52 protein-coding genes and 2 pseudogenes (1 of these 54 only partly in view) are annotated in these 55,896 nt (G+C 70.9%); 21 read left to right on the plus strand and 33 right to left on the minus strand.

Annotated features, from left to right (window positions below; all coding sequences use genetic code 11):
• Nucleotides 1-106 precede the first annotated feature (106 nt).
• From GXP76_RS06445 to GXP76_RS06455, 3 genes are all read left to right on the plus strand, one after another.
• The gene (locus GXP76_RS06445; protein ID WP_242570447.1) at nucleotides 107-1,447 is read left to right on the plus strand and encodes an ABC transporter substrate-binding protein; all 1,341 of its coding nucleotides are present in this window, start codon (nucleotides 107-109) and stop codon (nucleotides 1,445-1,447) included.
• A 143-nt stretch (nucleotides 1,448-1,590) separates the two neighbouring features.
• The gene (locus tag GXP76_RS06450; RefSeq protein WP_242570448.1) at nucleotides 1,591-3,633 is read left to right on the plus strand and encodes a beta-galactosidase; all 2,043 of its coding nucleotides are present in this window, start codon (nucleotides 1,591-1,593) and stop codon (nucleotides 3,631-3,633) included.
• A gap of 365 nt (nucleotides 3,634-3,998) precedes the next feature.
• Complete coding sequence (locus tag GXP76_RS06455) at nucleotides 3,999-5,705, plus strand: glycoside hydrolase family 6 protein (RefSeq protein ID WP_242570449.1); 1,707 nt, start codon at nucleotides 3,999-4,001, stop codon at nucleotides 5,703-5,705.
• A gap of 68 nt (nucleotides 5,706-5,773) precedes the next feature.
• Here the strand turns inward: GXP76_RS06455 and GXP76_RS06460 are convergent, their stop codons facing one another.
• The 5 genes from GXP76_RS06460 to GXP76_RS06480 form a co-directional block, all read right to left on the minus strand.
• A complete protein-coding gene (locus GXP76_RS06460) occupies nucleotides 5,774-5,974 on the minus strand; it encodes a DUF1918 domain-containing protein (protein WP_242570450.1) in 201 nt (66 codons plus the stop codon).
• Between the two features lie 207 nt (nucleotides 5,975-6,181).
• Nucleotides 6,182-7,522: a glycosyltransferase 87 family protein gene (locus GXP76_RS06465; protein WP_242570451.1), complete on the minus strand. Its 1,341-nt coding sequence runs from the start codon at nucleotides 7,520-7,522 to the stop codon at nucleotides 6,182-6,184.
• Nucleotides 7,519-8,949 (minus strand): polyprenol phosphomannose-dependent alpha 1,6 mannosyltransferase MptB, encoded by a 1,431-nt coding sequence (gene mptB, locus GXP76_RS06470; RefSeq protein ID WP_277993053.1) that lies wholly within the window; start codon nucleotides 8,947-8,949, stop codon nucleotides 7,519-7,521. The genes GXP76_RS06465 and mptB overlap by 4 nt, the downstream gene beginning before the upstream one ends.
• Before the next feature lie 137 nt (nucleotides 8,950-9,086).
• Nucleotides 9,087-10,097: an alpha/beta hydrolase gene (locus GXP76_RS06475; RefSeq protein ID WP_242570453.1), complete on the minus strand. Its 1,011-nt coding sequence runs from the start codon at nucleotides 10,095-10,097 to the stop codon at nucleotides 9,087-9,089.
• 103 nt (nucleotides 10,098-10,200) lie between these two features.
• A complete protein-coding gene (locus GXP76_RS06480; protein ID WP_242570454.1) occupies nucleotides 10,201-10,518 on the minus strand; it encodes a putative quinol monooxygenase in 318 nt (105 codons plus the stop codon).
• Between the two features lie 144 nt (nucleotides 10,519-10,662).
• On the opposite strand from GXP76_RS06480, the gene GXP76_RS06485 reads away from it, so the two are divergent.
• On the plus strand, nucleotides 10,663-11,568 hold the full coding sequence (locus GXP76_RS06485; protein WP_242570455.1) for an AraC family transcriptional regulator: 906 nt from the start codon (nucleotides 10,663-10,665) through the stop codon (nucleotides 11,566-11,568).
• 60 nt (nucleotides 11,569-11,628) lie between these two features.
• Here the strand turns inward: GXP76_RS06485 and GXP76_RS06490 are convergent, their stop codons facing one another.
• Nucleotides 11,629-12,378, minus strand: coding sequence for an SDR family NAD(P)-dependent oxidoreductase (locus GXP76_RS06490; protein ID WP_242570456.1), 750 nt, complete (start codon nucleotides 12,376-12,378; stop codon nucleotides 11,629-11,631).
• A gap of 158 nt (nucleotides 12,379-12,536) precedes the next feature.
• Nucleotides 12,537-13,046: a hypothetical protein gene (locus tag GXP76_RS06495; RefSeq protein ID WP_242570457.1), complete on the minus strand. Its 510-nt coding sequence runs from the start codon at nucleotides 13,044-13,046 to the stop codon at nucleotides 12,537-12,539.
• A 154-nt stretch (nucleotides 13,047-13,200) separates the two neighbouring features.
• On the opposite strand from GXP76_RS06495, the pseudogene GXP76_RS06500 reads away from it, so the two are divergent.
• The 3 genes and pseudogenes from GXP76_RS06500 (at nucleotide 13,201) to GXP76_RS06510 (ending at nucleotide 14,408) form a co-directional block, all read left to right on the plus strand.
• Nucleotides 13,201-13,739 (plus strand): annotated as a pseudogene (locus GXP76_RS06500) (N-acyl homoserine lactonase family protein).
• 37 nt (nucleotides 13,740-13,776) lie between these two features.
• Entirely contained in the window at nucleotides 13,777-14,004 is a 228-nt protein-coding gene (locus tag GXP76_RS06505; RefSeq protein WP_242570458.1) for a DUF6480 family protein, read from the plus strand.
• A gap of 62 nt (nucleotides 14,005-14,066) precedes the next feature.
• Nucleotides 14,067-14,408 carry a DUF6233 domain-containing protein gene (locus tag GXP76_RS06510; protein WP_242570459.1) on the plus strand — a complete coding sequence of 114 codons (342 nt, stop codon included), beginning with the start codon at nucleotides 14,067-14,069 and terminating at the stop codon, nucleotides 14,406-14,408.
• A gap of 68 nt (nucleotides 14,409-14,476) precedes the next feature.
• Here the strand turns inward: GXP76_RS06510 and GXP76_RS06515 are convergent, their stop codons facing one another.
• From GXP76_RS06515 to GXP76_RS06565, 11 genes are all read right to left on the minus strand, one after another.
• Nucleotides 14,477-15,451, minus strand: a complete 975-nt coding sequence (locus tag GXP76_RS06515; protein WP_277993051.1) for an acetylxylan esterase — start codon at nucleotides 15,449-15,451, stop codon at nucleotides 14,477-14,479.
• A 4-nt stretch (nucleotides 15,452-15,455) separates the two neighbouring features.
• A complete protein-coding gene (locus tag GXP76_RS06520; protein WP_242570460.1) occupies nucleotides 15,456-17,900 on the minus strand; it encodes a polysaccharide lyase 8 family protein in 2,445 nt (814 codons plus the stop codon).
• 11 nt (nucleotides 17,901-17,911) lie between these two features.
• Entirely contained in the window at nucleotides 17,912-19,087 is a 1,176-nt protein-coding gene (locus tag GXP76_RS06525) for an SGNH/GDSL hydrolase family protein (RefSeq protein WP_242570461.1), read from the minus strand.
• Nucleotides 19,075-20,154, minus strand: a complete 1,080-nt coding sequence (locus GXP76_RS06530; RefSeq protein WP_242570462.1) for a right-handed parallel beta-helix repeat-containing protein — start codon at nucleotides 20,152-20,154, stop codon at nucleotides 19,075-19,077. The genes GXP76_RS06525 and GXP76_RS06530 overlap by 13 nt, the downstream gene beginning before the upstream one ends.
• On the minus strand, nucleotides 20,151-20,753 hold the full coding sequence (locus GXP76_RS06535; RefSeq protein WP_242570463.1) for a DUF624 domain-containing protein: 603 nt from the start codon (nucleotides 20,751-20,753) through the stop codon (nucleotides 20,151-20,153). Before GXP76_RS06535 ends, GXP76_RS06530 begins: the two co-directional genes overlap by 4 nt.
• A gap of 3 nt (nucleotides 20,754-20,756) precedes the next feature.
• Entirely contained in the window at nucleotides 20,757-22,742 is a 1,986-nt protein-coding gene (locus GXP76_RS06540) for a hypothetical protein (protein ID WP_242570464.1), read from the minus strand.
• A 3-nt stretch (nucleotides 22,743-22,745) separates the two neighbouring features.
• A complete protein-coding gene (locus GXP76_RS06545) occupies nucleotides 22,746-24,533 on the minus strand; it encodes a heparinase II/III family protein (protein ID WP_242570465.1) in 1,788 nt (595 codons plus the stop codon).
• Entirely contained in the window at nucleotides 24,521-25,285 is a 765-nt protein-coding gene (locus GXP76_RS06550; RefSeq protein ID WP_242570466.1) for an SDR family NAD(P)-dependent oxidoreductase, read from the minus strand. The genes GXP76_RS06545 and GXP76_RS06550 overlap by 13 nt, the downstream gene beginning before the upstream one ends.
• Before the next feature lie 45 nt (nucleotides 25,286-25,330).
• Nucleotides 25,331-26,254 carry a carbohydrate ABC transporter permease gene (locus GXP76_RS06555; RefSeq protein WP_242570467.1) on the minus strand — a complete coding sequence of 308 codons (924 nt, stop codon included), beginning with the start codon at nucleotides 26,252-26,254 and terminating at the stop codon, nucleotides 25,331-25,333.
• Nucleotides 26,241-27,083 (minus strand): carbohydrate ABC transporter permease, encoded by an 843-nt coding sequence (locus GXP76_RS06560; protein ID WP_242570468.1) that lies wholly within the window; start codon nucleotides 27,081-27,083, stop codon nucleotides 26,241-26,243. Before GXP76_RS06560 ends, GXP76_RS06555 begins: the two co-directional genes overlap by 14 nt.
• A 135-nt stretch (nucleotides 27,084-27,218) precedes the next feature.
• Nucleotides 27,219-28,487: an ABC transporter substrate-binding protein gene (locus GXP76_RS06565; RefSeq protein ID WP_242570469.1), complete on the minus strand. Its 1,269-nt coding sequence runs from the start codon at nucleotides 28,485-28,487 to the stop codon at nucleotides 27,219-27,221.
• 225 nt (nucleotides 28,488-28,712) lie between these two features.
• Between GXP76_RS06565 and GXP76_RS06570 the strand changes: the two genes are divergently transcribed.
• Nucleotides 28,713-29,819 carry a LacI family DNA-binding transcriptional regulator gene (locus tag GXP76_RS06570; RefSeq protein WP_242570470.1) on the plus strand — a complete coding sequence of 369 codons (1,107 nt, stop codon included), beginning with the start codon at nucleotides 28,713-28,715 and terminating at the stop codon, nucleotides 29,817-29,819.
• Nucleotides 29,820-29,922: 103 nt separating this feature from the next.
• Here the strand turns inward: GXP76_RS06570 and GXP76_RS06575 are convergent, their stop codons facing one another.
• The 4 genes from GXP76_RS06575 to GXP76_RS06590 all read right to left on the minus strand — a co-directional run bounded on the left by GXP76_RS06575 (nucleotide 29,923) and on the right by GXP76_RS06590 (nucleotide 32,919).
• Nucleotides 29,923-30,381, minus strand: coding sequence for an HIT family protein (locus GXP76_RS06575; protein ID WP_242570471.1), 459 nt, complete (start codon nucleotides 30,379-30,381; stop codon nucleotides 29,923-29,925).
• Nucleotides 30,382-30,528: 147 nt separating this feature from the next.
• Nucleotides 30,529-31,800 carry an RNA polymerase sigma factor gene (locus tag GXP76_RS06580; RefSeq protein ID WP_242570472.1) on the minus strand — a complete coding sequence of 424 codons (1,272 nt, stop codon included), beginning with the start codon at nucleotides 31,798-31,800 and terminating at the stop codon, nucleotides 30,529-30,531.
• 52 nt (nucleotides 31,801-31,852) lie between these two features.
• Complete coding sequence (locus GXP76_RS06585; RefSeq protein WP_242570473.1) at nucleotides 31,853-32,224, minus strand: YciI family protein; 372 nt, start codon at nucleotides 32,222-32,224, stop codon at nucleotides 31,853-31,855.
• Between the two features lie 44 nt (nucleotides 32,225-32,268).
• Nucleotides 32,269-32,919, minus strand: coding sequence for a DUF998 domain-containing protein (locus GXP76_RS06590; protein WP_242570474.1), 651 nt, complete (start codon nucleotides 32,917-32,919; stop codon nucleotides 32,269-32,271).
• Nucleotides 32,920-33,074: 155 nt separating this feature from the next.
• On the opposite strand from GXP76_RS06590, the gene GXP76_RS06595 reads away from it, so the two are divergent.
• Entirely contained in the window at nucleotides 33,075-33,512 is a 438-nt protein-coding gene (locus GXP76_RS06595; protein ID WP_242570475.1) for a hypothetical protein, read from the plus strand.
• A gap of 100 nt (nucleotides 33,513-33,612) precedes the next feature.
• On the opposite strand, the gene GXP76_RS06600 is transcribed toward GXP76_RS06595, so the two are convergent.
• The gene (locus GXP76_RS06600; protein WP_242570502.1) at nucleotides 33,613-35,586 is read right to left on the minus strand and encodes an ABC transporter ATP-binding protein; all 1,974 of its coding nucleotides are present in this window, start codon (nucleotides 35,584-35,586) and stop codon (nucleotides 33,613-33,615) included.
• 205 nt (nucleotides 35,587-35,791) lie between these two features.
• Here GXP76_RS06600 and GXP76_RS06605 point away from each other — a divergent pair, with 205 nt between their 5' ends.
• From GXP76_RS06605 to GXP76_RS06615, 3 genes are read left to right on the plus strand one after another with little or no spacing between them, the layout of a single operon-like run.
• Nucleotides 35,792-37,429: a polymorphic toxin-type HINT domain-containing protein gene (locus GXP76_RS06605; RefSeq protein ID WP_242570476.1), complete on the plus strand. Its 1,638-nt coding sequence runs from the start codon at nucleotides 35,792-35,794 to the stop codon at nucleotides 37,427-37,429.
• Entirely contained in the window at nucleotides 37,429-37,806 is a 378-nt protein-coding gene (locus GXP76_RS06610; RefSeq protein ID WP_242570477.1) for a hypothetical protein, read from the plus strand. The genes GXP76_RS06605 and GXP76_RS06610 overlap by 1 nt, the downstream gene beginning before the upstream one ends.
• Nucleotides 37,803-38,183 (plus strand): hypothetical protein, encoded by a 381-nt coding sequence (locus GXP76_RS06615; RefSeq protein ID WP_242570478.1) that lies wholly within the window; start codon nucleotides 37,803-37,805, stop codon nucleotides 38,181-38,183. Before GXP76_RS06610 ends, GXP76_RS06615 begins: the two co-directional genes overlap by 4 nt.
• 127 nt (nucleotides 38,184-38,310) lie before the next feature.
• Here the strand turns inward: GXP76_RS06615 and GXP76_RS06620 are convergent, their stop codons facing one another.
• Nucleotides 38,311-39,303: a MerR family transcriptional regulator gene (locus GXP76_RS06620; protein WP_242570479.1), complete on the minus strand. Its 993-nt coding sequence runs from the start codon at nucleotides 39,301-39,303 to the stop codon at nucleotides 38,311-38,313.
• A gap of 112 nt (nucleotides 39,304-39,415) precedes the next feature.
• On the opposite strand from GXP76_RS06620, the gene GXP76_RS06625 reads away from it, so the two are divergent.
• On the plus strand, nucleotides 39,416-39,592 hold the full coding sequence (locus tag GXP76_RS06625; protein WP_242570480.1) for a hypothetical protein: 177 nt from the start codon (nucleotides 39,416-39,418) through the stop codon (nucleotides 39,590-39,592).
• A gap of 169 nt (nucleotides 39,593-39,761) precedes the next feature.
• Nucleotides 39,762-42,638: a BTAD domain-containing putative transcriptional regulator gene (locus tag GXP76_RS06630; RefSeq protein ID WP_242570481.1), complete on the plus strand. Its 2,877-nt coding sequence runs from the start codon at nucleotides 39,762-39,764 to the stop codon at nucleotides 42,636-42,638.
• A gap of 83 nt (nucleotides 42,639-42,721) precedes the next feature.
• On the opposite strand, the gene GXP76_RS06635 is transcribed toward GXP76_RS06630, so the two are convergent.
• Nucleotides 42,722-43,303 carry a M23 family metallopeptidase gene (locus GXP76_RS06635; RefSeq protein WP_242570482.1) on the minus strand — a complete coding sequence of 194 codons (582 nt, stop codon included), beginning with the start codon at nucleotides 43,301-43,303 and terminating at the stop codon, nucleotides 42,722-42,724.
• 241 nt (nucleotides 43,304-43,544) lie between these two features.
• On the opposite strand from GXP76_RS06635, the gene GXP76_RS06640 reads away from it, so the two are divergent.
• From GXP76_RS06640 to GXP76_RS06650, 3 genes are read left to right on the plus strand one after another with little or no spacing between them, the layout of a single operon-like run.
• On the plus strand, nucleotides 43,545-44,114 hold the full coding sequence (locus tag GXP76_RS06640; protein WP_242570483.1) for a 2Fe-2S iron-sulfur cluster-binding protein: 570 nt from the start codon (nucleotides 43,545-43,547) through the stop codon (nucleotides 44,112-44,114).
• The gene (locus tag GXP76_RS06645) at nucleotides 44,111-45,157 is read left to right on the plus strand and encodes a xanthine dehydrogenase family protein subunit M (protein WP_242570484.1); all 1,047 of its coding nucleotides are present in this window, start codon (nucleotides 44,111-44,113) and stop codon (nucleotides 45,155-45,157) included. Before GXP76_RS06640 ends, GXP76_RS06645 begins: the two co-directional genes overlap by 4 nt.
• Nucleotides 45,154-47,253, plus strand: coding sequence for a xanthine dehydrogenase family protein molybdopterin-binding subunit (locus GXP76_RS06650; protein ID WP_242570485.1), 2,100 nt, complete (start codon nucleotides 45,154-45,156; stop codon nucleotides 47,251-47,253). Before GXP76_RS06645 ends, GXP76_RS06650 begins: the two co-directional genes overlap by 4 nt.
• A 43-nt stretch (nucleotides 47,254-47,296) precedes the next feature.
• Here the strand turns inward: GXP76_RS06650 and GXP76_RS06655 are convergent, their stop codons facing one another.
• Complete coding sequence (locus GXP76_RS06655; RefSeq protein WP_308354099.1) at nucleotides 47,297-47,452, minus strand: hypothetical protein; 156 nt, start codon at nucleotides 47,450-47,452, stop codon at nucleotides 47,297-47,299.
• Between the two features lie 52 nt (nucleotides 47,453-47,504).
• Here GXP76_RS06655 and GXP76_RS06660 point away from each other — a divergent pair, with 52 nt between their 5' ends.
• Nucleotides 47,505-47,921 carry a hypothetical protein gene (locus GXP76_RS06660; protein ID WP_242570486.1) on the plus strand — a complete coding sequence of 139 codons (417 nt, stop codon included), beginning with the start codon at nucleotides 47,505-47,507 and terminating at the stop codon, nucleotides 47,919-47,921.
• 67 nt (nucleotides 47,922-47,988) lie between these two features.
• On the opposite strand, the pseudogene GXP76_RS06665 reads toward GXP76_RS06660, so the two are convergent.
• Both GXP76_RS06665 and GXP76_RS06670 read right to left on the minus strand, forming a co-directional pair.
• Nucleotides 47,989-49,094, minus strand: a pseudogene (locus GXP76_RS06665) (hypothetical protein).
• 241 nt (nucleotides 49,095-49,335) lie between these two features.
• The gene (locus GXP76_RS06670; RefSeq protein ID WP_242570487.1) at nucleotides 49,336-50,805 is read right to left on the minus strand and encodes an amidase family protein; all 1,470 of its coding nucleotides are present in this window, start codon (nucleotides 50,803-50,805) and stop codon (nucleotides 49,336-49,338) included.
• Between the two features lie 728 nt (nucleotides 50,806-51,533).
• On the opposite strand from GXP76_RS06670, the gene GXP76_RS06675 reads away from it, so the two are divergent.
• Together GXP76_RS06675 and GXP76_RS06680 are read left to right on the plus strand one after the other, a co-directional pair.
• On the plus strand, nucleotides 51,534-51,863 hold the full coding sequence (locus GXP76_RS06675) for a DUF6193 family natural product biosynthesis protein (protein WP_242570488.1): 330 nt from the start codon (nucleotides 51,534-51,536) through the stop codon (nucleotides 51,861-51,863).
• A gap of 134 nt (nucleotides 51,864-51,997) precedes the next feature.
• A complete protein-coding gene (locus tag GXP76_RS06680; protein ID WP_242570489.1) occupies nucleotides 51,998-52,540 on the plus strand; it encodes a DUF6368 family protein in 543 nt (180 codons plus the stop codon).
• Nucleotides 52,541-52,852: 312 nt separating this feature from the next.
• Here GXP76_RS06680 and GXP76_RS35995 read toward each other — a convergent pair whose 3' ends face one another.
• Genes GXP76_RS35995 through GXP76_RS06700 form a run of 3 tightly spaced genes read right to left on the minus strand, consistent with a single transcriptional unit; the run spans nucleotide 52,853 to nucleotide 54,001 of the window.
• Nucleotides 52,853-53,272, minus strand: coding sequence for a transposase (locus tag GXP76_RS35995; RefSeq protein WP_374359977.1), 420 nt, complete (start codon nucleotides 53,270-53,272; stop codon nucleotides 52,853-52,855).
• A 58-nt stretch (nucleotides 53,273-53,330) separates the two neighbouring features.
• Nucleotides 53,331-53,762: a DUF4259 domain-containing protein gene (locus tag GXP76_RS06695; RefSeq protein WP_242570490.1), complete on the minus strand. Its 432-nt coding sequence runs from the start codon at nucleotides 53,760-53,762 to the stop codon at nucleotides 53,331-53,333.
• Nucleotides 53,763-53,818: 56 nt separating this feature from the next.
• Entirely contained in the window at nucleotides 53,819-54,001 is a 183-nt protein-coding gene (locus GXP76_RS06700; protein WP_242570491.1) for a hypothetical protein, read from the minus strand.
• Nucleotides 54,002-54,252: 251 nt separating this feature from the next.
• Between GXP76_RS06700 and GXP76_RS35535 the strand changes: the two genes are divergently transcribed.
• A complete protein-coding gene (locus GXP76_RS35535) occupies nucleotides 54,253-54,387 on the plus strand; it encodes a hypothetical protein (protein WP_277993052.1) in 135 nt (44 codons plus the stop codon).
• A 23-nt stretch (nucleotides 54,388-54,410) separates the two neighbouring features.
• Here GXP76_RS35535 and GXP76_RS06705 read toward each other — a convergent pair whose 3' ends face one another.
• Together GXP76_RS06705 and GXP76_RS06710 are read right to left on the minus strand one after the other, a co-directional pair.
• On the minus strand, nucleotides 54,411-55,373 hold the full coding sequence (locus tag GXP76_RS06705) for a DUF2332 domain-containing protein (protein WP_242570492.1): 963 nt from the start codon (nucleotides 55,371-55,373) through the stop codon (nucleotides 54,411-54,413).
• Between the two features lie 400 nt (nucleotides 55,374-55,773).
• Nucleotides 55,774-55,896 carry the 3' end of a hypothetical protein gene (locus tag GXP76_RS06710; protein WP_242570493.1) on the minus strand. 324 nt of this gene lie beyond the right edge of the window, so 123 of the gene's 447 nt are visible here — the last part of the coding sequence; the start codon falls outside the window, past its right edge — the gene reads right to left on this strand; the stop codon is at nucleotides 55,774-55,776.

The following is a 55,896-nucleotide window of genomic DNA, read 5'->3' on the forward strand; positions in this document are numbered from 1 at the left end:
GAAGTCGGCGGCGACCGTCTTCAGCGTGGGTTCCCAGGCCCAGACCGTGACCGTGCCGCCCGCGAAGAACCCGCCGTCCCGCCCACGAAGAAGTGGAAGCACCTCCATGCGCCGAACCACCGGCCGCCTGCTGCGCGGCATCGCCCTCCTCTCCGTCCTCGCCCTGGGCGCGACCGCCTGCGGCGGCTCCGACGGCGACAGCTCCGACCAGAAGCCGGTCTCCGCCGACGACATCCAGGCGGCGTTGAAGAAGGGCGGCACGGTCACGGTCTGGGCCTGGGAACCCACGCTGAAGACGGTCGCCGCCGACTTCCAGGAGAAGTACCCCAAGGTCAAGATCGACCTCGTCGGTGAACGGTCCGGCGACAAGCACTACACCGCGCTGTCGAACGCCATCTCGGCCGAGAAGGGCGTCCCCGACGTCGCGCAGGTCGAGTACTTCGCGGTGGGGCAGTACTCCCTCACCAAGGGCCTCACCGAGCTGTCCCCCTTCGGCGCCGGCAAGCTGGCCGGCAAGTACACGCCCGGCCCGTGGAACGCCGTGAGCGACGGGGACAAGGTCTACGGCCTGCCGATGGACTCCGGCCCCATGGCGCTGTTCTACAACAAGAAGATCTTCGACAAGTACGAGATCGCGGTGCCGGCCACCTGGGACGAGTACGTCGACGCGGCCCGCGCACTCCACAAGGCCGACCCGAAGGTCTTCATCGCCAACGACGCGGGCGACGCCGGCTTCGCCACCAGCATGCTGTGGCAGGCCGGTTCGCGCCCCTACACCGTCGACGGCACGAAGGTGAAGGTCGACTTCTCCGACGCGGGCGCCAAGAAGTACACCGACACCTGGCAGCAACTCCTCGACGAGAAGCTCCTCGCGCCCGTCAACGGCTGGACCGACGACTGGTACAAGGGCCTGGGTGACGGCACCATCGCCACGCTGGCCACCGGCGCCTGGATGCCCGCCAACTTCGTCACGGGCGTGCCGAAGGCCGCGGGCGACTGGCGCGCGGCACCGATGCCTGCCTGGACCGAGGGTGACAAGGCGAGCGCGGAGAACGGCGGCAGCTCCCTGGCCCTGCCCGCGCTGGGCAAGAACAAGGAACTCGCCTACGCCTTCGCCGAATACGCGAACGCCGGTGACGGCGTGCCGACCCGCGTCGAGCAGGGAGCCTTCCCGGCGACCACGGCGGAGCTGCGCTCCGACGAGTTCCGCGACACCGAGTTCGAGTACTTCGGCGGGCAGAAGGCCAACGAGATCTTCGCCGACTCCGCCGCCAATGTCGCCGACGACTGGGCATACCTGCCCTTCCAGCAGTACGCCAACTCGATCTTCAACGACACCGTCGGCAAGGCGTACGTCTCGGACACCGAGCTGGCCGCCGGCCTGAAGTCCTGGCAGGACGCCTCGGTCAAGTACGGCAAGGAACAGGGCTTCACCACCGTCGAGTAGTCCGAGCGGCCCCAGCGGCCGAGCGCAAGCAGCGTAAGCACCCGAGCAGTTCGAGGGGCCGGGGCGGCCCGCGCTGTGCGCGTCGTCGCGCCGCCCCGGCCCGCACGGCCGTGAGCCCCCGCGTCACACCGGAAGGACCAGCCATGATCTCCACCCTCCTGTCCCGGCCGCACGGGCCGGACGGTGACCGAACCCCGCGCCTCGTCTACGGCGCCGACTACAACCCCGAGCAGTGGCCTCGCGAGGTGTGGAAGGAGGACGTACGGCTGATGCGCGAGGCCGGCGTCAACCTGGTCTCCGTGGGGATCTTCTCCTGGGCCCGGCTCCAGCCGGCCCGGGACGACTGGGACTTCGGCTGGCTGGACGAGGTGATGGACCTGCTGCACGCGGGCGGCATCGCCGTCGACCTGGCCACCGCCACCGCCTCCCCGCCGCCCTGGCTCACCACGGCCCACCCGGAGATCCTCCCGGTGACCGCCACCGGCGAGACGGTGTGGCCGGGCGCGCGCCAGCACTGGCGCCCCACCTCTCCCGTCTTCCGCACCCACGCGCTCGCCCTGGTGCGGAAGATGGCCGAGCGGTACGCGGACCACCCCGCCCTGGTGGCCTGGCACGTCTCCAACGAGCTGGGCTGCCACAACGTCTACGACTACTCGGACGACGCCGCCCGCGCCTTCCGCGACTGGCTGCGCGCCCGCCACACCACGCTCGACGGGCTCAACCACGCCTGGGGCACGGCGTTCTGGTCCCAGCGCTACAGCGACTGGGAACAGATCCTGCCACCCCGGCTGGCTGCCTCCCACCCCAATCCCACGCAGCAACTGGACTTCAAACGCTTCTCGTCCGACGCGCTGAAGGACCACCTGCGCGCGGAACGGGACGTCCTGCGGGAGATCACCCCCGATGTCCCCGTCACCACCAACTTCATGGTGATGGGCGGGACCAGGGGCATGAACTACCCCGACTGGGCCGCCGAGATCGACTTCGTCTCCAACGACCACTACGCCCACCCCGGCCCCCAGGACCGGGACGAGATGTCCTTCTCGGCCAACCTCACCAGCGGTATCGCCGGCGGTCGTCCGTGGTTCCTCATGGAGCACTCCACCAGCGCCGTCAACTGGCAGCCCGTCAACGTCCCCAAGCGGGAGGGCGAGCTGGCCCGGGACTCGCTGCTGCACGTCGCGCACGGAGCCGACGCCGTGGCCTTCTTCCAGTGGCGCCAGTCGGCGGCCGGCGCCGAGAAGTACCACTCCGCGATGGTCCCGCACGCCGGACCCGACAGCGACGTCTTCCGCGCGGTCACCCGCCTCGGACAGACCCTGCGGGCACTGGCACCGGTCGCGGGCGCCGAGCGTGAACCGGCCCGGGTCGGCATCCTCTTCGACTGGGACTCCTGGTGGGCCGGCGAGCAGGACTCGCATCCCACGTCCCGGCTCGACTACCGGCAGGAAGCGCTCGACTGGTACTCCGCCCTGCTCGCCCTCGGCGTACGGGCCGACGTCGTCACCACCGGAACCGATCTCGAACGGTACGGACTCCTGATCGCGCCCGTACTGCACGTGGTCCCCGCGGCGCTGGCCGGGCGGCTCACACGGTACGTCGGCGACGGAGGGCACCTGGTCACCACGTACTTCTCCGGTGTCGTCGACGAGAACGACCACATCTGGCTCGGCGGCCACCCCGGAGCACTGCGCGAGCTGCTGGGCATCCGCATCGAGGAGTTCGGTCCGCTGCTCGACGGCGAGAGCGTCGCACTGGACGGCGCCGGCCCCGGCACCCTGTGGACCGACCGGATCACCGTCACCGACCCCGAGGCGGAGGTACTGGCCCGCTACCGGACCGGGGCGTACGCCGGCCGGCCCGCCGTCACCCGCCGTACGGCGGGCCGGGGCTCGGCCGCGTACGTCTCCACCAGGCTCGGCGTGAACGGCCTCGCCGGTCTGCTGCCGGAGCTGCTCGCGACCGCCGGCGTGGTGAGCGAACTGCCCGTGCCGCTGCGCGGAATCGTCGAGCAGGTGGTACGCCGCGACGCCGGGAGCCGCTATCTGTTCCTGGTCAACCGGACCGACGGGCCGGTACCGCTGACCGGAGTCACCGGGGAGATCCTGACGGGACGGACCGACGCGGACGGCGTGCTCGTCCTCGGGCCGAGGGAAGTCGCCGTACTGCGACAGCCCAACCCCTGACTCCCGCGCTCCGCACCCGCATGTGAACGGCGCCGTCACCGGGTCGGGACCGTTCTGCCCCGGCGGGCAGGACGGTCCACCGCGCCGCCGACGGGCGTCTGCGGTCGATCTCTGAAGGCCGTGGCCCTCCGTGCCGTCGAATGAGTTCGACTCTTCAAGAACCTTGACCGGGCCATGACCCGCACCCACTATGGGAGCGCTCCCACTGATTCAAGGCTTGACGCGCCGTGGGGCGATGCTTCGCCATGCGGCGCTCCGCACCAGATGTCCCGGACTGATCAGCTCCTTGGACGGCACCCCCACCCGCATTCGGCATCGGGCCGCCGCGACCATCGGCGCGCCCCGGACGGAGAGTGACTTCAGCCATGAGATCTCGTACGGCCTTACTGGCCGCCGCCGCCCTGACAGCAGCCGCCACCGGAACAGCGACCGGCGCCAGCGCGGCCCCCAACGGGGCCGCCGCCGCGGGCTGCACCGTCGCCTACACCGTGCAGACCCAGTGGGACTCCGGTTTCACCTCCGGCGTCACGGTCACCAACACCGGTGACGCGGTGAGCGGCTGGAACCTCACCTGGTCCTTCGCCGGCAACCAGCGCGTCACCCAGGGCTGGAACGCCGACATCGCCCAGAGCGGCGCCGGCGTCACCGCGAGGAACGTCGCCCACAACGGCACGCTCGCCACCGGCGCCTCGACTTCCTTCGGGTTCAACGCCTCGTACAGCGGCAGCAACGCGACACCGGCGACGTTCAAGCTGAACGGCGTCACCTGTAACACAGGCCCTGTCGACCCGCCCGACCCCACCGATCCGCCCGGTCCCGGCGACCGCGTGAACAACCCCTACGCCGGCGCCAAGGTCTACGTGAACCCCGAGTGGTCCGCCAAGGCCGCCGCCGAACCCGGCGGCAGCCGCATCGCCGGCCAGCCCACCGGAGTCTGGCTCGACCGCACGGCCGCGATCGAGGGCGTCGGCGGTGCCATGGGCCTGCGCGACCACCTCGACGAGGCGCTGACGCAGAAGGGCTCCGGTGAACTCGTCGTCCAGCTCGTCATCTACAACCTGCCCGGCCGTGACTGCGCCGCCCTCGCCTCCAACGGGGAACTCGGCGCGACCGAGATCGGCCGCTACAAGACCCAGTACATCGACCCGATCGCCGCGATCCTCGCCGATCAGAAGTACGCCGGTCTGCGGATCGTGACGACCGTCGAGATCGACTCCCTGCCCAACCTCGTCACCAACACCACCCCGCGCCCGACCGCCACCCCCAACTGCGACACGATGAAGGCCAACGGCAACTACCAGAAGGGCGTCGGCTACGCCCTGAACAAGCTGGGCGACGCGCCCAACGTCTACAACTACGTGGACGCCGGCCACCACGGCTGGCTCGGCTGGGACGACAACTTCGGCGCGTCCGCGGAACTCTTCAAGACCGCCGCCACCACCGAGGGCGCCACACTCGGCGACGTCCACGGCTTCATCGTCAACACCGCCAACTACAGCGCTCTGAAGGAGAACCACTTCACCATCGACGACTCCGTCAACGGTGTCTCCGTCCGCCAGTCCAAGTGGGTCGACTGGAACCGCTACGTCGACGAACTCTCCTACGCCCAGGCCATGCGCGCCAAGCTCGTCTCGCTCGGCTTCGACACCAACCTCGGCATGCTGATCGACACCTCCCGCAACGGCTGGGGCGGCACCGCGCGGCCCGCGGCCCCCGGGCCGAGGACGAGCCTGGACGCCTACGTCGACGGCGGTCGCTACGACCGGCGCATCCACCTCGGCAACTGGTGCAACCAGTCCGGCGCCGGCCTCGGCGAACGGCCCCAGGCGTCGCCCGCCGCGGGGATCGACGCCTACGTGTGGGTGAAGCCGCCGGGCGAGTCCGACGGATCGAGCACGGCGATCCCGAACGACGAAGGCAAGGGCTTCGACCGTATGTGCGACCCGACGTACGAGGGCAACCCCCGGAACAACAACAACATGTCGGGGGCGCTGCCCGGAGCACCCCTGTCCGGACACTGGTTCTCCGCCCAGTTCCAGGAGCTCATGAAGAACGCGCACCCGGCGCTGTAGTACCTCTCCGCGGGGGCGAGTCGAAGCGCTTCGACTCGCCCCCGCGGAGCCGCGCCGCCGTACGGAGCTCAGCCCTCCTCTGAGGCGCGCCGGTGCTCCACGACGGAGTCGGGGCCGGGGGACATGATCGTCTCGTGCCCGTTCTCCGCCCGTACGCGGTAAGGGGGCGTGCCGTTCGTGCCCAGGACCTCAATGATCTCCACCACCTGATCGGTCATGCCCACGACTCGACCGTGGACCACAAGGCGGTCTCCCTTACTGGCGTGCATCTCACCGGTTCCTTTCAATGAGGGATCAGGTCCGACCCGATCGACCTAACCAGGCGTCACGCCCGTAGCGGCGAAACGACGCCTTGAGACACGATCAGCCGGGACGCAGTCACCCGTTCACGCCGCGCGGCCACGAGGAACCGCTGTCCGCGAAGTGACCGGTGCGCGTCCGGCCGTTGCGGGCGCGGCTCGCCCGCGCCTCGGCCGTCATGGAAGGACGGCCGCGCCGTGCCCACCGTCGACATCGTGATCACCTGTCCGGCGGCCGGCACCGTCGCCGGGATCGTGCCCACTCCGGGCGGGATCGGCTCCGTCGAGGCGGCGCTGCTCCGGGTCCGGCCGTCGGCGGGGGAGCGCCAGCAGCAGTGCGAGCGCCGTCCAGACGAACGCGTTACCGCCGATGAAGCCGTCGATGCCGCCCGCGTCGTACCGCCACAGCCACACGACGTAGCTGCACAGGATCACGTACACCGCGACCGCCACGGCCAACGGGCGGCCACGGCGCGGCGGTTCGAGGGCCCGGTCGGCGAGGACGGCGAGCGCCGGGAGCAGCCACACGAGGTGGTGCACCCAGGTGACCGGGCTGACGAGGCACGCGGCGGCGCCGGTCAGCGCGATGCCGCCGCGCACATCGCCCGCCGCCCTGGCCCTGTCGACCCGGTACGCCCACGCGCCGACGACGGCGGCGACGCCGAAGGCCCACCACAGCCGGGACGGTTCGGCCGGCGCGGAGAGCCGGGCGAGGACGCCCTGCCAGGACTGGTTGGAGACGTAGCTCAGATCACCGATGCGGCTGGTGTCCCAGAGGGCCGATGTCCAGTACGCGTGCGAGGCACCCGGTGCGCACCACACGGCGAGCAGGGTCGCGCCCACGGCGACGGCGGCGGCCGTACCGGCGGCACGCCACCGGCGGGTGACGAGGAGATGGCCGACGAAGATCGCGGGGGTGAGCTTGACCGCCGCGGCGAGTCCCACGCCGATGCCCGCCCACCGGCTGCCGGAGACCAGCAGACGGGCGTCGGTGAGGACGAGAGCCAGCAGGAGGAGGTTGACCTGGCCGAAGCTGACGCTGTCGTAGACCGGTTCCAGCAGGGCGAGCAGGCACAGGATCACGGCGTACGAGGTCCACCGGTCCAGTCCGTGACGGCGGATCACCGGTTCGGCGAGCCGGCGCAGGATCAGTGCCAGGGCGCCGAGGTTCGCCATGACGCCCGCGGTGACCGCGACGGGCCAGGTGAGCAGCGACAGCGGCAGCACGCACAGGGCCGCGAACGGAGGGTAGGTGAAACCGTACGTCTCGCCCGGCACCCGGTAGTCGTAGAGCCCGGCGCCGCGCAGCCCGCCGTCGGCGCCGGTCCAGTGGCGCACCGCGTCGTAGTAGACCCACAGGTCGAACCAGTCGCGGTGGTACGGGACCGTCGCGACGAAAGCCGTCACGCCCGCGCACAGCACACCCAGGAGCAGATGTCCCCGGCGCCGTGAACCGGACCACCACCGCGTCCTGCCGCTCTCTTCCCCGCCGCTCGCCTCCGTGCCCCGGCCCGTCATGCCGTCCGCCCCGGTTCCCGCGCGGTCAGTGCCACTTCGCCGCCCGACATCTCGCGCGCCCACCAGAGCGCGACCAGCGCGAACACCGCGCCGCACATCGCCAGCGCCAACTGGGCGCCGTCCGCGGCGACTCCACTCGGCAGCTGGGCCAGCGCGAGCACCCCGCTGGCGACGGCGACCACCCGGCGCGCCGGTCCCGGCGGGGCCGCCACCGCCAGCGGGAACAGCCCCCACAGCACGTACCAGGGGCGGATCGCCGGGCCGAGGACGGCGACCGCGATCAGGCTGAGGCCCAGCGCGTACACGGGGCTGTGCCGGGGGCGGCGCAGCCACACCAGCAGTACGGCGACGGCCGTCGCCACCAGGCCCACCGCGCGCCAGGCGTCCAGGGCGAACGGCGCCAGGTCGCTGCCCGCGCCGTGCAGCGCGGAAGTGGTCATCCGGCCGAGGAGAGAGGTGAGGGCCCAATTGTGCGGGGACACCGGGGTGTTGAGGGCGCCGATCCAGCCGTACCCGGTGCCGGTGAGGGCGGTCACGGCGGCGGTCGTCACCAGGGCGGCGCCGGCGGTCGCGCCCGTCGCTCCGAGCCACCGGTGGCGGCCGGTGAGCCTGCCTGCCCAGAACACGACGACCGCCAACAGACCCAGCGCGGCAGGCGCCTTGACCAGAGCGGCGAGGGTCATCAGGACAGCGCCCAGCACAGGGAATCGGCCCCTCGCGGCCACCAGCGCCACGCCGAGCAGACCCAGCATCACGGCGTCGTTGTGCGCGCCGGCCACCAGATGCAGCAGGAGCAGCGGATTGAGTGCCCCCAGCCACAGCGCGGCGCCCGGAGCGGTCCCACCCCGGCGGGCGAGCAGCACCAGCGAAACCACCATCAGGCCCACACCGAGCAGCGCGACCAGCCGCATACCGAGCAGCCCGGCCGAGAGCTCCGCCCCCGAGGCACGCGCGATCAGCGAGGCGAACGACAGGAACAGCGGACCGTACGGGGTCGGCGTGTCCCCCCAGAGGGGCGAGACCTGCGCGGCGAGCGGACCGCCGAGCCGGTCCGGGCCATGGGTGTACACGTCGATCCGGGCGTCCACCATCGCGCCCTGCGCCAGATAGCTGTACACGTCGCGGCTGAACAGCGGTGGGGCGGCCACCAGCGGTGCGGCCCACACCACCAGCGTGACCACCATGGCCCGCGTACCGGGCGGCCGGGGTCCGTGCACGGCGCGGCCCAGCCAGGCCCAGGCCGCGACGAGCAGCACGAGCCCGAAGTAGGCGCCGAAGAGTCCCACCGCCGCCGCTTCCGACGACGGTGCCGGGGCCTCACCGACCGGCAGGGCACCGGCACCCGCGCCGCCGACGGCCACAGCCGCGGAACCGGTGAGCCCCAGTAGCCGGCATCTGCGTATATGCGATTCATCGCCCGGGGTCAGCACGAAGGGAGCGTGCCTGCGGCCGATGGCGAGAAAGGAACGTGCGGTGCGCCGGGGGGAGTCCGGAACGTGTCGGGCACAGCGGCGGCGGGTGGCTCACCCCCCACGGTCCCCCCGCCGGGCGCACCCGTACGGCCTCAGGAGACCGCCGCCTCCACGGCCCCACCGGCGGGGACCGGGGCCAGGACCCGGGTGAGCCACTCGGTCCGGGTCCGGCGGGCCGTGGCCGCGATGTGCGCCTGTGGGTACAGCGCGTCGAATCCGTGGAAGCCGCCCGCCCAGATGTGCAGTTCGGCCTGGCCGCCCGCCGCCCAGATCCTGGAGGCGTAGGCGATGTCCTCGTCACGGAAGACCTCGGCCGAACCCGCGTCGACATAGGCGGTCGGCAGGTTCGAGACGTCGTCGGCCACCGCCGGTGAGACATGGCCGGGCACCTGTCCGTCCGCGATGTCTCCGAGGAGCGATCGCCAGCCGAACTCGTTCATCTCGCGGGTCCACACCCCGGGCTCGCCCGCGTACTGCCCGCTGGAGACCGTCACGTTGCGGTGGTCGAGCATGGGGCAGATCAGCACCTGCGCGGCGAGCGCCGGGCCGCCGAGATCGCGGGCCAGCAGAGCGACACCGGCGGCGAGGCCGCCGCCGGCGCTCGTCCCCGCGACGACGATCCGGGCGGGATCGATGCCCAGTTCGGCGGCGTGGCCGGCGGTCCAGAGCAGTCCTTGGTAGCAGTCGTCGACGGGGGTCGTGCCGGTCGCCTCCGGTGCGAGCCGGTAGTCCACGGTGACCACGACAGCGCCGAGCTCGTCGAGCCACTCCAGCGGGATGTCGATCTGCGAGAAGCGGTCACCCATGATCATCCCGCCGCCGTGTATCCAGTAGACGCACGGTGCGCCGACCGGGCTTCCGGTTCCGACCGGGCTTCCGGTTCCGGCGGGGCTGAGGACCGACAGGGCGATCGGCGTGCCGTCCGGGCCGGGCACGGTGACCTCGCGCCGGTCGATCGCGCGGCCGGCGAGCAGCGGCTCGACGGGCATCGTCGAGAACGGGCGGATCCGCGCGAGCGCCTCGGCGTCGAGTTCCGACCGCAGCGGCATATCGGCGAGCAGCGCGCGCAGTTCGGGATCGAGGGCGGGCCGGGAGACGGACATGGTGGAGACCTTTCGTCGGGCGACGCAACGGGGATCAGCGAGGGGAGGGGGCCCGGCCGGCATGCGGTGCCGCCTGGCGGGAACGGGGAAGGACCGGCCGGTCTCAGAAGGCCGCCCGGCCGCGGACCGGGACGTAGTCGGTGTACGAGGGCTCCCCGGCCAGCAGCCCGCCGGTCCGCGCGACGATGGCCTGGGCGGCCTCACCGGCGAAGGCGCGGTGGTGGTCCTCCTCGCTCGTCCACCCCTCGGTGACATGGACGACGGCGGGGTCGGACGCGGAGCGGGAGACGAGGTAGACGACGCAGTGTTCGCTCGCGCCGGGACTGCCCTCGTCCAGGCCGGTCAGCAGCAACTCGACGAGCTGATCACCCATCCCCGGCCTGGCGGTCAGGGTGGCGTTGAATCCGTAGGTGACGTTCATGACTGTCCTCTTTCTCGACTGTGGACTTCGGTGTTTCCATTGAAACGCTGTGACCTGCGGAGACGGTAGAACGATGCTCCTGAGCACTTGCACGATCCTCTCCAGGGGAAGACCGGAAGTCGGGTGGTGTGTTGCAATCGGGTCATGGATCCCGACGAGTTCCGCACCTTGCTCGACCGGCACGCCCGGCCCGACTGGACCACCGCCATCGACGGTGTGCTCATCTCGAAGGTCGACCGGCCCGACCCGCCGGCGCCCTCGATGTCCGGCACGGTGCTGGCGGTCATCGCCCAGGGCGCCAAACGGCTCGCCCTCGGCGACACGGTGTACGAGTACGGCGCCGGCCAGTACCTGGTCGCGTCGGTCGACCTGCCCGTCACCGGAGAGTTCACCCGGATCGAGCCCGGCCGCCCGGCGCTGGGATTCGGTCTCACGCTCGAACCCTCGGCCGTCGCCGAACTGCTGCTGGAGGCCGGCCCCGGAGACGCTCCCCGTACCGGCGGCGGCACACCGCCGGGGATCACGGTCAGCGACACTCCGCCCGCGCTGCTCGACGCGGTGGTCCGGATGCTGCGCCTGCTGGACGAGCCCCGGGACCGGGCCGTGCTGGCTCCGCTGATCAAGCGCGAGATCCTCTGGCGTCTGATCACCGGCGAACAGGGCGCGGCCGTCCGCCAGTTCGGGCTCGCCGACAGCAGCCTCAGCCATGTCTCCCGGGCCGTGCGCTGGATCCGCGAGCACTACGCGCAGCCCTTCCGCGTCGAGGACGTGGCGCGGCTCTCCGGGATGAGCGTCTCCGCCTTCTACCGCAACTTCCAGGCGGTGACCGCGATGAGCCCCATCCAGTTCCAGAAGCAGATCCGGCTCCAGGAGGCCCGGTTGCTCCTCGCGACCCGCCCGGGCGACATCACCGGGGTCGGACAGCGCGTCGGCTACGACAACCCGTCGCAGTTCAGCCGGGAGTACCGCCGCCAGTTCGGCACACCCCCCAGCCGGGACGCGGCCCGCCTCCGTACCACGGCGACCGCCCCCGCGGTGGTCCTTCCCTGACGTGACGAGCCATCAGCCGTCACCGGCCCCCGTCGTCGGCCGTCAGCTCACGCCGGTCGGTCACTTCGCCTGGGCGAGCTGCACCGCGTCGGGACCGGCGGGGAAGCGCAGCTGCCCGGTCGTGTCGTGCACGGCCCGCCACACCGTCTCGGCGACGTCGCTCTCCTTGGTGAACAGGTCCCCACCGGTGAAGTCGCCCATGGCCTTCTGCGCCCACGACAGATAGGCCGCCGGGACCAGCTCGTCCAGCGAGCCACCGTTCATCGCGTGGGCGGCGAAGTTCGTCGTCAGACAGGCGCCGGGCTCGACGGCCTTCGCCCGCACACCGAACGGCGCGAGTTCGAGCGCGAGTGAGGCGGTGAACCCCTCGACGGCCATCTTGCTCGCCTTGTAGACGGCCGAGAGCGGCATATGACCCAGTACCACACTGGAGGTCACGTTGACCACCACGCCGGAACCACGCTCGCGGAACTGGGGGAGTACCGCCTGGGTCGTCGCCATCACACCGAACGTGTTGGTCTCGAAGACCTCCCGCACCCGCGCCATGGGCGTGCCCTCGAACACACCGATCGACGGGATGCCCGCGTTGTTGACCAGTACGTCGACGGGCCCGGCCGCCTCGACGACGGCGGCGGCGCTCTCCGGCTCGGTCACATCGAGCCCGGCGACGCGAAGCCGGTCCGACTCGGGCAGGACACCCGCGCGCGGCGTGCGCATCGTGGCGATGACGTTCCACCCCTGCGCGTGGAAGTGAAGGGCGGTCTCCCGCCCGTATCCGGACGACGCACCAGTGATCAGGATCGTCTTCATGCCGTGCTCCTCGGGACGGTGGGAACCAGGGGGCGGGCTGACACCTTCCCGCTCCACTGAAGAACTTGTGATCCCATTGAACCGCCCTGACCTGCGGCGACAGTAGAATTATCGTCGCTTCGAGGTGCACGATCCTCTCTCGGTCCCCGCCCGGCTCCTCATCGGTTCGCCGTTCCCCCGGTTCCTCGGGTGTACGGGGCGAACAGCAGGGACCAGTTGGCCACGGTGGAGCGGGCGCCCATGTCGTCGGGTGTGTGCGCCTCCCACACCGTGGCCGCGTCGAGGAGATACATCAGGTGCCCGTGCGCGGCGCCGGCGTTCCCCGTCTCCAGCGCGCCGGTGGTGAAGGTGCGCTGTTCGTCGCGCCACACCAGGTCCGAGCTGTCGACCGAGGATCGCACCAACTGCGCCCAGTAGGGCTCGTCGTGGGCGCCCGTGCGCTGGCGCATGTGCTGTGCGGCGAACCGCGCCATGGCTCCCTCGTCGTCGATGAGCGGTGAGAGCACCTGGTCGGACGAGTGGTCGAAGCCGAAGAAGAGACGGCGGCCGTCGAGGACGAGCGATTCGATACCGCCGACCGCGCCGGTACGGCCGGGCAGCCCAGCGGTCAGGTCGACTGCCTCGTTCACCGCTGGTGGTGTGCCCGCCGCCGTTCCGTCGAATGCCATGGTCCGCCCCCTCGTCGTCACCCCGCCGGACTGTCAGAAGCCTGTTTATCGCATCCCACTGACAGCAGCGCCGACGGAAGTCCTCGCGTTCCGCGGATTCCGCTGTCGGCAGGACCCGGTGAACGGCACATCGCGGCCCGTCATCATGGCTGCCATGGGGAAGAACACGGCAGTGCGCCGACTCGACCTGGGGTATTTCATCCGGCCGGCTTCGGAGACGGGCGGCCCGCAGCCGCGAGTCGAACCCGTGCTCGCCTATCTGGTGCGGCACGAACAGGGACTGATCCTCTTCGACACGGGCATCGGCAGCGCCGACGCCGGGACCGAGGCGCACTACCGGCCCCGACGCCGAGCACTGCGAGAGGCGCTGTCAGCGGTCGGCGTCAGCCTCGGCGACATCTCACTGGTCGTCCACCCGGGCACACCCCGGGGCATCAGTCGCTGGTCCTTCGGCAGGGTGACGGCACCGTGATCCTCGCCGGCCAGGCACACGACTTCGCGTCCCGGTTCGCGTCGGACCAGCTGGCCCGCCAGGCCGCGCTGCACGGAGTGGAGCAGCCGCTTCCCGACTACGCGCACTGGCTGGAGCGGCTTGCCGATTTCGATCCGCGACGAGTGCTCTTCGCGCACGACTGCTCGGTCTGGGAACCCTCCTCCGACCGTCAGAGGGAGGATGTGGTGCCCGATATCTAGTGGATTATCCCGTACGTGAACAGGGCACTCAGGGTGCATGACTCCCTCGAACCCCGATCCTGATCCCGACCACACCCCCGGCCTGGAGCGCGGTGGTGGAGTGCCGCCGGGTGAGACGCCGCCGGCGGAGGGGAGCATGTCCGAAGCCGGTCCGCGAAATGATCCGCCGAAGGGGTGGGGTGCCGCCCCGCTGATCGCGATCGCCGTACTGGTCCTGGTGATGGTCATCGGCCTGGTGGGGTACGCGGTGTTCGTGCACGACTGAGCCCCCGGCCCTCTGGTGGGGGTGTCGCGTAGCTCAGCTGTCCGCCGCATACACTCGAACACGTGTCCGATTCACCGGAGGAGCGTCTGCGCGCGCTCCGATTCCTTCGCCGTGTTCAAGCCCGGGACCTCGCGCGCACCGACCGGTGGATCGCCGTCTGGGAGCAGCGTGCCGCCGAATGGGTCCGGCGGCAGGCGAAGCCGGCCGTTCCCGACTGGGCCCTCCAGTACGGAGTCGGCGGCCGGGCGGCGCGGCCGGCGATGGTGCACACCTCGCAGTGCTGGGTGCCCGGGGCCGCCATGGAGGGCATCGGCCGGGATCAGGCGATCGAGGCACTCACGCGTGGCGGTGTGCCGCCCTGCGTCATGTGCCGGCCGGAGAGGGAACTCGGCCTGCTCGACTGAGATCCCGCCCGCCGGGACCGGGCACGCCGACGTCTCGACGTGCCCGGCCGGAACCCGTCCCCCGGCCCCTACCGACCGAACACGCCACGCAGCGCCGCGAGCTTGCGCGGCAGGTCGTACTCGGCGCCTCCCTCGTGGCCGTTGTACGCGAACACCTCGATCTCCGCCGGGCCGGCGTAGGCGTGGTAGGCCGCGTACACCGTCGAGGACGGGCAGATCCGGTCCATCAGACCCACCGAGAACCACGCGGGCGCGGTGGCCCGCGCCGCGAAGTTGACCCCGTCGAAGTACGACAGCGTGTTCATCGCCTCCTCGACCCGGAAGCGGTGCCCGGACAGCCAGCGGGCGATCTCCGCGTAGGGTCCCGCGTCCGTGATCTGCGAGGCGCGCCGGAAGTGGCACAGGAACGGCACATCGGCGACCGCCGCCGCCACGTCCTCGCGCAGCCCCGCCACGGCCAGGGCCAGACCGCCGCCCTGGCTGCCCCCGAGGACCGCTACCCGGGAGGAGTCCACGGCCTCGTGGGACTTCGCCGCGTCGACGGCCCGCACCGCGTCGGTGATCAGCCGCCGGTAGTAGTGCCGGCCGGGATCCTCGATGCCCCGGGTCAGGAACCCCGGGGAGGACGAGCCGTGCCCGTCCGGGCCGAAGTCCGGAGTGTCCGAGGTGTTCTTGCCGCCGCCGCCCTGGCCCCGGTTGTCCATGACGAGGTGGGCGTAGCCGAGCGCGCTCCAGGTCAGCCAGGAGTACGGGATGCCACGGCCGCCGTTGTAGCCGATGTACTGCACCACCGCCGGAAGCGGCCCCGAGCGGACGCGCGGCAGCATCAGCCAGGCCCTGACCGCCTGGCCGCCCCAGCCGCGGAACGTCACGTCGAACACGTCCACGGTCGCGAATCCCGCGTCGTACGGCGCGAACGTGACGTCCAGTCCGTGGCGGGCCGTCTCGGTGAGCGTCTTCTCCCAGAAGGCGTCGAAGTCGGCCGGCTCCTCCGGCCGCGGGCGGTACTCGCGCAACCGCTCCAGGGGCATGTCGAACAGCAAGGCTCTAGCTCCTCTTCAGGGTGAGACTGAGCGTCGCGCCGTGCAGATCCGCCGTGTCGGCGGTGATCCGGACGCCCCGCCCGGTGGGGGTGACGCGTACGCCGGGGTCCGCCGCGACGACCGACAGACCGCGCCGGGCGAGGTCCACGACCACCGAGGACCGCAGTTGCGTCGGATCCGAGAGCGCCACCGTCACGGTCCGGCCCTCCGGCCGCACCAGCACCGAGACGGGGCCGTCCGCGGCGAGCTCCTGCGACGGCGCCGCACCCGCGGTCCAGAAGTTCGCGGCGAGCAGACCGTCGGCGCGGCGGCGTACGGCGTGTACGGCCGTCGAGTCGCAGACGAGTTCCACCGGTGGCGCCGCCGCCCACTGCCTGGTGCGCGCTGCGGACGCGGCCGGTGCCTGGATCCAGAAGTAGCCCGCGCCGTCCGGAGCGGCCCCGTGGTCCTGCCACAGCGTCAGATAGGGGCGGGTCACGGGGGTGTTCGTGCCGTACTTGAGGTTGATCTCCCGCCAGGTCGCGGTGCGCTCCTCACGCAGGGCGCGCAGTGTGGTGGGCTTCGGGAAGACGTAGCCGCCGGTCCCCTCGGCGTGCAGCCACCGCGCCCCCTCCAGCCGCGCCGACCAGCCGGCGCCGGTCGGGGCGGCCTTTCCGTCGACGAGGAGCGCGGCGCGCGGGTCGCGCAGCTTGCGGTTCTCCACGACGGTCTCGACCGGCCCCGCGTCCGCCGTGATGCCGGAGCCGACGCAGGCGATCACGTCGTCCAGACAGAACCAGCTCTTGAGGCCGTGCAGCGAACTTCCGTACGCGCGAAGCTCCATGCCGTACGCGCCGAGGGTCGTCCCCGGCAGCGCGGTGCCGCCCGCCCAGTCGGCCGTGCTCGTCGTGCGCTGCCCCGCCGCGTCCGCCGGCCTGCCCGCGACGACCGTGGTGCCGGGCAGTCTGGCGGCGTCGACGGTGGGCCAGTAGTCCTCGCTGTAGTGCCCGAGGTCGTCGGTGTACAGCAGCACCATCCCGTCGGAGAGATGCCAGCCGTGCAGATTCTCGTTCTGGATCGACTCGTAGTTGTAGATCCGGCTGGAGTACGCCGAGATGCCGAGCGCGAACGACGGCCTGTGGTGCGCCGCCTTGTCCATCCGGGGGTGCTGCTTGTGGGCGACCAGCGGGCCGCGCGCGGGGACGGGCGAGTCGAGGACACGGCGGGCGGCGACGAGCGAGGCGAGGTCGGTGACGGCGAGGAAGTCCCGGTAGGTGTCCTCGGCGATCCACTGCTTGACCAGCGCGGTGAACCGGTCGGCCGTGTCGCCCGGGAAGCTCGGGATCAGCCGCACCACCGCCTCGACGACCGTCTGCGCCGAGGCGTGCCCCTGCTTGCTGGGGCGCGCGATCTCACGGCCGCACACCGAGGCCATCACGTCTCCCCGGGCCATCAGCGGGTCGAAACCCTCGTCGACCCAGGCGCGGACGTTGTCGAGTTCGGGGTCGGTGACCGCCCACTCGGTGCCCGCGAGCAGGTTCAGCAGCCGGGAGAGGTTGTTGAGCAGCTCCTTGCCGTAACCGCCGTTGTACGGGTGCCTGTAGTGCTGGAGGAACGAGCCGTCGGAGTAGAACCCCTCACCGGTGCCCGCCGAGCCGTCCGCGCGGTCGTTGAAGGCCAGGACACTGTTGGCGCCCGAACCCTCGACGTCCGAAAGAGCGTCACGCACCCGGACGAGATCGTCCCCGTCGGCCCGCAGGACGGCGTTGACCGCCACCACCGTGGAGATCCACACCCGGTTCGCCCCGGTCGCGATCTGCCGGTCCGCCCGCCACAGGTTCGGATCGGGTGTGTAGTGCCGTACGGCCGTGGTGATCCGGGCGAGCCGCTCCGTGCCGAGCACGTCGTACAGCAGCACGGACGTGTCATTGAGCGCGAGCGCCGATCCGATCTCCCAGTCCCAGTCGTTGTCGAATCGGGTGTGCTCGGGGCCGTAACGGTGTGTCAGCATCCAGTCGACACCCGCGAGCAGCAGCTCCGCGAGGGCCGCGTCCCCGTACTGCGGGGTGCCGGGCACCGCCCACGCGGTGGCGATGGTGGCGAGGCGCTTGAACGACGTGGTGACGTGGTTGGAGAGCGTGCCGCTGGTCAGGTCGGCGAACAGGCCGTCGGTACGGGACGGGTCCAGGCCCGTCGCGGCCGTGGTCGCGGCCCGGCCGGTGCGGGCGACGGCCGCCGCGATCCGCTCGTCCGTCAGGTCGAGACCGGCGCCGCCGGTGAGCAGGGTGTGCCAGCGGGCGCGGAGTGCGGCAGCGTCCCCGGCTGCCGCGTCTTCGGCCGTCGCGTGGCCCGCCGCCGCGTGCGCGGTCCCGGGGGTAAGGCTCAGGGGCAGGGTGACGGCCGCGCCGAGCGCCGCCGCTCCGGCCAGGACGGTGCGGCGGTCGGTGCCTCTGTCGGTGCCTGGGTTCATGTGTGGGGCCCTCACAGGAGGTGTCGGCGGTCGACGGCCGCGGCGAGCGCGGCGTGACCGGAGGGATTGGGGTGCAGGCCGTCGCCGCTGTCGAACGCGGGCTGCAGTCGCGACGGCCGTGCGGGATCGCGCAGCGCGCCGTCGAAGTCGGCGACGGCGTCGAACAGCCGGCCGGTGCGCACGGCGCGGTTGATCCGCTGCCGGACCGCGTCCTGCTCCGGCGTCCAGCGGATCCACCCCTCGAACGGGGTGATGGTCGAGCCGACGGTCCGCAGTCCCGCGTTCCGCGCACGCAGCACCAGTTGGCGGTAGCCGGCCAGTACGCGGGCGGGGTCCGTCTGGGCGGGCGGCTGCTGCAGGTCGTTGATGCCGAGATGGACGAGTACGGTGCGCAGCCCTGGCAGCGCCAGGACGTCGCGGTCGAACCGCGCCTGCCCGCCGGGGCCGAAGCGGGCGTCGTCCAGCAGGAGCCGGTTGCCGCTGACGCCGAGGTTGGCGACGGCCGATCCGGGCAGCCGCCGGGCCAGTTGGTCCGGCCAGCGCAGGTCCGCGTCGTCGGGTGTGCCGACGCCCTCCGCGACGGAGTCGCCGAGCACGGCGACGACCGGGCCGTGGGCGCCGGTCACCTCGACGCCGGTCAGCAGGAACACCGACGTGGTGCGCACCCCGTCGACGGTGTGCGAGGCATGGGTGTTGCGGTGGAAGGACAAGGGACCGGTGGGGCCCGGCAGCCGGGTCTCCACCGTCAGCCGCGACGCCGCCGGAACACGCAGTCCGTCGACCGGATCACTGGTCAGGGAAGCCCCTGCGGCCAGCCACTCCTGCCGTTTCCCGCCGAACGTCACCGGACGCCCGCCCGCCGTCACCGGACCGATCAGGACGGGTACGGCGCCGAATGCGTTGCCGTACCGCAGCCGCACCTGCCCACCGGCCGACAGCCGCAGGACAGCGGTGAACACACCGTCGGTCAGGCCGCGGGCCGCCACGGTGTCGCTCTCGGTCGGCGCGGTCTGTGCCGTCGCCCAGGACGTGGCCCAGCGCGACCTGCCGGCCCCGCCGCCGTCACCTTTGCGGGGTGTCGCCTCGGCCCGGGCTCCGGGTGCGGCGACCGCGACCGCGCCCACTCCCGCGGCCGCCGCCGTCAGCAGCCCGCGTCTCGCGGGCCCCCGGCCGGTCACTTCGGGCACGCGGCGGTCGGCGCGTACTCGCCCGCGTAGGTGCCGACCGCGTTGCCGCCGGTGTTGCCGCTCATGGTGTTGGCGCACACGGGGCCCTGCGGGGTGCGCATGAACTTGATGCCGCCGCCCGCGTTGCCGGTGATCGTGTTGCCGTACACGCTCGTGCCGGTGCCGTCGGTCGCGGTGTCACCACCGAGCCGGACACCGGCACCGACGTTTCCGTGCACGGTGTTGTAGCGGAAGATGTTGCCGCTGCCGCGTGCGTCGAGACCGCCGGACGAGGCGTCCTTCTGGCCGCTGCAGTCGTTGTACTCGACGTAGTTGTTGGTCGAGTTCTCCTTCACGTCGACACACTCGTTGCCCTGCGTGTCGATGGTGTTGTGGTGGATGCGGTTGTTCCTGCTGATGTCCGCCGCGGCGTCCGGGGCGCCGTTCGCGCCCTGCTGCTCGGGCGCCGTACCGAGGTAGATGCCCTCGCCGTTCTTGCCCCCGCCGCCGAACGTGAAGTCGGCGACGCCGCAGTTGGTGATGGTGTTGCCGTCCACCTCCGCGCCGGTGACCAGATAGCGCAGCCGCACGCATTCGTCGGCGGCGTTCTTGAGTGTCATTCCGGTGATCCGCAGGCCGCCGACCCCGTTACCGGGAGTCGTGCTCATGACATATATGAGCTTCAGGCGGTAGCCCGCCACGTCGTTGGACGAGCCGTGCAGCCCGTCCACGGTGAAGCCGCTCAGCGTCGTGGAGTCGTGCCGCACCTGGATGATCCTGCTGTCGCCCGCCCCCTTCACCACGGCGTTCGACGGGCCCGTCAGGGTGACGCCGGGGCGCGCCGTCACCACGTCCTGCCGGTAGGTGCCGGCCGCGAGGTTCACGACCGCGCCCGTGGGGGCGAGGTCGAGGGCCTTCTGGATCGTGGCGAGCGGCGACCCCGCCGACGTACCCGCGTTGGAGTCGCTGCCGGACGGCGCGACGTAGTACGACGTCGCCGCCTCGGCGGCGACGGAGGGCGCCGGCAGAAGAAGCGAACCGCCCGCGGCGAGCGCGGCGGCCAGGGTGGTGCGCAGTGCGTGGCTCATGAGATGTGCCTCCTGGGATCGGCGAAGGACAGAGCGAGCAGTACGGGGATGCTGGGGCCCAGCAGCAGCGGCCCCAGCGGTACGACGAGCGAGAGCAGCACGGCGGAGATCACCGCGCCGAGCAGTGCGGTGCCCCGGGCGACAGACCCGAAGCCGAGCGCCAGCGCCCCGGTCGACCAGGTGCGGACCGAGCCGCCCGGTGTCCGGCCGGCCTCGGCGGCGAGTGCGATGTGATGGACGACGAGCGCGGCGGCGATGCCCACCTGCGCGGCGAGCACGACGAAGGTCCACGGCTCCGGACGGGACAGCAGGTACACGATGTTCGCGCCGAGGACGACCGCGGCCGCCGTCGACGCCAGCCCGTGCCGCCACAGCGCGCGCCAGTAACGGGGGAACGCGGCGAACGCGTTGGCGAACACGCGGTTGTCCCCTTCCGCACGCCACCGCTGCAGCGCGTGCGCCATCGCCGCGAGCGCGGGCAGCCAGGTCACGACACCCAGCGACAGCACGGCGCACGCGGCCCCGGCGGCTGCCGGGTAGGCGATGAACTCCAGACGCCGAAGCAGCGTCGGCCAGCCGGACGAGAGGGTTGCCTGCATGATTCAGCCGACCTTCCCTGTGTAAGGCTCCGTCACATCGAGGAGCACACGCCCGTCCAGCTCCAGGCGCGTGCACCGCACGACGTACGGCGCGGCCTCGGCGGAGGTCAGCAGGGCGGCGGCGTCGGCGCTCACCCCGGAGTCTCGGATCCGCCGGGCGACGGGGGAGAGCAGGACGCTCTCCCCGGCCTCCGGATACCTGACGCCGTACCCCTCCGCGCACGCGATCCGTTCACCGGACGGCGCTCCCCCCGGCGTGATGGAGGTGAGGAACAGACCGTCCGACGACCGGGGGGTGGTCGCACGCAGTGTGTGGAGCGTCCGCGTGAGACGCAGGTCCGGCGTACTGGACGTCGGATTGGCCTCGACCTCGGTGACCTCGCAGGTGACCGAGACGTCCCGAGGTGCGAACCGCCGTACGAGGGCGGTGGCCGCGCCCGACCTGATCAGCCGGCCGCCGTCCGGCAGCGGCCGCGTCGGGTGGTCGGTCTGGAGCAGGAACGTCCACTCCCGCTCGGCCTCCGCCTCCGCCAGGTCGAGCAGCACCAGGCGCCCCGACGGCGTGAACACCAGCGTCCGGTCAAGACGCCGGACGCCCAGCGCCGGGTCGTACATCGCGGCGATCTCCGCCGTGGCGTGCGCCCAGCCGGTCTCGGTGTCCACCAGCACATCGCGCTGCCGGGCCTGCCGCTCGTACGGAATGTCCCGGTAGACGTGGTAGCGGTCCTCGTCCGCGTACCCCTGTCCGTCCACCAGCAGCAGATTGTGGTGCGCCGCCCGCTTGCGGTTGCTGTAGCCCTCGTCCACGGCGAGGAACTCCCCCTGCGAGATCAGCACGAACGACCCCGAGTCCGGGTGGTGGTGACCCTGGTTCAGGGTCTCCCAGCCCCGCTCGGCCCGGTGCCGGGCCGAGGTCTCCCACGCGGTGTGACCGCCACCCGGACTCGCCTTGAACGACACCAGCGTGGCGTCGTCGTCCCACCCCGTACGGGCCGCGAGCAGCCCGAGATCGGGGAAGTACGCACGGGTCTCGGTGGGCCGGACGGCCGGGACGGACGGGTCGTACCAGAGGTACTCCAGATAGGCCTCCGGCAGGATTCCCGGCCGCACCCCGCTCTCCGCCGCCTCCTGCCGCAGCAGTTCGCCCGACGCCAGATCGCCCATCCACTGGGCCTCCGGGATGCCGTACCGGGCGGCGAGCCGGTAGTACAGCCCGGCGCTGTGGCCGCTGCGCCGGTCGTGGCAGTCGCCGTGGTCGACGTTGAACGCGAAACCGGGCGCCGTCTGGTGGAGCCGGTAGCGGAAGGTGCTGGCGAGGAATCCGCCGCGCTCCCACCAGTCGATGCCCTCCGCCTCCTGCAGCAGGTCCAGGTGGATCGCCAGGAACGGCACCCCGTAGCGCCAGTACACGACGCCCTCGGCATGGGAACCGTCGGCCGGCATCAGGTCCAGTACCGTGCCGAGGTTGTCCCTGGCGCGCCCGGTCCACTCCTCCTCGCCCAGCACATAGCCGGCGGTCGCCAGGCCCGCGTAGCAGATCCAGTTGTGGTTCTGCCAGTACGACGAGGACCACCAGCGGCCCTCGCTCGCGACCGCGAACTCGTACATCCGGCGGCCCTGGAGGGCCAGCTTGTCCCGCAGCAGCGCGCGTACGCCGTCCGGCAGTTCGTCGCCGACCCACCGGTGGGCGAGCGACAGATGGTGCAGCAGCCAGCCCGCGTCCAGGTCGTGGTCCGGCATATGGGCCCGGCCCCAGTGCGGCAGCCGCACCGCCGCTTCGATCCAGCGCCGGCTCTCGTCCAGATGCGCGCGTTCGCCGGTGACGCGGTACGCCAGCGCCGGGTTGGAGGCGGCGGGACCCAGCCAGGTGATGCTGGCCGAGGGGTGGGTGCGGGGCGGGGTCAGGTCGCGGTGGCGCACGGCCTCCTCCCGCAGCCGGACCTCCTGCGCGGGGCGCGGGCCCGGCGGCGGCGTGGCGGAGAGCAGCAACGTTCAGCCCTCCGTCCGGTGGCGCGCCGTGGAGCCGTCCGTCAGAACCACCGTCAGCTCCTCGCCGTCGAGCCGGACATCGGCCACCGCCGGGCCCGCGGAGGCCGCCTGGTACACCGAGGCGAAGGTGACGCGCTCCGCCTCGCAGGTGAGGTCGACCCGGGTGCGCATACGCTGCGGATCGTCGGCGGTGCCGGGGCCCGGCCGGGTCACCGGCCGGACCGGGACGCCAGGGGTGTGGGTGTGCCAGCCGTGCAGGGTCTCGTCGCCGTACCAGGTGGTGCGTACGGGGCCGTCGGCCTGCAACTGGATGTCCAGTGCCGTCCCCGGGCGCAGCTGGGCGGTGACCCGGCGAGCCTCCCGGCCCGTCACCGTCAGCAGATCCACCAGGTAGCAGTCGCCGACCGCCACCCGCCGCACCGCGCGCACCCCTTCGTACGCGGTGGTGACCTCGGCGGTGACCGAGACGGCGTCCGAATCCAGCAGCGTGCCGGTGCACTCCGCCTGCTCGGCGCCGTCCACCCGGAACGCCGGATGCGCCTCGGTCGATGTGTACAGATCACGGAACTCGGCGTGCGCGTAGGGCACTTGACCGGGGTCCGGCTGCCACGGGGTGGTGGCCCCGTACAGATACAGCGACAGTTTGTCGCGGTGCCCGTGCGAGCCGCCGTGCGGGCCGAAGTCCAGCAGCGCGTGGATGCCCTCCGCACGCACCACCGAGTAACCCGCCGACGGGAAGACGGTGACCCGGCCGGGTGCCGCCCGGCGGGGGAGCGGCGGCCCGGTGAACCAGCCGCCCAGCTCCCGGTCCAGCCCGTCGTCGTGCTCGCCGAGCTCGGCCCGGGCCCGTGCCGCCACCGCCTCCAGTGCCTCCGAGGGCACCAACTGCTGGGCGAGTGCGACCAGTTCGAGCCACTCCAGGGCCAGCGGGCGGCGCAGGTACGGTCCGTCGTGCAGCGCGGGAAGGATGCCGCCGTCCGTGGCGATCGCCGCCAGGGCGTCCGTCATCCCGGCCAGCACACCCACCACGTCGGACGGGATCGCCGCCGGGTCGGTGGAACGCAGTGCCAGCAGAGCCGCCCGCAGCACGAACCCGTGGTAGTAGGTGCTGCCCTCCCACTCCCAGCCGTCCTCGGCGACCGCCACCCGCAGATGGGAGTACAGACCGTGGTCGCCCTCCAGCCACCGCTTCGCACCGTCCCACTCCCGCCCGCGCACGGCGGCGGCGGCCCGGCTCGTGGCGACGCCCGCCGCGTTCAGCCACGCGGTGTAGTTGGAGGAGAGGTGTCCCTGGCCCGTCAGTACGTCGCGGGCGTCGAGCGCCGCCCGCTCCAGGTCGTCGAGCAGCGGCAGGACAGGCGCCAGGTCCCCGGTGCCCGTCCCGGCGAGCGTGCTCACCGCGTGCCCGATGTTGACGGCCCAGATGGCGTCGGTCAGCGCCTGGTGGAAGAGCCGGCCGCGCAGCATCCAGGTCTGCGCCTCACCGTGCCGCTCCGTGGCCAGAGCGGCGTACACGGCGCCGTACTCGACGATCCGTGCCACCGCCTCCGTCCGCTCACCGCGGTACGCGAGCACCCGCAGATGCCGTGCCCACGCCTGGTGCGACAGCACCAGCCAGGCGCCGCGCACCGCCTCCGTGTCCACCCGGCAGCCCAGCGCGCAGCGCGCACCGCCGTCGGGGAAGACTCCGCCGAGGAGGTCACCGTGGTCGAGTTCCACCCCGTGGGCCGGGCAGACGTACGCGTGCCACCAGCCGCCCCGCTGCCGGGCGATCCGCCTCAACGCGGCCACACGCCACCGTCGATGTCCACGGTGGTGGCGGTCAGGAAGCCCGAGGCGGGCGACGCCAGATGGACGACCGCGTGCGCGACGTCGCGCGGTGTGCCGGCCCGGCCGACCGGGATGCCCGACTCCATCGCCTGCTGGGCCTGGGGAGCGGTGAACGTGTCGTGGAAGGCGGTGCCCTTGATGAAGCCGGGCGCCACGGTGTTGACCGTGATTCCCGTGCCCGCGAGTTCCTTCGCCAGGCCCTTGGTGAAGCCGCGGACACCGGCCTTGGCGGCCGCGTAGGCGACCGAGCCGGGGCCGCCGCCGTTGTGCGCGGCGAGCGACGACATGGTGATGACGCGCCCGGCCGGGGACCGCCTCAGATGCGGCAGGGCGGCTCGTACCGTACGGAACGTCGAGGTCAGATTGACGGAGACGACCCGGTCGAAGTGGTCGTCCGACATGGTCGCGATCTCCTCACGGCCGATCAGATGACCCGCGTTGCAGACGAGGACGTCCAGACCGCCGAGGAAACCGGTGGCCTCCTCGACCAGCGCGTCCACCTCGCCGCTCACGGTCGCGTCGGCCTTGAACGCCTTGGCCCTGCGGCCCAGGGCCTCGATTTCGGAGACCGTTCTCGCGGCCTCGTCGGCGGAGGAGTGGTAGTGGACGGCGACATCGGCGCCGGCCTCCGCCAGGGCGACGGCGATGGCGCGGCCGATGCCGTGGCCCGCTCCCGTCACCAGTGCGCGGGAACCGTTGAGATCAGCAGACATGGGTGAAGCCCTTTCGGTCACCGGCCCGCGAGGGGCCGGAACCGGTCACTTGAGACCGGCGGTTGCGAAGCCCTGTACGAAGTAGCGCTGGCCGATGAGGAAGAGGACGACCATCGGCAGGGTGGCGAGAGTGGTGCCCGCCATCAGGAAGTGCCACTGGGTGCCGTTCTCCGTCTTGAAGACCGACAGCCCCACCTGGATCACCCGCATGCTGTCCGTGCGGGTCACCAGCAGTGGCCAGAGGAAGTTGTTCCACGAGGACTCGAAGGTCAGCAGCGCGACGGTGATGAACGCGGGCTTGACCTGCGGGCTCATGATCCGGGAGTAGATACGGAACTCGCCGAGCCCGTCGAGGCGCGCCGCCTCCTCCAGCTCCACCGGCAGGTCCAGGTAGAACTGCCGGAAGAGGAAGACCGCGAACGGGGTGACCGCGCCCGGGATGATGAGCGCCCACCAGCTGTCCAGCCAGCCGCTGCCGCCCTGGCCGAGGATGTCGTTCCCGCCGGCCAGCGGCATGAAGCGGACGATCAGGAACTCGGGCAGCACCTTGGTGTACGTGGGGATCATGAGGGCCGCGATGAAGAGATAGAAGATCATCTCGCTGCCGCGGAACCTGATGCGTGCCAGCGCGTACCCCGCCATCGACGCGACCAGCACGTTGAGCACGGTGTGACTGACCGCGATGACGAGACTGTTGCGTGCGTACGTGGCGAAGGGCGCCGCCTTCAGCGCGTCGGCGTAGTTCCCGAACTCCCAGTGCTCCGGGAGCAGTCCGGCCTCCTGCGACGCGATCTCCACGGGCGTCTTGAGCGAGGTGAGCACCATCCAGACGAACGGCACCATCATCAGCAGCGAGACGACGGTCAGTGTCACGTAGAGCGCGACCCGGCCGGCGGAGACCGGCCTGCCCCTGGTCACGGCCCCCGGCGCCGGAGCCGGGGCCGGCTTGCGCAGTTCAGCTGTGGCCACGACTGCCTCCCATGATCCGCTTGTTGACCAGGGTGAAGCCCATGAGCAGCACGAACAGCACGAGCGACTGCGCGCTGGCGTAGCCGACGCGGAACTCCCGGAAGGCGGACTTGTAGATCTCGTAGGTCATCATCGTGGTGCTGTTGGCGGGGCCGCCGTCGGTCAGGATGTAGATCTGGTCGAAGGACTGGAAGGCGCTGATCATCGAGGTGATGAGCACGAAGAACGTCGCGGGCTTCAGCAGCGGCAGGGTGATCGAGAAGAACTGCCGGACCTTGGAGGCGCCGTCCACGGACGCCGCCTCGTACAACTCCTTCGGCAGGGACTGCAGCGCGGCGAGATAGATGAGCATCTTCATGCCGATGCCCTGCCAGATGCCCACCAGGATCACCGAGGGCATCGCCCAGGTCGTCGAGGAGAGCCAGGCGGGACCTTCGATGCCCAGGAACGACAGCAGGGCGTTGAGCAGTCCGTTGCCGGGGTTGTAGATCCACAGCCAGACCAGGGCGATCGCGACGGTCGCGGTGACCTGCGGCAGGAACACCGCGGTTCGGAAGATGCCGCGCGCCTTGAGACCGGTGTGCAGAGCCAGTGCCACCAGCAGGCCGAGGGCCATGCCGAAGGGCACGGTGAAGAAGGTGTAGACGAGCGTGTTGCCGATGGACTTGACGAAGACCGCGTCGTCCAGCATGTCCCGGAAGTTGCCCAGCCCCACGAACTCCGGTGCCGTCAGCACGTCGTACTTCGTGAAGGCCAGAACCACCGAGACCACGACCGGAAGACCGATCCACAGCGAGGCGTGCAGCAGGGCGGGCGCCACCAGGAGCATGCCCGCGCGGCGCCGACGGCGTCCCGGGCCCGTGGGGCCCCGGCCCGTACGCTTCGTCCTCGGAGCCTCGGGAGGGGAAGGCGGCCTCGGCGGCCGTGCCTTCACTACGGATGTCGCTGGCACAGTGTCGGGTCCTTACATCCGTCCGATGGCGGCCTCGGCGAGACGGCCGAGCTCCGCGATGGCGTCCTTCGCGGACTGACCGCCCACGATCGCGGGCTCCAGCGTCGGCTTGATCTTTTCCCGGATCTCCATCCAGGCGGCGGTCCCGCCCTCGGAGACGGCGTGCTCCAGGTTCTGCAGGGAGAGATCGACGAACTGGTTCTCCTTGACGTATCCGGACTCGTTGAGATCCCGCAGACCGGGCACCGAGCCGCGCTGCTTCGCCGCGCCGAGGATCGCGTCGGGGGTCGCCAGGTACTCGACGAGCGCACGGGCCGCGGCCGGGTGCTTGGAACGCGCGGACTGGGTGACGAGCGTGCCGCCCTGGAGCATCGCGGGCCGGCGGTTGGCCAGCACGAACGCGCCGAGTTTGTCGCCCTCGATCAGCTCCGGGTTCTGCTCCTTCGCCTGCACCCACAGGGCGCTGGTCGACATCATCATCGACGCCCGGCCCGTCTGTACGTTGGACGGGGCGCCGGCGTCCGTCTTCTTCGCGTAGTCGGCCGAGCCGTCCTTGATCAGGTCCTTGAAGAACTGCAGTGCCTCGACGCCACCCGCCTCGGTGAACAGCACCTTCTTGCCGTCCTCGCTGAACAGCCGGCCGCCGTTGGCGAAGAGGAAGGTCTCCCAGCACTGGCGCAGATCGATGGAGAACGGGTCGAAGCCGAGACGGTCGTCCTTCGTCAGCTGCTTCGCGACCGCGCGCAACTCCGCCCAGTTGGCCGGGGTCTTCTTGATCCCGGCCTCCGCGAAGTGGTCCTTGCGGTACACGACGATGCGGGTGTCCAGGACGACGGGCAGCGCGTAGAGCCTGCCGTCGTAGCGCGACGGCTCCAGGACCCGCTTCTCGTAGTCGTACGCGGTGGCGAGCGCCTCCGGCAGCTCGGCGATCGCCTTCTTCGCGGCGAACGGGGGGATCCAGCCGACGCCCATCATGATGACGTCGGGCAGCAGCCCGCCCGCGAGACCGGTGGTGATCTTCTCGTTGAGCTGCGCGTACGTGGTGTAGTCCACGTTGACCTTGACGTCCGGGTGCTTCTTCCGGAACCCGCCCAGTATCTCCTGCTCCAGCAGGGTCTTGCCGTTCGCACCTTCGTAGATCGGGGTGAGCAGCGTGATCTCGCCCTCGGCGGGGCCGTCGGCCGAATCGGTGGCCGTCGAGCCGCCGCCACAGCCCGCGAGCGCGGCAGCGGCGGTACCCGCGCCGATGGCGGCGAGTACAGATCGTCTGTTGAGTTCCATGGGACACCCCTTTTGAGGTGGAGTCAGTGGATCGATCCAGCGATGACTTCTCGGACATGGCTGGGAAGTGCTGGTAAATCGATGCACTGATGCTAGGAACGTGTCGAGAGCGACGTCAACAGCTGATGCACAACAATTTTCCGGGACGTTAACGGGTGTACCGGTGGAGCTCGTTCAGTAAATCGGTACACTAAGCTCGGCAGTGCGTTCCGAACCGGAGGTGGCATGAGCGGGGTAACGATCCATCAGGTCGCGGAGGCAGCAGGAGTCTCCGCGAGCACGGTCTCCAACGTTCTCAACGGACGTACGGACCGTATGCAGGCGGCCACCCTGGCTCGTGTGGAGCAGGTGATAGAGCAGCTCAGCTACCGGCCCAACCGGGCGGCACGCATGCTGCGCACCGGCCGCATCAAGGTCATCGGCCTGATCGTGCCCTCCGTCGCCAACCCCTTCTGGGGGGCGCTCGCGAGAGAGCTGGAGGCCATCGCCCTGGCCGAGGGCTACCACGTACTGCTGTGCAACAGCGAGCGCGATCCCGCCCGTGAGCTCAAGTACGGGGAGGAACTGCTCGCCGACGGGGTCAGCGGCGTGGTGCTGTGCTCCTCCCTGCCGTCGCTCGACCACGTCGCCCCGCTGCTCGCACGGGGTCTGAAGATGGTCGCCTTCGACCGCACCGCGCAGGCGGGCGATCCGGCGTCGCTGTCCAGCATCAGCGTGGACAACGCGATGGGCGCCGAGCTCGCCACCCGCCATCTGATCGAACTGGGCCACCGGAGACTGGCGTTCGTCTCCGGTTCGGTGAACAGCGTCAACCGCCGCGAACGGCTTCGCGGCTTCCGGTCCGCGCTCGAATCGGCGGGCCTCGACCCGGCCGACGCGATCGTGTGGCCCGGCGCGGACACCAGCGAGTTCGGTGACAAGGACGCGGCCGAGCTGGGCCGCAGAGCGTCCCGCGAGCTGCTGTCGGGGCCGCGTCCGCCCACCGGCTTCGTCGCGATCAACGACATGTGTGCGATCGGCATCTGCCGTGGCGCCAAGGACGCGGGGCTGCGCGCCGGGCGGGACGTCGCGGTGGTCGGGTTCGACGACATCCTGCTCGCCGATCTCTTCGAACCGCCGCTGACCACGGTCCGCCAGCCGCTTCCCGAGATGGCGGCCGAGACCTTCCAGCAACTGCGGGCCCGGATCGAATCGGCCCCGGCCGCCGGGCGGTCGCTGCTGATCAGACCCCGGCTGGTGATCAGGGAATCGACGGCACCGGCACCGTCCGCGGTCCCGGCTCAGTCCACCGCTCCCGCACTCGCCGCGACGGGGGCCGAAGACACCCCCTAGGGGCCGTCCCGTAATCCCCGGCGGGCGCGCGACGGCAGCTACGGCACGGCGAGCCCGCCGCCGCGACCGGCTCCGCCCCAGCTCCGTGACGGGTGGCTCAGCGTCAGGGCGGCGGCATGAGACGGCTGTGGAGGGAGCGCGCGGTTCCCTCCACCACATCGGATGCCACCCGCTCCTCCACCGGCCGCCTGAGCAGTTGGAACACGCCCGGCCCACGCAGCTCCTGCGGCAAATCGCCCATGCGCGGCATCACATGGAAGTGCACATGCGCGAACCCCTCGACCTCGGCGAACTGCGCCACATAGGTCTTCACGCAGCCCGTCACCTCGTGGAGTGCGCGGGACAACCGCACCTGCCACGCTCCCAGCGTCGCCGCTTCCGCATCGGTGAGCCCGTGCACCGCTGTCACATGACGCCTGGGCAGCAGGACGAGCCAGCCGGGAAGCGCGGTCTCGAAGGCGTGAGCGACCCGCCAATGACGGTCGAAAGCGATACGTTCGCTGAGCGGTAACGCGTCCAGGCGGGCTTCCTGGCCGCATGAGAAGCACTCCGGTGTCGTCATGACCGGATCGTAGGCCGGGTGGCCGCCGGAGCGGGCGTGGTTCCCGTGGCCCGTATCCGGGCGGGGACGTGTGTGCGGAGTCCGGCGAACCGGGCGTCGGCGTCGCCATGCCGTACGGAACAACGGAACTCCCGTCGAGACGGCGTCTCATGGACGGTCATCGGCCGTGGGGTCGACCTGGTCGAGGAGGTAGCGCCGCTCGATCCGGTTGTCGGTCAACGCGGCGGCTTCGCGGTACAGCGCGGTCGCCGCCGCCGTGTCGCCGGTCATCCGCGTCAGATGGGCGCGGACCGCGCGTTCGCGCTGCCGGGTGAGCGGGTTCCGGTCCAGCGCGTGCCGCCTGTTGAGGTCGTCGAGCAGCGAAAGCCCCCTGGCCGGGCCGAAGGCCCGGGCCACCGCGACGACCCGGCTCAGCCGCACGGGCGCGGTGGGGGTCAGCCGCTCCAGCCACAGGTACAGCATCGCGATCTGCGGCCAGTCCGTTCCCTCCGGGGCTTCGGCGGCCGCGTGCAGGGCCGCGATCGCCGCCTGCAACTGGTACGGGCCCACCTCACGCCGGCTCCAGACGCCGTCGATCAGCCCGGTGCCCTCGCGGACGAGGCCGCCGTTCCACCGTGACCGGTCCTGCTCGTCCAGCGGCAGCAGTTCGCCGGCGGCGCCGGTCCGGGCGGCGCGCCGCGATTCGGTGAGCAGCATCAGCGCCAGCAGACCGGTCACTTCGGCGTCGTCGGGTACGGTCCCGGCGAGTGTCCGGGTCAGCCGGATCGCCTCGGCGGTCAGATCGACACGGGCGAGCTCGTCACCCGTGGAGGCCGTGTACCCCTCGTTGAAGATCAGATAGAGGACCCGCATGACGGAGGCCATCCGGCTCTGCCGGTCGGCGGCGGTGGGCGGGGTGAAGCGGGCCCCGGCGCGCGCGAGCCGCTGTTTGGCGCGGCTGATCCGCGTCCCCATGGTGGTCTCGGCCGTGCCGTGCGCGTGAGCGATCTCGGCGGTCGTCAGGCCGCCGACCGCTCGCAGCGTGAGCGCCACCTGGGAGGCGTGGCTCAGGACCGGGTGGCAGCAGAGCATCAGGAGGGTGAGGCCGTCGTCGGTCTCCCGCGCGGGGGCCGCCCGGCGGTCCGATTCCCCCATGGCGAGTTCGGCCGTTCCTGCGTCCCACTCGCGCCGGCGCCGTGCCCGGTCGGAGCGGAGCAGGTCGACCATCCGCCGGTAGCCGATCCGGATCAGCCAGCCGCGCGGATCCTGCGGCACACCCTCGGCCGGCCATGCCCGGCTTGCCGCGAGGAGGGCTTCCTGCACGGCGTCCTCGGCGGTGTCGAAGCGGCCGAAGCGCCGCACCAGCGCGCCGAGAACCTGCGGCGCCTCGGCGCGCAGCAGACTCTCCAACTCCGCAGTGATGTCCGGCCCGTCGTTCACCGGGCCGTGTCGCCCGCCGCCCGTGCCGCGCCCCGTGGGAGCCGGCGGCCCGTCATGCCGCGAAGTCCTCGCCCATGACGGGCCGGATCTCGATCGGCTCGCCCAGCACCTCGACGATCCGGGAGGCGATCTCCACCGCCCGCTCCCGGCCGGTCACGTCGATGACGGCGAAGCTGGCCAGGACCTCCTTGAGTTCGGCGAAGGGGCCGTCGGTCGCCACCGTGCCGTCCGGTGTCCGGTGGACCGTGGTGCTGACGGCGGGGTGGCCCAGGCCCTCGGTGCCGACCAGCTCACCGGTCTCGGTCAGCTCCCGCTCGAACCGCTGGTACGCGGCGAACGCGGCCAGCGCCTCCGGGGACGGGGAGTCGGCGGTGGCGCCGTCCCAGGCGTCGGCCGATGTGTAGCCGAGCAGCAGATACTTCATGGCGGTTCCTTCTCCCGGTCCTGTCGGGCCGATGGTAGGGCAGGTCAGAGCGTGCGCCGCAGGGACAGCGCGAGGACGGTCGTCCAGGCGAAGGCGACCAGGCCGTTGACCGCGATCCGGACGCTCATGTGCTCCGGCGACATGGGCAGCAGCAGGACGAGCGCGGCCCCGCCGCTCAGTACGGCCGCGCCCACCGACCGGCGGCGTACGCACCGTACGGTCATGACGACCGCGGCGACGGCCAGGGCGGTGAAGGCGACGGCGGCCGAGACCGAGTGCGCGACGCCGTGCCACGACATCTCGGCGACGGGCCGGTCCGGTGTGCCGGCCGGGAAGCCGTTCTCCGCGTCCATGGGGAACAGGCCGGCGGCGATCAGCCCCGCGCCGAAGACCCCGACGCACAACGGCAGCGCCCGGCGTCCGAATCCGTCGCGGTGGGCGCGCCCGACGCCGGCCGCCAAAGCGAGAGCGCCGAGGCCCGCGAGGACGAACGTCGTGATCTGGATCCAGCCGAGGCCGCCGGTGGCGAGCTGGCTGATCGGGTGCCGGGTGATGTCGAAGCCCTCACGGGTGACCATCTGCAGGACGGCGGAGACGGCGAACACGGGCCCGGCGAGGGCCCCCGCGATCAGCAGACGGTCCGAGGCGCGGGCGGTGTCGACGTCCGGGGCGGTGGGGACGGTGGTGGCGGACATGACTTCCTCCTTGGCGGGTTCTCGCGGCTACCTCGTAGCCGCCCTGGTGATCTCGACCCATCCGCGATGTGATCCATGTCACGGACATGAGGGTGTCGAGAACGGGCGGGCGACTCCGAGGTAGCGGCGACAACCCACCGAGCGAGGAGAACGAGATGTCCGAGACCAACCTGCCGAGCGCCGGACTGAAGGCCCTGGACCGTCTGGTCGGCACCTGGACGGTCACCGGCGGGGCCGAGGGAACGGTGCGCTACGAGTGGATGCCCGGCGGGTTCTTCCTGATCCAGCACGTCGAACTCACCCAGTCCGGCGAGCCGGTCTCCGGCATGGAGCTGATCGGAAACCTGCGCCCGTTCGGCGAACCGGCCGGCACGGACGTGGTGTCGCGGTACTACGACTCGAACGGCAACACCTTCGACTACGTCTATGAACTGACCGGCGACACGCTGACCATCTGGGCCGGCGCGAAGGGCAGCCCCGCCTACTACGAGGGCACGTTCAGCGCCGACGGCACCACGGCGACCGGCGACTGGATCTACCCCGGCGGGGGCGGTTACACCTCGACCATGACCCGGGTCCCGGCCCGTCCCTGACGGTGGGGGAGGCAGGGACGGTCGGGTGACCCGGTTCCTGCCTCCCCGTCATCCGCGGCCGAGGACGAGCCGTCCGCCACGGTCGCCGCCCTCGGCCGTACTACCCGGCCGCCGGCGCGGCATCGGTGCCGACCCCCGCGCCGAGTTCCGGACAGTTCGAGAGGTCACAGGGGACCAGCTTGCCCCGATCCCCGCCGTACGGGGGGCCTTCACCCGCCTCCCCGCCCTCGAACTGCGTGCGGTACAGCTCCGCGTAGCGCCCCTCCGCGCTCAGGAGTTCTTCGTGTGTGCCCCGCTCCACGATCCGGCCGTCCTCCACCACGAGAATCAGATCGGCGGCCCGCACGGTGGACAGACGGTGCGCGATCACGACGGCGGTACGGCCTTCCAGGGCTTCGGCGAGCGCCGCCTGGACCGCGGCCTCGGAGGTGTTGTCCAGATGCGCGGTCGCCTCGTCGAGGATCACGACCCGCTGACGGGCGAGCAGCAGCCGGGCGATGGTCATCCGCTGGCGCTCGCCGCCGGAGAGCCGGTAGCCGCGTTCGCCGACAACGGTGGCCAGGCCGTCCGGCAGCGACCGGACGAGACCGTCGAGGCGTGCCCGGCGCAGGACGTCCCACAGTTCGTCGTCGGTGGCTCCGGGCCGGGCGAGCAGCAGGTTCGCCCGAACGGATTCATGGAAGAGATGACCGTCCTGGGTGACCATGCCGAGCGTGTCGCGCAGCGACCGGGCCGACAGGTCGCGTACGTCGACACCGCCGATACGGACGGCGCCCGCGTCCGTGTCGTAGAGCCGCGGGAGCAGTTGCGCGACGGTCGACTTTCCCGCGCCGGACGACCCCACGAGGGCGACCGTCCAGCCGGGCTCGGCGCGGAACGAGATGCCGTGGAGAACCTCGGCGCCGCCGCGGGTGTCGAGCGAAGCGACCTCCTCCAGCGAGGCGAGGGAGACCTTGTCGGCGGAGGGATAACTGAAGCGCACGTCGTCGAACTCGACGGACACCGGCCCGTCCGGCACCTGCCGCGCATCGGGCCGCTCGACGATGAGCGGCTTGAGACCGAGGACTTCGAAGACCCGCTCGAAGCTGACGAGGGCGCTCATCACCTCGACGCGCGCGCCGGCGAGCGCCGTCAGCGGCGCGTAGAGCCGTACGAGAAGCAGGGAGAGCGCGACCACCGCACCCGGATCGAGGCTCCCCCGCAGGGCGTACGAACCACCGAGCCCGTAGACGAGCGCCAGCGCCAGGGCCGAGACGAGTGTCAGGGCGGTGATGAACGTGGACTGCGCCATGGCCGTACGGACCCCGATGTCCCGCACCCTGCGGGCCCGCGCCGCGAACTCGGCTGACTCGTCGGCAGGCCGCCCGAACAGCTTGATCAGCGTCGCGCCCGGTGCCGAGAACCGCTCGGTCATCCGGTTGCCCATCGCGGCGTTCAGATCGGCAGCCTCCCGCTGAAGTCTCGCCATGCGCGTGCCCATCCGGCGCGCGGGCACGACGAACACGGGCAGCAGGACGAGCGCGAGGAGCGTGATGCGCCAGGAGAGGGTCAGCATCACCGCGAGGGTCAGAATCAGCGTCACCACATTGCTGACGACACCGGAGAGCGTGTTGCTGAAGGCGCGCTGCGCACCGATCACGTCGTTGTTGAGCCGGCTGACAAGGGCTCCGGTACGGGTGCGGGTGAAGAAGGCGACAGGCATGCGTTGGACGTGGTCGAAGACCGCGATCCGCAGGTCCAGGATCAGCCCCTCGCCAAGGGTGGCCGAGAGCCGGCGCCCGAGGAGGCCGAGGCCGGCTTCGGCGAGCGCGATGAACGCGATGAGCAGAGCGAGCCGAACCACCAGCCGCTCGTCACCGCCGGACACGATCGCGTCGACGACACGGCCCGCGAGGACGGGCGTCGCCACCGCCAGCAGCGCGGTGGCGACGCCGAGCAGGACGAACTGGATGATGCGACGGCGGTGGGGCCGGGCGAAGCCGCCGATTCTCCGGAGGGTGGCGCGGTCGAACGGTCTGCGTTCGTGCCGGGCGTTCATGACGTTGTGCAACTGCGTCCAGGCTGTGGACTCCATACTCATGGGAGGACCGTAGAACCTCAAGCAACCTTCAGGTCAAGCCGTGCCCGTTTCGGCGCGAGTCCTCCCGGGAACTGCACGGCCCGTTCCCGAGTCCTGTATGAGCAGTGGCCGATGTACAGGGGGAGTCGTCGTGCGTCGTTTGCGGCACAGGTTGCGCGGGACGGTTCTGCCGCGCACCGACACGCGGTTGCTGGGTGCGTTGCGCAGGACACCGCAGCGAGGCCAAGGCGCCGTCGAGTACGTGGGTCTGGTCGTCGTCGTGGCGGCGATCGTGGCCGCGCTGGTGGGCACGGGCGTGGGGCCCGCGTTGGCCGAGGGGATCAGTACGCAGGTTTGCAGGATCACCGGTGGTGGTGACTGCGGTGGTGGCAGCGACACGGTCGCGGACGGCGACCAAGGCGACCAGGGTGCCCAAGGCAACTCGGGCGGCCAAGGCGACTCGGGCGGCCAAGGCGGCGAAGAGGTCGAGGCTCCGGCGGACAGCGGTGGAAAGACGCAGGCGGAGCTCGACTACGACGCCGCGTTGAAGGAGCTTCAGGACGCTCAGGCGGCGGAGAAGTCCGACGGTGACAAGGCGAAGGAAGCGGCGAAGGAGCTTGCGAAGATCCTGGCGGACGAGCTGGGGATCACGGATGCCCTGGACTGCATCACCAAGGGCGACATGGGCGCCTGCACGGAGACGCTGATCAACGTTCTGCTCAGTGTCGTGGGCGGCGCGGTCGGCAAGCTGGCGGCGAAGTACGGCGCTCCGTGGAAGTGGAAGAAGGCCGTCGAGCTGGTCAAGAAGCTCAAGAAGCACGGCGGGGATCTGTACGACGGTCTCAAGGGCCTGATCAAGAACCGCAAGCGGGTCGACGACGCGGAGGACGGGCTCGCCGACGCGAAGCGGAAACTCGACCAGGAGAACAAGGACAAACCCAGGGACGGCGACAAACCGGAAGCCTGCCCGGTCAGGCACAGCTTCCTGCCGGGCACTCCGGTCCTGCTCGCCGACGGCCGCCGCGCCGCGATCGAGACCGTACGGGCCGGCCAGTGGGTCACCGTCACCGAACCGTCCACCGGTCTGACCACCGCCCGCCGTGTCGTGCGTGCCATCACCACCCACGACGACAAGGAATTCACCCGCCTGACGGTCCGCTCCGACTCGGGCACGGCGGTCCTCACCGCCACCGACACGCACCCGTTCTGGCTGAGCGACCAGCGGCGCTGGGCGGACGCCGGGGACATCCGGCCGGGCGCGACGTTCCGTACGTCCACCGGCGGAGCGCTCCGGGTCCTGGACACCGACCGCTACACCAAGCGGCAGACCACGCACGACCTGTCCGTCGAGGGCATCCACACGTACTACGTGGGTGTCGGCGCCCAGGAAGCGCTCGTCCACAACAACGACCCGTGCGACAACCCGGACTACGACGAGGATCCGGACTTCGGCATCACGGACAAGAAGCACGGGGAGATCGACAAGCGTCACGGCGCCGACATCGCGGACGGCGTCGACTACAACGTCAAACGCATCAAGTCCAAGGACCAGCCCGTCGAGGGCGAGACCCCCGAGCAGGCCGCACAACGGATCAAGAACGCCAATGACCACATCATCCCGGGCACGAACGGCGATCCCACGAAGATGGCCGAGTACTTCGCGAAGTTCCGGGACAAGGAATTCACCCACCACGACCCCCGGCCGCCGGACCCCTCACGGCCGAACTCCCAGTCGGACGCTCTCTACGATGACGAGAAGGGCGTGGTGATCCTCAAGAACGGCACGATGGTCCACGGCTACAAGATGACCCGGGCGGAATTCGACCGGATCTACAGCAAGGGAGCGAAGCGCAACTGATGACTACCGAGGTGGAGATCCGGCGCGGCCGGGAGAGCGGACACTATGTCCTGATGGTGGACGATCGTCAGTTCCATCTGCTGCGCCGGGCGGTCATCGTCTTCTCCTACCGGGAGGAGTCCGCGGCGGTCCGGGCACTCGTCACCGGCGCCGAGGACATCGCACTGGCGGAGCCGCTCCAACTGGGCGTCTCGTACGACGCGGTGGTGCCGGGACCGGTGGAGCTGACGTTCGCCCAGCTCCACGCGGTGTACGGGATCCTCACCTCGCTGCCGACCGTCACATGGACGGAGGAGGAATTCGTCGAGCGCGTCGGGGACTTCCGCGAGACCGTCCTGGGGATGGCGCTCCTCCTGCGTTCGGGGCTGCCGGTATGAGGAATCGGGTTCCGGTCAGCCGTACCGACAGCGGCCTTGAAGTACGCCTCACCCCTTCGCAGCTCGAACTGCTGCGCCGCGCCACCGAGACCTTCAGCACGCTCGTTCCCGACGCGGAGCAGCGCCGGTTCGTCCTGGGGGAGGCCGGCGCGGGGCTCGCGGCGCTGTTCACCGTGGAGCACGATCCGAACCGCTCCCTGTCCCTGTCCGTGTCGGAGGACCAACTGCGCGCCGCACACGCGACGTTGACGACCCTCCTTGCCATGGTCCCGTCGGAGCGGGCCTTCATGGAGCGGGTCGGCTTCTTCCGGGAGAACGCGGCGGGCGTGGCCCTGGGCCTGCGCCGCGGCGTCGGCGCGGCACAGGCCGGCCAGTGACGTCATGGCCATGGTCGCCTGACAGCGGGCGGCGCGCGCCCTGCGCGGTGGGAAGCCCTCGAACCGCACGCACGCGTCAGCCCACCGGCACCGGACTTCGCCCCCCCCCCGCCCCGTCACCGGATGCTCAGCGGGCGGGCTGGGCGGACGCCCGCAGTGCCGCGGCCAGCCACTCGTACGGGAACCGCTCCGGCGGCGTGTCGTTCACGACGGTGACCAGCGCCATGTACTGATCGAACGGCCCCTGCGGCTCCGGCGGTGTGCGGTCCCACTCCGCGCCATCCAGCATGTGGTCGGCCGTCTCGATCCGGAACTCGGGCGTGTCCGCCATCCCGGGGCTGTCCGGTGTCGCGAAGATACCGGTCAGCCACCCGATCCACCGGTCGGCGTTCTCCCGCCCGCGCGGCGAGTCCGGCTCCACCTGCTCCCGTGCCGCGTCCATCACCGCCTGGGCGATCGGCGTGGCGGCTTCCAGGGAGTCCAGCATCGGTGACGAGGTCATCAGCGGCCCGGCCCCGGTGGTACACGCCTCGTACAGCTCACGGCGCGCGGCCTGCCGGACCTCGGGGTCCCGGACCAGCTCGGCCAGCTCGATCCACGCCTCCATCTGGGCCGCGGTCGGATACTCGGGCAGTTCCGGCCGTGCCGCCCGCCACCACTCGACCATCCGCTCCGGCGGATCCCAGCCGGCGGAGACCTCGGTCCAGAACTCGTCGATCAGCCGGTCGCGCTCCTCGTCCGACATGCCCGCCAGTTTGTGCATCAGCGTGACCTGCTCGGCCGTGGAGTCCTGCCGCAGAATGACCGACAACACCGCGCGACGACTGCGCAGCCGCGCCTCCTGCCGTGTCAGCAGGGCCAGATGAGTGGTGGCCAGCTCCCGCAACGTCGCCTCGCCGGCCAGCACCCGCCGGATCTCGTCCAGGCCGGCGTCGAGTTCCCTCAGCGTCCGGACCAGCTCCAGCCGGGCGACGGCCGACACGTCGTACATACGGTGGCCGGCCGGGGTGCAGGCGGCCGGCGTCACAACACCCGCGTCGGCGTAGTACCGGACGGCACTGACGCTCAGACCGGTCCGCCGGGCGACATCCCCGATGGCGTACAGCTCGTTCATGTCCATGACCCACACTATGGAATCTCAAGCGGCTTGAGACGCAAGCCCGTACGAGGCCCATCTTTCCCCGCTCCGGCCCCGGTCGCCGCGCTTCGAACTCACAACCGCGGAGCTGGACTTGCTGAAACTTCCGGAGCTGCCACTGGCGGCTCCGGAAGCAATCGTGTGGGCCGACCGGACCTGGGCCATCCGTTTCGCGGAGAGCGGGCTGCGGATTGCGGACCCGTACGGAATCCTCGTGACGTTCGACGGAACGCGGCCCGTCGACATCGAGGGCCTCGACGACGAGCAATGAAGGCGCGTGCCCGCACGCCGCCGCCGCCGGATCAACGCCCGGCCAGGGGCAGTTCATCGCCCTTCTGCCGCCGAGGGCAGGGCCACGTGGCAGCGGGCTCTGGGTCTGTTCGGCCTCTTCGAGCACCAGTACGCTGTGCCCCGAGTCACCGACTGTCGCGGAGGCACGGGTGGGGGAACCGACATTCGGGGTGCTGGGTCCACTGCGGGTGCGGGTGGACGGCGCCCCGGTCCGCATCGGTGGCGCCAAACCGAGAGCGATTCTCGCCACGTTGCTGTTGCAGCCGGGCGGCTTCGTCTCGCTCGACGTACTGACCGAGGTCCTGTGGCCCGGCGGCGCACCCCGCTCCGCCGTCGCCAACGTGCGCACCTACGTACGCACCCTCCGGCGGGCGCTGTCGGAGGCGGGGGTCGCCACCGACGGACTCAGCACCCGGCCGTCGGGGTACGCGTTCGACGTCGGACCCGACGACATCGACCTGCTGCTCTTCGAACAGCGGCTGGACCGGGCACGCGCGGAGCGCGACCGCGGCAACGACGCCGCCTCGTTGTACGGCTACGAATCGGCGCTCGGCCTCTGGCGCGGCAGCGTGCTGCAGGACGTGCCGTCCAGCGTGGTGTGGGATCCGGCGATCACCAGGGCCGAGGAAGCACGATCGGTCGCCGTCGCCGAATGTCTCGACGTGCGCCTGCGCATGGGGGACTACGCGCCGCTGATCGCGGAGCTGCGGTCCCGGCTGGCCGAGGACCCGCTGCGGGAGGACCTGTGGCAGATGCTGGTGCGCGCACTGCACGGTTCGGGCCGCACCGGCGAGGCCCGGTCCGCGTACGCCACAGCCGAGCGGGTCCTCGCCGCCGAACTCGGCATCGAACCCGGCGCGTCCCTGCGCAACGCGGGGCAGGAGGCCAACGGGTACGTCGGCCGGCGCCGCGCGTCGCCCGCACCGGTGTGCCAACTGCCCATCGACGTGCCGGACTTCACCGGTCGCACCGAGGAAATCACCCTGCTGGAAGGGCTGTTGTCGGCGGCCGGCCGGCAGCCGGTCGTCGTGGTCCTGACGGGCCCGCCGGGCTCCGGGAAGTCCACACTGGCCGTTCACGTGGCGCACCGTGTGCGTGACGCCTTTCCCGACGGCCAGCTCTTCGTCGATCTGGGCGGAATGGGCGATCGGCCGCGCGAGCCGGCCGACGTCCTGGCCGAGATGTTGCGCGGTCTCGGTGTCATCGACAGCGCCATGCCCGGTGAACTGAACGAGCGGGCCGCGCTGTTCCGCTCACGCCTGGCACAGCGCCGGTTCCTCGTCGTCCTGGACGACGCCGCCGGCAGCGCACAGGTGCGCTCCCTGCTCCCGGGCACCGGGGGATCAGCGGTGCTCGTCAGCTCACGGCGCCGTACGCCGGGACTCCCGGCCCATCACATCCCCGTCGGCGTGATGAAACACCACGAGGCCCGCGCACTGTTCGGCACGATCGTCGGACCGGACCGGCTGCGCCTGGAAGGAGCGGACACCGACCGGGTGCTCGCCGACTGCGGCTCGCTGCCACTGGCCGTACGGATCGCCGGCTCCCGGCTGTCGAACCGGCCCGGCTGGACCGTCGGCACGCTGGCCGACCTCCTGCACGACGAGCGCGGACGGCTGGACCAGCTGCGGACGGGGGAGATGGAGGTACGGGCGAGCGCGGAGCTGAGCTACCGGCATCTGCCCGAGCAGGCGGCGACGGCCTTCCGCGCCTTCGGGCAGCTGGCCGGCGAGCCGGTGGCGGGCTGGCTCGTCGCGGTGGCCATGGGGCGGACCGACGAGGCCGCGAAGGAACTGGAGACGCTGGCCGACGAGCATCTGGTCGAAGTGGTGGGCACCGACTCCCTCGGGCTCCAGCGCTACCGCATGCACGATCTGCTGCGCTGCTACGCCGAGGAACTGGCCGAGTCGGACGACGCCGGCACACGCGCGCGGCGCCGGCTGGAGGTCGTCGACACACTGATCGCGCTCGCCCGCTGCGCCAATTCGGCGATGCCCGCGCGTTTCCTCGGAGTACTCGGCGAACCGGCCCAGGCCGCCGCCGCGATCTCGCCCGCGGTGCGTGCCCGGCCCGTGCCGTGGTTCGAAACGGAACGCCGCACCCTTGTCGCCGCCGTGGAATCCGCGATACGCCTCGGTCACGTCTCCCGGGCCGCCGACCTCGCGATCGAGCTGGCGAGCTTCTTCGACATGCGGGGCTACTACGGCGACTGGCTGCGCACGCACCAACTCGTGCTCGACGCGACGCCGGCTCCGTCCGACGCACAGGCCGCGGCGCTGCTCCGCAACCTCGGCCAGCTCCACCTCTACGGAGACCGGTACACCGACGCGGTCGCGTCGTTCGAGACCTCGCGTGCGCTCTTCGCCGGTCTCGGGCACCTCTCCGGCGAGGCGATGGCCGCGCTGGGGACCGGGTCCGTGTACCGGGTCGTCAATGATCTCGGCGCCGCGCTGGAGACGTTCGTCGCGGCGCTGCGCGGATTCGGCAGGGCCGGTGACCGGCACGGCGAGGCGGTCGCGTGCAACGCGATCGCCTCGGTGTGGCTGGAGCGGCGGGACCCCGAGGCCGCGGCGCCGTGGCTCGACGGTGCCCTGGAGCTGTCCCGCGAGGTCGGCGACCGGCACCGCGAGGCACAGGTGCGCCGCCGGATCGCGGCGATGCACGAACTGCGCGGCGAACTGCGCCTCGCACAGGCCGAACTGGAGTGCGCACTCGGTATCTTCGACGATCTGGCCGACACACACTGCGCGGCCTGTGTGCAGCAGAGCATCGGGGAGCTGTGCCTGCGACAGGGCGACGCGGGCCAGGCGTCGGCGCTGCTGGTCGACGCGCTCGCCGTACAGCAGCAGCTCGGCGACCGTCGCGCGGAGGCGCGCGTCGCGTGCCTGCTGGGCGAGTTGCACCACGCGACCGGCCGGGAGCAGACCGCGAGGCGCTACTTCCACCGCTCGCTGTCCACATGGCGCAGGCTCGACGCGCGCGAGCAGGCCGAACTCGTCGACGCGAAGCTGCGGTTGCTGAACTGACCCGCGCCGGTGGGCCGTCGGGACCGGCCCGTGCGACGAACGCGGTGCCGGCCGCAGGGCCGGCACCGGTCGTCACCACTGCGTCAGCCGCACCTGTTGTTGCTGGTCTGATAACGCGTCAGGTAGTCGTTCCACTGGACGCCCTGGATGACCGCGACGACGACCGATCCGTTGTGTATCTGCTCGTAGTGCAGGTGCGGAGAGAGGTCGTAGAGCGCGGACGAGGCGCCGACTTCTCCGATCCGCTGGCCGATCTTGACCGTCTGGCCCTTCTGGACGTCCCGCGTCTTCAGGTGCGCGTAACGCGTCCGCCAGCCGTCTCCGTGCCCGATCACGACGGTGTTGCCGTACCCCGTGTCCGTGGCGTAGTACGAGGAGAGGACCGTGCCGCCGGCACTGGCGAACACCCGGCGTCCGAAGTCGTCCGGGGTGCCGCTGGCGTTGTAGTGGTTCCAGTCGATCGAGTGCCCGGGGCTGTGCCCGTTCCAGTTGCTGCCCCGCCAGCTCTGCCCACAGTCGAACGGCATCTTGAAGGCGGGCCGGCCCGCGGCCAGCGCATCCGCCGGCGAGGCTTCCTGCGGGGCCGCGACGGCGGCCGAAGCCGTGACGGTGAGAGTGACGACCACGCTCGCAGCCGCCAGCAGCCGCCCGATATGTCTCTGCATGCTTTTCCCCTTGTAGTCGGTAACTCCAAGATTCAAGAAGGCGGGCATACAAAGCGGATACAACCTGTGTGCGGTGGCGGCATGCGGCCAACGGCCCACTGAGGAAGAGGAGTTCGCCGAGCGGAGCCAGGTGCGCGCCGACCGCGGTCTGCCAGGCCGGCCAGAGCCTGGGGCGGAGCCGATCGGGTGGGCCGCCGGCGCAGCGCGTTTGCCGAGCGTGGGCGAGGGATACCCGACGGTGATGCCGCAAATGTCCGAAGTGATGCTCCATGTCAATGGCGAACCGCACCGACTGACACTCGACAACCGCACCACCGTGCTCGACGCGCTGCGCGAGCACCTGCACCTCACCGGACCCAAAAAGGGCTGTGACCAGGGCCAGTGCGGCGCCTGTACCGTTCTGGTGGACGGTCGGCGCGCCAACAGCTGTCTGATGCCGGCCGTCGCCCAGAGCGGTGCCCGCATCACCACGGTCGAGGGTCTGTCGGACGGTGGTACTAACGGTCTGCACCCGCTGCAACAGGCCTTCCTCGACCACGACGGCTTCCAGTGCGGCTACTGCACGCCCGGCCAGCTCTGCTCGGCGGTCGGCGTCATCGCCGAGGCGGCCGGCGGCCATCCCTCGCATGTCACCGACGCCGCCGGCCCACCCCCGGGCCGGCCGGTGCCGCTCACCGCCGAAGAGATCCGCGAACGGATGAGCGGCAACATCTGCCGCTGCGCCGCGTACCCGCACATCCTTGCGGCGATCGAGGACGTCGCGAGCGCGACGGACAGCAGCAGGAGCGAAGCCCGGGTGGTGGCCTCATGAAGTCCTTCACCTACGAACGCGCCACCGACCCGGACCACGCCGTCGCCCTCCTCTCCCGCGATCCGAACGCCCGCTTCCTCGCCGGCGGCACCAACCTCGTCGACCTCATGAAGCTCGGGGTCGAGACCCCCGGTCACCTCGTCGACGTCGCCCGGCTGCCGCTCGACCGCGTCGAGGAGACCGACGACGGCGGTCTGCTCATCGGCGCCACCGCCCGCAACAGTGACCTCGCCGCCGACCCGGCGGTCCGGACGCGCTATCCCGTGCTGTCGCAGGCCCTGCTCGCGGGTGCCTCGGGACAGCTGCGCAACATGGCCACCACCGGCGGAAATCTGCTCCAGCGCACCCGCTGCACGTACTTCCAGGACATCACCAAGCCGTGCAACAAGCGGCAGCCCGGCTCCGGTTGCCCCGCGCGGGAGGGCCACCACCGCGATCTCGCGGTGCTCGGGCACTCCGAGGCGTGCGTGGCGACGCACCCGTCCGACATGGCGGTCGCACTCGCCGCGCTCGACGCCGACGTACTGCTGCTGGGCGCCGGCGGCCGGCGGACCGTACCGCTCACCGCCTTCCACCGGCTGCCCGGTGACCGCCCCGACGTGGACACCGTGATCCGGCCCGGTGAACTCGTCACCGGTGTCCGGCTGCCGGCGTCGTCCGCCGGTCTGCCGTCCGCGTACCGCAAGGCCAGGGACCGCGCCTCGTACGCCTTCGCGCTGGCGTCGGCCGCCGTGGCGCTCGACGTACGCGACGGAGTCGTGAGGGAGGTACGGCTCGCCTTCGGCGGGTTGGCCCACAAGCCCTGGCGTGCCACGACCGCGGAGGCCGCGCTGGCCGGCGGGCCGGCCACCGCCGGCGCCTTCGACCGCGCCGTGGCGGCCGAACTGGCCGCCGCCCGGCCCTTGCGGGACAACGGGTTCAAGGTCCTCATCGCCCGTAATCTGGCCGTCCGGCTGCTCACCGAACTGGCCGATCCCGCCACGGCCACCGTCGGCCATGCCGATCCCCGCCACACCGGCCACGGCCATGGAGGAGACCAGTGACGACCAGCCGCGAGCGGACCCTGGGTTCCGCCGCCGTCCGGATCGAGGGCCGGGCCAAGGTCACCGGCACGGCCAGGTACGCGGCCGAGCACACCCCGCCGGGCTGTCTCTACGCGTGGGTGGTGACCGCGACCGTGGCGCGCGGCCGGACCGAGTCCTTCGACACCGCCGCGGCCCTCGCCGAGCCCGGCGCCGTCGCCGTACTGACCCATGAGAACGCGCCCCGGATCGGCGAGCCGGACGATCCGACGCTGGGCATGCTGCGCGACGACCGTGTGCCGCACCGGGGCTGGGTCGTCGCCGTCGCGGTGGCCACGAGCCCGGAAGCGGCGCGCGCCACCGCCGACGCGGTGCGCGTCACGTACGTGACCGAGGACCACGACGTGGTCCTCACCCCCGGCCATCGGGGCCTCTACACACCCGAAACGGTCAACGGCGGGCATCCCGCGGTCCGTGAGCGCGGCGACTTCGACGCCGCTTACGCCGCCGCCCCGGTCACCGTCGACGTCACGTACTCGATGGACCCGATGCACAACCACCCCATGGAGCCGCACGCCGCCGTCGCACAGTGGGACGACGGGCGGCTGACGGTGTACGACTCCAGCCAGGGGTCGAGTGCCGTACGGGACACGCTGGCCGCGCTCTTCGCCATGGACCCGGCGCACGTCACCGTCATCAGCGAGCATGTCGGCGGCGGTTTCGGCTCCAAGGGCACCCCGCGTCCGCAGCCGGTGCTGGCCGCGATGGCGGCCCTGCATGTCGGGCGCCCGGTCAAGCTGGCGCTGCACCGCTCCCAGCTTCCGGCGCTCGTCGGGCACCGGCCGCCGACCATCCAGCGGGTGCGGCTGGGCGCGGGCCCGGACGGGGTGATCGACGCGCTGGCGCACGAGGTGACCACGTACACGTCCACGATCAAGGAGTTCGTGGAGCAGGCCGCGACACCTGCCCGCACCATGTACACCTCGCCGCACAGCCGCACCACGCATCGCGTCACCGCGCTCGACGTGCCGTCGCCTTCGTGGATGCGCGCGCCCGGCGAGGCGTCCGGTATGTACGCGCTGGAGTCGGCGATGGACGAGCTGGCCCTGGCCGCCGGGGTGGACCCGGTGGAGCTGCGGGTGCGCAACGAGCCCCCGTACGAGCCGGATTCGGGCCGGCCCTACAGCAGCCGCCATCTGGTGGAGTGCCTGCGCGAGGGGGCCCGGCGGTTCAGCTGGCGGGACCGCGATCCGCGCCCGGGGGTGCGCAGGCGGGGCCGGTTCCTGCTCGGCAGCGGCGTCGCCGCCGCCTCGTACCCGGTGCTGATCGCACCTTCCACGGCCGAGGCGCGCGCGGAGGCGGACGGCGGTTTCCTGGTACGGGCCAACGCCACCGACATCGGTACGGGAGCCCGCACCGTGCTCGCCCAGATCGCCGCCGACGCGCTCCACGCGCCCCTGGACCGGGTCCGGATCACGATCGGCGACAGCGACCTGCCGACGGCCCCGCTCGCCGGCGGTTCGGCGGGCACCGGCTCGTGGGGGTGGGCCGTCGACAAGGCGTGCCGTGCGCTGCGTTCACGTATCGAGGCGGCGGGCGGGGATGTGCCCGCCGAGGGACTGTCCGCGAGCGCCGACACCACGCAGGGCGTACAGGCCGGATCGGAGTTCGCCCGCCACGCCTACGGCGCGCACTTCGTGGAGGTCCGGGTGGACACCGACACCGGTGAGATCAGGGTGCGCCGGATGCTGGGGGTCTTCGCCGCCGGCCGCATCCTCAACCCCCTCACCGCACGCTCCCAGTTCATCGGCGCGATGACGATGGGGCTCGGCATGGCGCTGATGGAGGGCTCGGCGATCGATCCCGTGGCCGGTGACTTCGCGGAGCGCGACCTGGCCTCGTACCACGTGCCCGCGCACGCGGACGTGCGCTCGGTGGAGGCGTACTGGATCGAGGAGGACGACCGGCATCTCAACCCGATGGGCAGCAAGGGCATCGGCGAGATCGGCATCGTCGGCACGGCGGCGGCGATCGGCAACGCGGTGCACCACGCGACGGGGGTCCGGCTGCGCCGGGCGCCGATGCGACCGGACAGACTGCTGCCGCACCTGGGCTGACGGACGGTGCAGGCGAGGTGGCCGCTCTCGAATTCCGGCGGTTTCACGCCGCGCCCGCCCCGCGCATGCCCTCCACGCGGGATGCCGTCTTCAGCGGGAACGCGTCGGTGAAGCCGTCGGCCTCTTCATCTGGCTGATGCGCGTGGAGGACCTGGTGGTAGAGGGCGTTTGGCAGGTATGTCGGGTCGGACAGGCTCATACAGACAGGTCTGGACGCGCTGGTTGCCGGGGTCGAAAGCCCGTCCCTGGCCATGCTGGCTGGTCTCCTCCGCAGCGAGGAGCCCGAAGCGCCGGAGCTCTTCGACCAAGTCCTGGAGGAGCTGGGACTGATCTTCCACCCACCCGCGGACCCCCGGGCCGCAAAGTGGGCGATGGCCTGCTGGATCGCCGGTCAGATCGCCGACGGATCCGTGGATCCCGCCGTCGGCACCTACCTCATCTGGGCAGACATCGCCCATGACCTCGGCCACCCCGAAGAGCTGGAACCCCTTGTGCGCTGCGCGCACAGCCTGGACGGCTGGGAGGAGAGCTGGGGAGTCTCCGTCGAGGAACTCAACGCAGAAGCGGTCGAGGCAGCGAAGCACTTCCTCAGCAGGAGGTCCGCAGTTGAGGCGGGGGACGAACCCGGGGTGCGTTCTCGTCATCGGGATCGGCCAACCACGAGGTGATCCGCTCGCTCAACGTGGCCACACCGCAGAAGTGCAGCCAGAACCCCAAGTGTTCGACTACCCGCGGTCAGAAGAGGTGCGCCGAGGTGGCTTGTGTGAGGTTGTCGAGGATCGTGCGCAGCCAGGGGCTGCGTACGGCCGGCAGCCGGACCAAGGTGTGCTGGAGGGTTTCCCGGTCGGCCCGGAACAGGTAGTTGGGGAGCAGCGGGAGCGGGTCGTCGCGCAGGACGTCCTGGGGTATGCGGCCGGACGCGGGAACCGGCAGGTGCGGCTGGGGTGAGACCAGCGACAGCCACACACCCAGCGGCAGGGGCACCAGGTACGCAGACGCGGCCGGGCCGGCGGGGGTCCAGGTCCGGCCCGTCTGGGGATGGACCGGTACGAGGAGGATGTCGGCGCCCGCCTCGGGGGAGGGTCGTCCCGGTCCGGCGAGGACGGCGCGCCGCTTCGGAGGACCTCCCGGCAGCAGGGTGTCGAGAGCGCGCTGGAACACGTCCGCGGTCAGACCGCCCGGGATCTCAACCGGCTCCCCCTGGGAGGCAGTCAGCAGGTGGGCGAGCGCCTGTCCGGCCGCCGCTTCCCACCGCGGGCTCCATGACCAGTAGTGGTTCGACCCGGACGGTCCTCCCCAGGTGGCGATCGGCTCGAACGGGGGTATTGCCTCGCCTTTTTCCGCCAGCTGCGCCCAGGAGAGGCGCACAGGGTGGATACCGTCGGCGGGGACGCGGTGCACGGCGTCCGGCTGAGCCGTATTGCCTGCCAGAGGGAGCAGTCGTCGACCCTGGTGGCCACGGGGAGGCTGCAGGCCTCGCAGGCCATGTTGGGCCCGTCGGCTCCGTCGAGGCCGCAGCAGGCACCGCCGAGTTTCCCGGGAATCAGCCGGGTTCCTCGGATGTCACCGGGCGCGATGACACTCGCCCCGGGCGTGCTGTCGGACAGGGCGTGGACCGGTGCGTATATGCCGCGTGCCTCTGCCTCGCCCGGATCGATCTCGTCCCACATCCGCCACGGCCCTCCCCAGGGGTCCGGGTCCACGGCGAACGTCCCGGGCTCCATGAGCACCGGAAGCTGGGCTCCGTTCCCGTACGTCTGACGGGCATGGACCGGCAGCGCGACCTGGGACAGTGCGGTGGTCAACTCGGCGCCGCATCCGACACACGCGAAAACGAACAAATGCCCTCCGCCCGGGAAACAGACGCATCGTCGCACCTCCCCGGCAGCCGGCCAACGTGTTTTCTCACCTCGCCCACCACTGGGCAGCTTCTCCACGGTCAGGCGGATGACGCTGCCCTGAGTGATGGACAGCGGTCCTCGTGGTCGATCCAGGTCGCCCGCCGGGTGCAGCCGGTCCCATGCCTGCGCGGAGGCCGTGCCGTAGACCGTGTGGGGTCAGATCGTTCGGATCCGGTGGGGGTCAGTCTGTGAACGCGCGAGGACGCATGGGCTCGGGCAGCTTCCGCGCGAGTTGCCGGGCGGCTTCGAGGACGGTGCGGTCTCCCAGGTAGGGGCCGATGATCTGGATGGCCAGCGGCAGACCGTCCGCGGTCTGCCCAGCTGGGAGGACCAGGGCTGGAAGTCCGACGGGGCCGGCGAGGTTGAGCCAGCTGGTCTGATCGAAGAAGGGGCGCTTCTGGCCGTCGACGGTGATGTACCGCTGCGGGGCTGGGGTGTTGGTCTGGTCGGCGACGGCGGCCGTGGGTGTGGCGGGGGTGATGAGGATGTCGTGCTCGTCGAAGTAGCGGTCCCAGGCCGCGCGGAGGTCCTGGCGTGCTTCATCGGCGACGCACCAGTCGCGGTGACGCATGGTCCGTGAGTGCAGGTACAGGGCGCTCGGGTCGTCGGCGGGGATCTTCTCGGCGGCCGTGACGTCGGCCGCGAAGGCCTCGTCGCCGGCGGTGGCCGAGGCGGTGGCGTACATGAGGCGCTGGAACAGTTTGTCGCTGTCGGCGAAGTCGACGGGCTTGGTGGAGTCGTCAACGGTGGCGCCGAGACCGCGCACGAGCTTGGCGATCTGTTCGAGGAGGGCGCGGGTGCCGGCGTCGACGCGGCAGTACGCGTCGTCGGCCCAGATGCCGACCCGGTACTCGCCGAGCGTGGCTTTGGCCGGGGCCGGGAGGTCGATTTTCCAGCCCGGCCGGTCCGCGGGGGAGGGGGAGGCGATGACGTCGAGGAGGAGGACGAGGTTCTCGACGGTGCGGGCGATCGGGCCGAGCGTGATCATGTCGCTGCTGGTCGCCCAGCCGGGCAGGCGGGGAACGTGGCCGCGGGTGGGCACGATCGGGCTGGTGCCGCGCGAGGTGCGCAGGGCGTAGACACCGCAGTACGCGGCGGGAAGGCGAAGCGAGCCGGCGAGGTCGGAGCCGATTTCGAGGCTGGTGAAGCCCGCGGCGACCGCTGCCGCCGGGCCGCCGGAGGAGCCGCCGGCGGTCCTGTTGCCGTCGAAGGGGTTCTTGGTCGTACCGAAGATCGGGTTCGACGTCTGGATGTCCTGGCACATGGCCGGCACGTTCGTGTGGCCGATGATGATCGCACCGGCGTGGCGAAGCAGCGCGACGACATCGGCGTCACGGTCGGGAACGTGGTCGGTCAGGGCGGGGGAGCCGCAGGTGGTGCGCATCCCCTCGACCTCGAGGGCGTCCTTCACGGTCATCGGCAGACCGTGGAGCGGGCCGAGTGTCTTGCCGGTCGAGGCGAGATGCTGGTCGGCCTTGTCGGCGGCCGCGCGGGCGCCGGCGGCGTCGAGGGTGACGACGGCGTTCAGCTGCGGGTTCGACGTGGCGATGTGTTCGAGGTACTGCTCCAGGAGTTTGCGGCTGGTGATCCGGTGCCCGCGCAGAGCGGCCAGCTGCTCGCCGGCGGCTGCCAGGTGAAGGGGTCCGGTCATGTGAGGGCTCCTGGAGGGGCGGTGGTGCGGGCTGGCTGGGGTGGTCATGGCGGTGACCGCGGCACGGGCTGCCGCAGCGGTGAGCACGGTGCGGCTGGTTTCGCTCACGAAGACGGGTTCTGGCTCAGGTTCTGTGAACCCATGCCGACCCGGTTTGCGCCCGCCTGCACGCTGAGGAGCGAGCCGCTGACCTGACGGTTCAACAGGACTACCAGGTCCTGCATGCTGAGGGCCAGCCCGGCTCTGCGGAAGTTGTGCCTGAGTGTGATGTCAATGGCTCCCCGGCCGTGAGCAACCGACAGTCGGGAACACATGTCCATGGCCCTCGCTGCGACCCGGATCGCCGTTCTCGTGGTGGTGTCGCGACGGCAGACTACGGAGATGGACTCCGACCTCTACCCTGATCTGGCCGCTGCGGGCAGCCTGGCCGCGGCGTTGGAACAGCTTGCGGCCGAACTCGGTGTCGATCTCACGGTGGTACCCGGCGATTGGGGTCCACTCGTTTCGGCCGGCATCGCCTCGTCGGTCCCTGAGCGCAAGCCGCTGTCCGTTCACATCGGGGCGGAGAGCCGCTGGTTCGGTGTCTCAGGCTGGAGTCGCGGAGTCGAACTCATCACCGGAGCCACGCCCGACCTGGCCGATGTCGTCAGGGCCGGAGCGGCGTGGGGGCGGGGCGGGAGTCTGCGGGAGCTGCGGGCGGAGCTGTCGTTTGTGCGCAGTGGCGCACGATGCGGGAGCAGGCGGCCGAGGAACCGGATTTCACAGGTTTCGGCGAACTCGTGGAAGCGGCTCATGCAGAACCACGGCTGCGACAGCTCTATGTATTCTCCAGCCACTGGACACTCGGCTTCAGCTCCTGCACCGGATTCCAGTTCCGCGATGAGGTGGCCATCGTCCCCTCATACAGTGGCAGCCCATTCCGCGTGAAGAAGTATCCACTCTCCGACGATGTTCTCGGCGAGGCCGCCACAGCCGAGGAAGCCGTGGCCCTGGCGGTGTGCCACCTCCCCACCGATCTCGGTCCGGCCGTCACGGGAACCGCCGAACACGATGGATGACGAACGCGACCAAGTCTCTGACCGTCACCCCTCCGGCCTGGTTCACTTCAAGCGGCTCTGGCTCAACTTCTGTGATGTGGCCACTGCGAGTAACCGGTTGGGGATGACATTCCCAGCTGGTTACTCTCCGGGCCATGAGCGGACCGGTGTTGGTGATCGAGTTGGCGGAGGCCGTCCCTCGCGCGGGGATCCACAGACTCCGCGAGTTCCTGCTTGGCGCCTCGGCACGGTTCGAGGAGAAGCGGGTCGGCGAGTACGGCCTGAACATTCACGCGGAGAGCCTCGGGATTGAGGACGCCGGGGACGAAGACGGACGCCGGCCCGTCCTGGTCTCACTCATGGGGCCCGGGATCGGTGACGAGGCTATCTTCGATGCCGAGCACGCCGATGAAGTGGACCAGGAACCTCTCATCGGCTTCGCCCCCACCCACGCGGCCGACATCATCGCGTTCTGCAACCGTCCTGTGGATCACCTCGTCACGGCCTTGCTGACCGCCGCCGTCATGGACGTGATCGGTGGTGTCGCCAACGCCGAGCTACGAGACGATCAGGTTTCAATCGTGGCCGGCCTTCCGGGCATCGTCGCCACAATGACCGATCCATGGCCCGCCGCGTACGGCTCGGCGCAATTCCTCCGAGCGTGGGCCCAACAGCCCGGTTTCCGGCTCCTGAAGTAGCCGGAACTCAGCCAGCCGGCTCACGCGAGTAGTACCCGCCTGCGGAACAACTTGAGACCGGCTCGGCCGAACATCTGGCGCTTGAGCATTTTGATCCGGTTGACATGGCCTTCGACCGCGCCTGAGCCCCAGGCCGGGGTCAATCCCGCGGTGACGGCGTCGAGGTCGCGGTCGATGCCGGCGGCGAGAGTGTGGAGGCAGGGCCCTCGTTCCAGCGGTCGTCCAGATAGGACGTGTAGTCGTCGAGCACCGAGGGCCGGTTCCGCCACTGGCCCTTGAACAGGTCCCTCGGGCCTCTCGGCGAATCGGTGTTCAGTCGGCCATGCTGAACCTGACGGTTCTTCTTCCGGCGCGGGCCCAGGCTCGGGTTCGCGGGCGGGCAAGGGCTCGCATCCATCGGCGGTGCTGGGCAACCGCTCGTTCGGCGGCATCGCTCAGGTTGCGCCAGAGATGCCACCGGTCTGCGACCTGGATGGCTTGCGGGGCGCCGACGGTGGCGCCTTTGGCGAAGAACCGTGCCCGGTCGCGGCAGACGACCTCGATGCCCGGCCGGTCAGCGAGCCAGGCCGCCAGGCTGGACGCTTCCCCGTCTCGATGCCCATGTCCACCGACAGCACCACGACGTCCGCGACCGAGGGGAACAACAACTCTTCGAGCCGAAGCACGACCTCTTCCACGGCCCCGAACTGCCAGCCAACCGCCGGGCCGACGGCCCATTTCGGGCGACTTCATGTACGACTCCAAGGTGTCCAGCTGTCACCTAGCGTGGGCGCTCCACAGTTACGCTCCGTTACGTCTGGACATCGAAGAGAGCAATGGATGGGGGTGGCGGGGCAAGCACTGCGCGAAGGCGCGTCAGTATGGCTCGCCACTGCTTCCAATCCTCCGGGTCGACCCAACTTGAGGATGGCCCGTCCTCGTCGCTGGCGATGCGGGCGAGGGCTTCGTCGGCGAGTGCTCGAAGGTCGGAAGGGAACACGGGCATCGGTGTTTCCGGACCGTAGGACATGTCGGCGGGTTCGCCTCCCGGGCATTGCGCCGCGATCAAGGCGGCGGCGGCCACCGCCTCTTCCGCTTCCGTGAGGTAGCCGGTCGCATCGATCGTCCGGATGAGCACGCCTCGGATCAGGGCTTCACGCGCCTCGGGCGCGGCATCGTCGAGCGCGTTGGCGAAATCCGCGGCTGTGTCGTTGTCGAAGGGACCGGTATCCCAGGTGCCCATGCTGATCTCCTTGCGTATGGTCGCCCGGATCCTCGCATCAGGCACTGACAACACGACTACGGGGCGAGCAGGACCCATTTACGAAGAAGGCCGAAGTCTGCGCGGCCGAACATCTGGCGCTTGAGGGCGTCGCGGTCACGGTCGATGCCGGTTGCGAGAGTGTGGAGACTGGGCAGGTCGTCCTGGCGGACGACGTCGAGCCACTGCGGGAGTCGATCACCCTGACGTTCGGTGAGCATGTGGGCGAAGGAGACCGGACGCGACCGGTCAGGCCATCGAGTTGGGGCAGTTGGCCAGGACGGCCTTGAGCCGGAGCTGTTCGATCTCGGTCAGTGTCTCTGGTCGGCTGAGGATCCATCTCGTCACCACGCGGGGTGCCGGCGGCTGCGCCTATCTCGCGGGTAGGCGCTGACCCGACCGTAGGTGCCGCGATAGCCCAAGGGAACGATCTCCTCCCAAAGCTTCCAGGCGTTGGTGCAGTCCTCGTTCCATGGCTGCGGGAGATCGGGGCCTGGTCGGCTTGTCCAGCACCGCCTCGGTCGCGCATCAGCTCGGCCGTATGGAGGAGCTGGGGATGATCAGCCGCAGCGCCCGGCGCTGGCATTCCGTCCGGCTCGGAGCCTGATCAACGCCGGCGGGGCCGTCCTCTTAAATCCAATGGATCCAGTCGCCGTGCGGGTGGGTGAAGGAGACAGGTGTGCCGTCGACGGAGAGGACGAACGGCGAGGTCTCGAACTGGGGCGGCGTGACGTCGGTAACCACGCCCGGCCCTTCGTTCGCTATCCATACGACGTCGAGTTCGCGGGTAAGCGCGGCGAAGTGGGCGCGGAGTTGCGGGCTGATGTATACCAGCACCGCTGAGTGGAACACCACGACACGCGTGTTCCGGGGCGCTTGCTCGACGCAGGCTGGCAGCGCTTCGAGCAGGTCGCCTTCGTGCACGGGCACCGGATGGCGCTGTGCGGTTGCCAGTGCGGAGACGAGGCGTTCGTGGCGGGCCGTCTGCCCTGGCCACACCAGGCACTCGAGCCAGGACCGGTCCTCGGGGTCAGACGGATCGAGGGGGTTGAGGTCGATGCCGGTCGCCCATGCCACCTCGGGGATCCGCAGTTCCGGGTGATGTCCTTCCGCCCGGCACCGGAGTGTCGGCGCCTGTGGGTCACTGCCGGTCAGGTGTGTGTGGCCGTAGTCGTAGGAGTACCGGTCGATGTTCAGGCACAGTCCGGCGCTCGCGCCGACCTCGATCAGGGCGAGCGGCCCATCGAGCGCAGCCAGCGCGGGCAGGAGTGTTGCGCAGCGGCCCGGTTCGTTGGTCTGGGTGCGCCGGGACAGCATCAGCGCCCGCAGTTCCCCGGCCTGTGTGGTGGCCAGTTCCCGAAGAGCGTCCGGTGCGGGTGCCGTGCGCAGCATGTGGCGGGCTGCGGCGAACAGGAGGTTCGGCTGGCGCTTGTTGGCGGGCAGGGTGCCCAGGAAACCCAGTACGTCCGGGTCGGACGCGACGGAGAGGGCGAGCGTCTCGTAGGCGGGGGACCGTCCCGCCGCCTCGTGCTCGGCGAAGCGGCGGTAGTTCTCTGCCGTCGTCACGCGGTCGTCCAAGCCCGTCATCGCCATGTCGTGATCATATGAGCCGGTCCGGAGTCGGCCGAAGCCCCGGGGATCAGAAACAGCCTCTCACCTGTCCGGCCCCAGCGGCTGAGCGGCCTGGCCGGCGGAGGGTTCCACCGGAGGGAGGCTCCACAGAGAGTTGGAGGGGTGTCTTCAGCGGGTGACCGCGAGTGTGACCGAAGGTGGGAGCCACCCGAACCGGACACTGTGCGTTCCCGCCGTTCAACCCTGGTGGGCAAGCCCAGTGGGCTGCGGCGACTCCTCTTCCCGCGCGACAGTCGAGGGGAGAGGTCGCTCCGGCCTCCGGCACCAACTGGAGGCCGGTTCGCTGCGTTCCGGGCCCACCTCAGACCTGACCTCTCACTTCTGGGAGACAGGCCCTAGGGATCCGGCCAATGACTTCGGGTCAGGTCCGCTTGCGGCTCGCGATCTCGTCAGAGAGCTGCCGCACATGGGCGGGGTCCGCGTCCCGGGCAAGGGCGACGTAGTGGTCCATGACGGCCGGCCGGTAGCGCACGGGCAACGTCTG

Origin of the sequence: Streptomyces sp. NP-1717 (assembly GCF_022695985.1) — a bacterium.
Lineage (GTDB): Bacteria > Actinomycetota > Actinomycetes > Streptomycetales > Streptomycetaceae > Streptomyces.

Coding starts and splice junctions, on each gene's coding strand:
- GXP76_RS06445 (WP_242570447.1), top strand. CDS start 107: ATGCGCCGAACCACCGGCCGCCTGCTGCGCGGCATCGCCCTCCTCTCC.
- GXP76_RS06450 (WP_242570448.1), top strand. CDS start 1,591: ATGATCTCCACCCTCCTGTCCCGGCCGCACGGGCCGGACGGTGACCGA.
- GXP76_RS06455 (WP_242570449.1), top strand. CDS start 3,999: ATGAGATCTCGTACGGCCTTACTGGCCGCCGCCGCCCTGACAGCAGCC.
- GXP76_RS06460 (WP_242570450.1), bottom strand. CDS start 5,974: ATGCACGCCAGTAAGGGAGACCGCCTTGTGGTCCACGGTCGAGTCGTG.
- GXP76_RS06465 (WP_242570451.1), bottom strand. CDS start 7,522: ATGACGGGCCGGGGCACGGAGGCGAGCGGCGGGGAAGAGAGCGGCAGG.
- GXP76_RS06475 (WP_242570453.1), bottom strand. CDS start 10,097: ATGTCCGTCTCCCGGCCCGCCCTCGATCCCGAACTGCGCGCGCTGCTC.
- GXP76_RS06480 (WP_242570454.1), bottom strand. CDS start 10,518: ATGAACGTCACCTACGGATTCAACGCCACCCTGACCGCCAGGCCGGGG.
- GXP76_RS06485 (WP_242570455.1), top strand. CDS start 10,663: ATGGATCCCGACGAGTTCCGCACCTTGCTCGACCGGCACGCCCGGCCC.
- GXP76_RS06490 (WP_242570456.1), bottom strand. CDS start 12,378: ATGAAGACGATCCTGATCACTGGTGCGTCGTCCGGATACGGGCGGGAG.
- GXP76_RS06495 (WP_242570457.1), bottom strand. CDS start 13,046: ATGGCATTCGACGGAACGGCGGCGGGCACACCACCAGCGGTGAACGAG.
- GXP76_RS06505 (WP_242570458.1), top strand. CDS start 13,777: ATGACTCCCTCGAACCCCGATCCTGATCCCGACCACACCCCCGGCCTG.
- GXP76_RS06520 (WP_242570460.1), bottom strand. CDS start 17,900: ATGAACCCAGGCACCGACAGAGGCACCGACCGCCGCACCGTCCTGGCC.
- GXP76_RS06530 (WP_242570462.1), bottom strand. CDS start 20,154: ATGAGCCACGCACTGCGCACCACCCTGGCCGCCGCGCTCGCCGCGGGC.
- GXP76_RS06535 (WP_242570463.1), bottom strand. CDS start 20,753: ATGCAGGCAACCCTCTCGTCCGGCTGGCCGACGCTGCTTCGGCGTCTG.
- GXP76_RS06550 (WP_242570466.1), bottom strand. CDS start 25,285: ATGTCTGCTGATCTCAACGGTTCCCGCGCACTGGTGACGGGAGCGGGC.
- GXP76_RS06560 (WP_242570468.1), bottom strand. CDS start 27,083: ATGCTCCTGGTGGCGCCCGCCCTGCTGCACGCCTCGCTGTGGATCGGT.
- GXP76_RS06565 (WP_242570469.1), bottom strand. CDS start 28,487: ATGGAACTCAACAGACGATCTGTACTCGCCGCCATCGGCGCGGGTACC.
- GXP76_RS06570 (WP_242570470.1), top strand. CDS start 28,713: ATGAGCGGGGTAACGATCCATCAGGTCGCGGAGGCAGCAGGAGTCTCC.
- GXP76_RS06575 (WP_242570471.1), bottom strand. CDS start 30,381: ATGACGACACCGGAGTGCTTCTCATGCGGCCAGGAAGCCCGCCTGGAC.
- GXP76_RS06585 (WP_242570473.1), bottom strand. CDS start 32,224: ATGAAGTATCTGCTGCTCGGCTACACATCGGCCGACGCCTGGGACGGC.
- GXP76_RS06590 (WP_242570474.1), bottom strand. CDS start 32,919: ATGTCCGCCACCACCGTCCCCACCGCCCCGGACGTCGACACCGCCCGC.
- GXP76_RS06595 (WP_242570475.1), top strand. CDS start 33,075: ATGTCCGAGACCAACCTGCCGAGCGCCGGACTGAAGGCCCTGGACCGT.
- GXP76_RS06600 (WP_242570502.1), bottom strand. CDS start 35,586: ATGGAGTCCACAGCCTGGACGCAGTTGCACAACGTCATGAACGCCCGG.
- GXP76_RS06610 (WP_242570477.1), top strand. CDS start 37,429: ATGACTACCGAGGTGGAGATCCGGCGCGGCCGGGAGAGCGGACACTAT.
- GXP76_RS06615 (WP_242570478.1), top strand. CDS start 37,803: ATGAGGAATCGGGTTCCGGTCAGCCGTACCGACAGCGGCCTTGAAGTA.
- GXP76_RS06620 (WP_242570479.1), bottom strand. CDS start 39,303: ATGGACATGAACGAGCTGTACGCCATCGGGGATGTCGCCCGGCGGACC.
- GXP76_RS06635 (WP_242570482.1), bottom strand. CDS start 43,303: ATGCAGAGACATATCGGGCGGCTGCTGGCGGCTGCGAGCGTGGTCGTC.
- GXP76_RS06640 (WP_242570483.1), top strand. CDS start 43,545: ATGCCGCAAATGTCCGAAGTGATGCTCCATGTCAATGGCGAACCGCAC.
- GXP76_RS06645 (WP_242570484.1), top strand. CDS start 44,111: ATGAAGTCCTTCACCTACGAACGCGCCACCGACCCGGACCACGCCGTC.
- GXP76_RS06655 (WP_308354099.1), bottom strand. CDS start 47,452: ATGAGCCTGTCCGACCCGACATACCTGCCAAACGCCCTCTACCACCAG.
- GXP76_RS06660 (WP_242570486.1), top strand. CDS start 47,505: ATGCTGGCTGGTCTCCTCCGCAGCGAGGAGCCCGAAGCGCCGGAGCTC.
- GXP76_RS06670 (WP_242570487.1), bottom strand. CDS start 50,805: ATGACCGGACCCCTTCACCTGGCAGCCGCCGGCGAGCAGCTGGCCGCT.
- GXP76_RS06675 (WP_242570488.1), top strand. CDS start 51,534: ATGCGGGAGCAGGCGGCCGAGGAACCGGATTTCACAGGTTTCGGCGAA.
- GXP76_RS06680 (WP_242570489.1), top strand. CDS start 51,998: ATGAGCGGACCGGTGTTGGTGATCGAGTTGGCGGAGGCCGTCCCTCGC.
- GXP76_RS35995 (WP_374359977.1), bottom strand. CDS start 53,272: ATGAAGTCGCCCGAAATGGGCCGTCGGCCCGGCGGTTGGCTGGCAGTT.
- GXP76_RS06695 (WP_242570490.1), bottom strand. CDS start 53,762: ATGGGCACCTGGGATACCGGTCCCTTCGACAACGACACAGCCGCGGAT.
- GXP76_RS06700 (WP_242570491.1), bottom strand. CDS start 54,001: ATGCTCACCGAACGTCAGGGTGATCGACTCCCGCAGTGGCTCGACGTC.
- GXP76_RS35535 (WP_277993052.1), top strand. CDS start 54,253: ATGGCTGCGGGAGATCGGGGCCTGGTCGGCTTGTCCAGCACCGCCTCG.
- GXP76_RS06705 (WP_242570492.1), bottom strand. CDS start 55,373: ATGGCGATGACGGGCTTGGACGACCGCGTGACGACGGCAGAGAACTAC.